Consider the following 57,671-nt stretch of genomic DNA (forward strand, 5'->3'; position numbering starts at 1 on the left):
CTCCCTGAACTCCGACGCCGCACGTGCAGCCACACCGTTCGCACCGTCCTCGGAACAGGGCCAATCCGGATTCCTGCCGTTCGTCATCGGCGCCAGCATGGCGTGCCGCACGTCGACCTACCGACACCTCGGGGGCATGCTCGACCACATCCACGCGAGCGAGGACATGGAATTCTCGTGGCGGGCACAGCACGAGGGCTATCGCATGCACTTCATCGCCGAACCGTTGGTCTCGTATCGACTACGCACCGGCCGCCGAGAGAACTGGAGACAAGCAGGCGCTCTGGGGTACGGATCGGCGCATGTGCGTGGACTTCATCGCATACACGGTTGCCCGCCTTTTCGGCTCCGCTCGATTCTCGTCGCCCTACTCGTACTCGGCATCAGGAACCCACTGCTGCCCACTGCAGTGACCAAGCTGCCGACTCGACTCTGGCTACGGCTGGTGGCTGCGCACCTCGGCCTGGTCCGCGGCGGTCGACGCTACGGATCGTTGGCCTGGTGACCCTGGCCGCGTACGACGCTAGCTGGGTCGTAGCGTCAGGATCCGCGGCCCGTCCTCGGTGACGGCAACGGTGTGTTCCCAATGCGCGGACCTGGACCCGTCGGTGGTCACGACCGTCCACCCGTCGTCGAGGATGTCGGTGTCGTAGGTACCGAGGGTCAGCATCGGCTCGATCGCGAGGGTGGATCCGACGACCAGCTCCGGTCCTTTGCCGGGCGCGCCTTCGTTCGCGAGGAAAGGCTCCATGTGCATTTCCCGGCCGATGCCATGACCGCCGTACCCGTCGACGATTCCGTACGTGCGGCCGTGCGCCTGCTCGGCCGCGTGGGTTCCGGATTCGATGGCGTGTGACACGTCGGTCAGCCGGTTGCCGGGAAGCATCGCGGCGATACCGGCCTCCATCGACAGCCTCGTCGCCTCACTCAGCATTGCATCGGCCTCGATGATGTCTCCGACGCCGAACGTCCACGCAGAGTCTCCGTGCCAACCGTCGAGCACCGCCCCACAGTCGATGGACACCAGATCGCCTGCGACCAAGAGCTCGTCCGCCGATGGAATGCCGTGCACCACACGGTCGTTCACCGAGGAGCAGATACTGCCGGTGAAGCCGTGGTAACCGAGGAACGACGGCACGGCACCGGCGTCACGAATGACCGCCTCGGCCACTCGGTCAAGCTCGAGTGTCGACACACCGGGTATCGCCGCTGCCCGGACGGCAACCAAAGCAGCGCCGACGACCGCGCCGGCCGCAGCCATGGCGTCGAGTTCGCCGGCACTGCGGAACGGCACGACCTTGCGTTTACGGCCGAACGCCATTACTTGCCGTGGTCCTCGATGGACTTCAGCGCGCGAGCGTTGACCTCGTCCACCTCACCGATCGCGTCGACCGTGACGAGTTGACCCTCGTAGTAGTCGAGCAGAGGAGCAGTCTCGTCCCGGTACACCTTGAGTCGATTCCGGATGACGTCTTCCTTGTCGTCCTCGCGTCCGCGCGAGAGCATGCGTTCGACGACGACGTCCTCGTCGACCACGAAGGACAGTACGGCGTCGAGCTTCGCGTCGAGATCCGCCAGGATGCCGACCAGTGCCTCTGCCTGACCCACCGAACGGGGGAAGCCGTCGAGCAGGAAGCCGTTGACGGCGTCCGGCTCGGCGAGACGACTGCGGACCATGTCGATGGTCAGCTCACTGGGAACCAGGTCGCCTGCATCGAGGTACTTCTTCGCTTCGAGTCCGAGCGCCGTCTTCTCACCGATGTTCGCGCGAAACAGGTCGCCGGTCGAGATGTGCGGAACGCCCAGCTTCTCGGACAGGAGGACGGCTTGGGTGCCTTTGCCGGCACCGGGGGGACCGAGCAGAACAAGTCTCACTTGAGGAACCCTTCGTAGTTACGCTGCATCAGCTGGCTTTCGATTTGCTTCACGGTGTCCAGGCCGACGCTGACCATGATCAGCACGGCGGTGCCACCGAAGGGGAGGTTCTGTCCTCCACCCGAACTACCGATGTCGAGGAACAGGTTCGGGAGCACGGCAATGGTGCCCAGGTAGACCGCTCCCGGCAACGTGATGCGACTGAGGACGTAGTTCAGGTAGTCGGCGGTCGGCTTGCCCGGACGGATGCCGGGGATGAAGCCACCGAACTTCTTCATTTCGTCGGCGCGCTCTTCGGGGTTGAACGTGATCGCCACGTAGAAGTACGTGAAGAAGACGATCAGACCGAAGAAGATCGCGATGTAGACCGGGTTCGCGGGGTTCACCAGGTACTCGTTGATGATTCGCTGCCACCAACTCGGATCGACCGCGGTGCTCGCAGACGTGAGCTGGGCGATGAGGTTCGGCAGGTACAGCAGCGACGACGCGAAGATCACCGGGATGACGCCGGCCTGATTGACCTTGAGCGGAAGGTACGTGGACGAGCCGCCGTACATCTTTCGACCGACCATGCGCTTGGCGTACTGGACGGGAATTCGACGCTGCCCCTGCTCGACGAAGACCACGCCGCTGATGATCAGGAACGCTGCGAAACAGACGAAGCCGAACACGAGCCCGCCGCGGCTCTCGAGGATCGAGTTGCCCTCGGACGGGATACGCGAGGCGATTCCGGCGAAGATCAGTAGCGACATGCCGTTGCCGACGCCGCGCTCGGTGATGACCTCACCGAACCACATGACGACGGCTGCACCTGCGGTCATGACGAGCACGATGATGACCAGGCCGAAGATGCTCTGGTCGGCGATGATGTCCTGCTGGCATCCTTGCAGCAGTTGGCCTCGTGAGGCGAGCGCCACCAGGCCGGTCGCCTGCAGGATGGCCAACGCGATCGACAGATAACGCGTGTACTGCGTCATCTTGGCCTGTCCCGACTGCCCCTCCTTGCGGAGTTCCTCGAACTTCGGGATGACGACGGTCAGCAGCTGCACGATGATGCTGGCGGTGATGTACGGCATGATGCCGATCGCGAACACCGAAAGCTGAAGGAGCGCTCCACCGGAGAACAGGTTGATCAGCGAGTAGATCCCCGCCGAATCTCCACCGGAGACCTGGTCGATGCATGCACGGACATTGGCGTAGTCGACACCCGGCGACGGCAGCGTGGCACCGAAGCGATACAGGGCGACCAGACCGAGCGTGAAGAGGATCTTCCGTCTCAGGTCAGGAGTCCTGAGGGCCGACACGAAGGCGGAAAGCAAAGATCCTCCTGGCACGACTGCATTGACGCTGCGAGTGCTTCGTCGGGAGCGACTGCTGCTCCCGTGAGCCTCACGAGCATGGACTGCAAGCGACATGCGTCGCCCGCATCGAAACGAACTTCTGTGAACTCTAGAACTCTAACAGTGCGTATCGAACCGCCCGACGGTCAGTGTTGGACCCTGTCCGTTCGGTCGACCACGGCACGTGGTGCCGAGGCAACGATGGCCGCAGCTCAGCTGCGAGAGCTGTGGCTGCGGCCATCGTCACGAACTGCTGGTCGATGCGCTGCTAGTCAGCACATCGAACCGATGCTCATACCTCGGTTGCAGAACCGCCGGCAGCGGCGATCTTTTCCTTGGCGGAGCCCGTGAACTTGTTGGCCGAGATCTCGACCTTCACGGTCAGGTTTCCGTCGCCGAGAACCTTGACGGGCTCGTTCTTGCGAACGGCACCCTTGGCGATGAGCTCGGGGATTCCGATCTGACCGCCCTCGGGGAACAGACGCTCGATGTCGCGCAGGTTCACGACCTGGAACACGACACGGTTGCGGTTGGTGAAGCCCTTGAGCTTCGGGAGCCGCATGTGGAGGGGCATCTGGCCACCCTCGAAGCGTGCCGGCACGTTCTTGCGTGCGCCGGTTCCCTTGGTACCGCGACCTGCGGTCTTGCCACGCTTGCCACCTTCACCGCGGCCGACACGAATCTTCGTCGACTTGGATCCGGCTGCGGGGCGCAGGTGGTGCAGTTTGATGGTCATGGTTAGACCTCCTCAACAGTTACGAGGTGGCGCACCGTGTTGACCAGCCCGCGGTTCTGCGGGTTGTCCTCGCGGACGACCGTCTGGCGGATGCCCTTGAGCCCGAGAGTGCGCAGGCTGTCACGCTGGTTCGCCTTCTGGCCGATGGTGCTCTTGATCTGGGTGACCTTCAGCTGAGCCATTACTTCACCGCTCCTGCCTGTGCGCGTGCGCGCAGCATTCCGGCGGGTGCAACCTCTTCGAGGGTCAGGCCGCGGCGAGCCGCAACTTCCTCGGGACGCTGCAGACCCTTGAGGGCTGCGACGGTCGCGTGCACGACGTTGATGGCGTTGTCGCTACCGAGCGACTTCGACAGCACGTCGTGGACACCGGCGCACTCCAGCACGGCACGCACAGCGCCACCGGCGATGACGCCGGTACCGGCGCTGGCCGGACGCAACATGACGACGCCGGCTGCGGCCTCGCCCTGGATGGGGTGCGTGATGGTGCCGGCGATCATCGGGACGCGGAAGAAGCTCTTGCGAGCTTCCTCGACACCCTTCTGGATGGCCGCGGGAACTTCCTTGGCCTTGCCGTAGCCGACGCCGACCAGTCCGTTGCCGTCACCGACGATGACCAGGGCGGTGAAGCTGAAGCGTCGACCACCCTTGACCACCTTGGAGACGCGGTTGATCGTGACGACCTTCTCGATGAAGTTCGACTTGTCCGCAGCGTTGCCGCCACGGCCGTTGTCACGACGATCGCGACCGCCACCACCGCGGTTGTCGCCGCGCTGGTTGTTGTCGCCACCTGCGTTGGGGCCACTGTTCTGTCCGGCGGGGCCGCTTCCGCCGTCACGCCGTTGACGTCCCGGCATCAGGCTGTCCTTCCGTTGTCAGTCATTGTCATCATCAGAACGTCAACCCGCCTTCGCGGGCTGCGTCTGCGAGTGCCGCGATGCGGCCGCTGTAGTTGTTGCCGCCGCGGTCGAACACGACTGCCTCGACGCCGGCTGCCTTCGCGCGGCTGGCGATGAGCTCGCCGACCTTCGCGCTGACGGCCTTCTTGTCGCCCTCGAGTGCGCGCACATCGGCTTCGATGCTCGATGCACTTGCAAGCGTGTGGCCCGCGAGGTCGTCGATCAACTGCACGTGGATGTGACGCGAGGACCGGTTGACGACCAAGCGAGGACGCTCGGGCGTTCCGGAGATCTTCTTGCGAAGGCGGAAGTGACGACGTGCCTTCGACAGGCGACGCTTCGTCGAGACGTCGGTGCCACGCGGAGTGCGCTTGACGACGTTCGCCTTGTCTGCTGTTTGCTGGCTCATATCACTTACCTGTCTTTCCGACCTTGCGGCGGATCACTTCACCCTCGTAGCGGATGCCCTTGCCCTTGTACGGGTCCGGACGCCGCAGACGACGAATGTTGGCAGAGATCTGACCGACCTTCTGCTTGTCGATGCCGACAACGGTGAATCGCGTGGGCGACTCGACCGTGAACGTGATGCCCTCGGGTGCTTCGATCAGCACGGGATGGCTGTAACCGAGTGCGAACTCGAGGTCATTGCCCTTGAGTACCACGCGGTAACCGACGCCGTGAATCTCCATCTTCGTGGTGTAACCGTTGGTGACACCCGTGATGAGGTTCGAGACGAGAGTGCGTGAGAGGCCATGCAGCGAGCGGCTCTTGCGCTCGTCGTCGGGCCGCGTGACGGAGATGGTGCCGTCATCGGCGCGAGCGATCTGAATGGGTTCGGCGACCGTCAGGCTCAGGGCACCCTTGGGGCCCTTGACCGCAACGTTCTGGCCGTCGATGGTGATATCGACGCCAGCGGGGACTGGGACCGGCAATTTTCCAATACGTGACATGGTGGTGGCCTCCCCTACCAGACGTAGGCGAGGACTTCTCCGCCCACACCCTGCTTGGCCGCCTGACGCTCCGTGAGCAGACCGGTGGACGTGGAGATGATCGCCACGCCCAGGCCGCCGAGAACCTTGGGCAGATTGGTGGATTTTGCGTACACCCGGAGACCGGGCTTGGAGACGCGTCGCACGCCGGCGAGGCTGCGCTCACGGCTCGGGCCGTACTTCAGATCGACGATGAGGGTCTTGCCCACCTCGGCGTCTTCCGTGCGGTAGTCGGAGATGTAGCCCTCGCGCTTGAGGATCTCGGCGATGTTCGCCTTGAGCTTCGAGTGGGGAAGCTTCACCTCGTCGTGGTACGCCGAATTGGCGTTGCGCAGACGGGTCAAGAAGTCTGCAATTGGATCGGTCATCGTCATGGTGTGACCTGTGCACCTTTCTCGCAGCGGTTCCCATGCAGCACGCGCGAGCTGGTGCCCCTGGATTCTCGAAAACCCGGCGGGCCTGGCTCGTCACATCGTGGGCCTACAACGAAGTGAACATGTCCTGACCGACTGTTGCCGGTCAGGGGTTGCGCTCCAAGCAGTGCATCGCTGCACTGCCAGGGTTACGAGCTTCCGCATTTCGATGCTGACGTACGGAGAACTCGAGGTTGCGTTCTGTATTGCAAGGACTCGCGTGCAGGCACGACGAAGCCCGGGCAACCGCTCTAGTGTAGGGAACCGGGTGGCATTCTCAAAATCGGCCGTGGTAGAGCTCATGGGGCACCCCGCCGGTGAGAGGCGGCAAACACGACCGCGTTCGTCGGTTCGGTGCAGTAGCCTTCCGACATCATTCCATCGCTCCGGGGGGTTCGATGCATTCAAGTGGTCTTTTCGAAACGGTCGGCGTCCGAACGTGGCCGGGTCCGTTCCGGACGACGCTGTGAGAGCCGATCCGGACCGCATACGTCGAGCCGCAGCCCGAATGTCCGGTCTCGCCGATGCGCTGTGGGACGACATCGACCTCATCCGCCGTGACGCCGACGAGTTGATGGAGTCCTCCTGGACGGGCAACGCGGCCGATTCCCATGCAGTTCTGTGGGCGGAACGGGTCGATTCGGCTCGGAAGATGTGTGGCGCGCGGACCGAGGACGCTGCGCTGCTCGATCGCGTTGCAATCGACTACGCCGCAGCGGACAAGAAGATCGACGCGCACGCGATGGATCCCGGCCTGCGGTTGGACCGTTGATGGCACGCTATGTCGCCGACGTCGAGCGGATTCTCACTCTCGTCGATCGCGCGCACGCAGTTGGAGCCACGATCGAATCCGCCATCGCCGATGTCGAGCGCGAGGTGAACGATCTCGGCGTCGAGTGGGAGGGCGAAGCGGCCGAGGCGCACCGCTCGAAGCACGAGCTACTCCGGCAGGAACTGAACGATATGCGAACCGCGCTCGCCCAACTCGGCACGCTGGCACGACGCGCCCATGACCGCTACCGCGCAGCCGTGGACCACAACAAGCGAATGTGGCCCTGATGGCCCCGATCAGCGTCGACCCGGACATCCTTGCCGATGCGGCTTCCCAGTACGGCAGCGCCAAGACCATATCGAGCGGCGCGATAGCGGAACTCGCCGCGGAACTCGACCGCAACTGGGGCTGCGCAGGCACCGACAACGCCGGAAAGTCTTGGGCCGACAGTTACGATTCCGCAGCATTCGACGCAGTTTCCGCAGCAACCGACATCACGAATGCGTTCGGCAAACTTCATGATCTGCTGGCGGCAACCGGCGTCAATCACGCCAACGCGGAGAATGCGAACACCGTTCCGCCGCCCCCACCGCTACCCACTCCCCCACAACTTCCTCATACGGATACACCGCGCTTCAACGGTTCCTACGGCGGCGACACCGACGCTCCGATGGGGTGGGGCCTGATCACGCGATGGCTACAGGGCCACATGTGGCCCAACGGTGATCCGGAGAAGTTGCGGGGTCTCGGCAGCGCGTGGCGCACCGCCGCCGAGGAGCTACGCCGAGCGAGCGACGCCACGAACTCGGCATGGACCGACATCGAGGACCTTTCTTCCGACGAATTGCCGCATGTCCTCGCCCAGATGGACGGCGTCCACATCGCTGCGCACAACGTCGCCGACCAATTCGAGACTCTCGCGAGAGCTTGCGGCGAATGGGCCTCGACCATTCAGGACGCTCACCAAAGCGTCATCGATATCGTGGGGACGGCCATCGTGGCCGGCACGATCGCCGGTGCAGTTGCCGGCTTCTTCACACTCGGCGTGGGAACGGTCGCGCTTACCGGCGCGACGGGCAGCGTCATCGCCGGAAGTGTCATCGCCGTCCTCACCGGAGTGGAAGCGGCGTCGGCAATTGCCGTCGGTGTCACCGTGGCAACCGGGGCGGCGGCCATTGGAATTGCATTGGACGTGCAACCGCTCCTACAAGCAAGTCCGACGACCTTCAACGCAGACACTGGTGGAGGAAATTGGCACTACAACCCCCCCACCTCGAAACCTTGCCGGCTTTCCGAAAGCGATACGCGAAAAGACCATGAATGGGCGAAAGCGGTGGGTAGATGACAAAGGAAATATCTACGAGTGGGACTACCAGCACGGAGCCGTCGAAAAGTACAGCAAGAGCGGTAAACACCTGGGGGAATACGACCCCAACACCGGAGCCCAGACCAGCCTGCAGAACCCAGCCGAAAGCCAGGAAAATAAATGTGGCGCCTAGAGAAATTCGACAAGACTACCCACCTCCTTGTGGCCGATTACCCCCTCCACAACATGTCAGCTGACATAGTCGAGAAAATTCTCGACACAACAGACGACGAGTACGAACTTCCCATTGCGATTCGTCAGCACGATGTTCCACTGTCCACGGCATCAGATTTTGCAGCTTACATGGACGAACCCTTTACGGTGGATGAGAACTGCGAATACGAAGTTGGCTATTCTTCGGACTGACCATCACCGAATGAAATTCCATGCAGCATGGACCTCGGTTTCGTAAGAATCCAAATGAAACTCTGCCCGAGCGATGAACGCCCTCTCGACAATAGACAACACTGGACTGACGCAAAGAGAATCTATTCTCATACACTGACCAACATGGGGCTGCGCGATATGACTGTCGACATCGTGAAGAGAATATTAGGTATCGACGACAATCACTTCGACTTGCCGGTTGCAGTTCGCTCCAAAGATGTTCCGCTCGATCTCGTTGGCGAGTTCGCGCAATACGCTCGGACTCCCATCAAGGCGGACCCCGATTGCGAGTATTGGGTCTCATTCCTTGCTGAATAGCCCATCGTAGGGAGTACCAAGGACGTTCGTACGAAGTTTCATTTCGCGCTGAACCGAAATAGATGTCACACTCCACGGCCACAGCCGGAAGACATGCGGTTCGAAGAGGGACCGAGGCCGACCAGATCGATTCGGAACTAGAGAGATGGTATGTGGTATTTGGAATCTTATGATAAACGAACCGATTCGATCGCAAACAGCTATCGCCTGGTCGCTATTACAGGAGACGGAATCAGAGAGCTGATCGACGTCGATGAAGATGACCTTCCCTTGGAAATGGGACCATATCCAGTCGCATTGGCCGACGTGCCGAAGTTCGCGCGGTACATCGAGGGCGACCTCAGGATCAGCTCCGATAATGTGTACTTCATCGGCCTGTTCACCGACTGAGGAAGGGCAGTCTGGCACCTGGAGGCCAGCTGTAACGCGACTGCAAACAGGCCCGAAATCCACGTGCTCGGGAACATGACTGTCGACAACCAGAAACTGTCGCTCGGCACCTGACATCACAACGCGCCCTGACACGGTCCGGAGGTTCGGATGCAGGCCTCGGGCACGCTTCAACCCCGTTTCAATGTCGTACGAAAGATTCATCGCCGCGTCGAAGCCGCCCTGGACTCAACCGCAGACACGGTCGAGCACACGCAACGGCTCAGTTCCCGCGTAGCCAAGCCATTCCGCAATCCGCAGACCCAGTTGGACACCCGAACTCCCACTTCTTCGCTAACGTCGGACCATGACGGACTCGAAGGCAGTCGACATCGACCACCTCACCCACACTCTCCGCGACCGCAACATCGCGGGGGTGACCATCGGCTGGGTCGACAACAACGGCGTCGTCCGATCACGCACCGTGCCCACCGCAGAATTGACCGCCGCCGCACGTCGCGGAGTCGGAGTCACCGCGGTGTTCGCGGTATTCGATTCGCATGACGGGATCACATTCGCGCACGAAGGACTGTCGACGCCGTCCGGCGATGTGCGGTTGATTCCGGTGATCGAGAGCGCGTCGAGCGTGGTCGCCCTGTCCGGACAGCCGGGGCTGGCGTGGGCACATGGACGACAGCTGTCGGCGGACGGCACACCGTGGCCCTACGATCAGCGCTCAGTTCTCGAGCGGCAGGTGCAGAAGGCGTCCGATGCCGGTTTCGAGGTACGGGCCGGATTCGAGATCGAGTTCGCCCTGACTCGCGAGTCGGACGGACTGTCCGCTCATCGCGGACCTGCCTACTCGGCGAACGCACTCCGCGATGTCGATCAATTCGTAGTACTGCTGCTCGAGGCGCTGTCTGCGAATGGCCTCGACATCGGGCAGATTCATGCCGAGTACGGCGGCTCCCAGCTGGAGATCGCACTGAGTCCACTCGATCCACTTGCTGCAGCCGATGCGCAAGTACTCGCGCGGCAGACCATCCACTCAGCGGCCAAAGCCCAGGGCCTGAGGGCAAGCTTCGCTCCCCTGCCCTCGTCGAGCAGTGCGGGTAACGGATGGCACCTACACACATCACTGGTTCGCGACGGTCACAACGCTCTGACCGGCGACGGAGAGTACGGACTGTCCGACACCGGGCGGGCGTACATCGCGGGCCTCGTTCGAGAACTCCCGGGACTCACTGCCATCACGGCACCGAGTTCGGGGTCGCTGCTGCGTCGTCGACCCGGCTATTGGGCAGGTGCCTTCGGGTTCTGGGGCGTCGAAAACCGGGAGGCTGCAGTGCGACTCGTACCGGCCACACCCCTTCTCGGCCCGGAACACACCAACGTCGAGTTGAAGGCATGCGACGCGTCCGCCAATCCGTATCTGGCTCTGGCCGTCACGATCGCGGCCGGCCTGGCGGGAGTGGCGGATTCGGCGCAGTTGCCGTCACCGGTGCAGGAGGACGTGGGAGGTTGGGACGATGCTCGTCGCGAGGCCGCGGGGATCTCGCCTCTCGCAACGACCCACGCGCAGCAGCGCGACAACCTACTGTCGTCAGCTCTGGTCCGAGACGTGTTGGGCGAAGAACTTCTGGGCGCATTCGTTGCCTGCCGGGACGCCGACGCCGCGTGGGCGGAGGGCCATACCGAGGACGAACTGCTCGAATCGCTGCGCTGGATCTACTGACATGTTGCGACGGTTCGTCGGGGCAACCACAATCGTCTCGGCCCTCGATCATGCTCTGCCACAACCGGATCAACTCTGCGGACCGTTCTCTGCATCGGTGGCGCTGACGGCCGTCATGGGCGACGACGCACCGGGCGTGAACGAACTCGCCATCGCGTCGAGGTCCGCGATCTGGCCGGGTGCAATCGACTCGGCCCGTCCTCCCGGAACCCCCCGAATCACCGACGGGTGGGATCTACTGCCGAGAGCCGCATCGATCGACGCAGCCGGGACCACGGCAGCAGGTCTCACGGAGGGCATCGAGACCGCGACCGATCACCGCGTCGCCGTGGTTCCCATCGTGGGGCCCTCCGTCGAGAGATTGCGTCTGTTACTCGACCGTCTTGCCGACGGGCCTTTCCGCTTCGGATCGTTGGCGAATGTACATACTGCAGAGTTGACCGACTTCGACTGGAACGTAGGACATTTCGTGACCGTCTGGGGATTCGATCCAGTCGAGGACGTAGTGGCGATTGCCGACACCTACCGGGAACTCGGAGACCCGGACATGCCGCCTGGATGTAGAACCGTCTCCACCGATGCCCTCGCGTCGGCGATGTCCGAGCGTGGCCTGCTGCTGGTCGTCGACAGCCAGCATCATCATGCGGCGGTGGATCTGGTCCGCTCTCTGGATCTACGACACGACGTGTGGTCGGTGTGAAAGTCAGGACCTGAGCAACGCAAAATGGGCGAGGGTTCCTGTCGGAACCCACGCCCATCAGCGTGGTGTGATGAAGCCCGGAGGCTTCAGGTCACCAGGAGCTCTTGCGAACTCCGGGAAGCTCTCCGGCGTGTGCCATCTCGCGCACGCAGATACGGCAGAGGCCGAACTTGCGGAACACGGAATGGGGACGGCCGCAGCGGTTGCAGCGAGTGTATGCACGCACCGCGAACTTCGGCTTCTTGTTGGCCTTGTTGACCAATGCCTTCTTCGCCATGGACTCAGTTCTCCTTGAACGGGAAGCCGAGGTGCTTGAGCAGCGCGCGGCCTTCTTCGTTGTTGGTTGCAGTGGTTACTACGGTGATGTCCATGCCGCGCGGACGGTCGATCTTGTCCACGTCGATCTCGTGGAACATCGACTGCTCGTTGAGGCCGAACGTGTAGTTTCCGTTGCCGTCGAACTGCGTGCCCGAGAGGCCGCGGAAGTCCCTGATTCGGGGAAGGGCAATGGAGACCAGACGGTCGAGGAACTCCCACATGCGGTCGCCACGGAGGGTGACGCGTGCGCCGATGGGCATTCCTTCGCGCAGCTTGAACTGTGCGATGGACTTGCGTGCCTTGCGGATCTCCGGCTTCTGGCCGGTGATGGCAGCGAGGTCGGCAACTGCACCGTTGATCAGCTTGGCGTCACGGGCGGCGTCGCCGACACCCATGTTGACGACGACCTTGACGATGCCGGGGATCTGCATGACGTTCTCGTATGCAAATTCGGTGTTCAGGGCGTCTTTGATCTCGGCGCGGTAGCGCGCCTTGAGGCGGGGCTGTTCGCCCGCGATGTTTTCGGTGGTAGTCATCTCAGATGTCCTTCCCGTTCTTCCGGGAAACACGAACGCGCTTGCCGGATTCTTCGTCGGTCCGGTAGCCCACACGAGTGGGGTTTCCGTCCGAGTCGACCACTGCGACGTTCGAAACGTGGATCGGAGCTTCCTGGGTGACGATGCCGCCCGAGGATGCGCCGCGCTGGTTGGCGGAGACCGCGGTGTGCTTCTTGATGCGGTTCACACCCTCGACCAGAACCTTGGAGTCAGCGGGGTAGGCCTGAATGACCTTGCCCTTGGCACCCTTGTCCTTGCCTGCGATCACGAGAACGGTGTCGCCCTTGTGCACCTTCATTTACAGCACCTCCGGGGCGAGCGAGACGATCTTCATGAACTTCTTCTCACGCAGCTCACGGCCGACCGGGCCGAAGATACGGGTTCCACGGGGATCGTTGTCCGGCTTGATCAGCACCGCAGCGTTCTCGTCGAAACGGATGTACGAGCCATCCGGACGGCGACGCTCCTTGATGGTGCGGACGATGACGGCCTTGACGACCTCACCCTTCTTGATGTTTCCACCGGGAATGGCGTCCTTCACCGTGGCTACGATGATGTCGCCGATTCCGGCGTAGCGACGTGACGAACCACCGAGAACGCGGATGCAAAGGATTTCCTTCGCGCCCGTGTTATCAGCGACGCGTACTCGCGACTCCTGCTGAATCACTCACTTCTCCTTGACCTGGATGTACGTACGTGCCGGATTTCCGTCCCGACACGCGCGGTCGGCTGCCGGGCACGGGCGCACGAAAGCACACCGCTGCCACAGGCAACCGGTCAAGTGTAGGGGAACACTCGGGCAGGATCCAAATCCTCGTCGTAGCCATCCGCTTGTCGGAGCCTGTCGGTACGGTTCGGTCATGGGGCGAGTCAGGGTGGGCGTGGTGCAGCTGTGACCGCGAACGATGCCGCCGCGGGCTGGTGGTCGTCTCTGCCGCTGGATCGGGTCGTCCGACTACGCGGTGCCACCGAGCACGAACTTGCCGAGGCCGTGAACCCTCTACCGTCGGGCGCGCCCTCGATCGTATTCTTCGCGGTCGATCCCGCGACGGCGAATCGCGCCGCCGATCTCGTGGATGCGGTGGTCACCGGACTGGAGAACGCGGCCGTCGACGCGGTTCCGCTCTGGCTCGGGGAGTTCGCCCACCACGAAGGGTCGTCGACGTTGGATCGGCGCGCGGCACGCGTCACCGCGGTGCGGCTCGCCGCCGATACCCCGCACTTCGGTCCGTACGTCGCGGCTCTCGCGGAGTCCGCGGTCGCGGGGCTTCGGCCTCGTCGAAACGCCTTCACCGTCGAGACCCGAGCAGCGGGGTCGGCTCGGATCCTTGCCTCCGCTCAGCAACGACGCTCCACCGCTCTCGTGTTGGTGGTGCCCTCGGGACTGGATGGCGACGTCATCGGGACTGCGGCGGAATGGTTGTGCAACCACGCGAGGACAGCGGTCTGGGTGACCGGCGGTGGGGGGTCGGGAACGGACAGATTTCCGTCCGTGTCGGTGCGCGCACCCGCGGTGCCCGCCGGCGTCAGCACTGTCCTCGATCGCTTCCGCCCCGTGAGCTACCCACCCATCGCGGGACAACCACACCCGGCCAGCGAACCCGAGAAACGTCTGTACCGGGCACTCGACCTCCACGAATGGGCCGCCGGCCGCGAACACAACCGCACCATCAGACTCGGCGAGCTGACACGACCGTTCACGGTCGACGTACTGTGGCGCACCGAGAGAATTGTCGTGGAAATCGATGGCAACGAACACCGCGCCGCCGACCGTTTCGCCGAGGACCGCGTCCGCGACAACCAGCTGCAGACACATGGCTACCTGGTGTTGCGCTTCACCAACGCTCAGGTGATCGACGACCCGCACCGTGCGGTAGCTACCATCCGCGAGGCAGTATCGAGAAGACGATCGAAGGGGGATCCTCGATGAGTACCGAAGACCTGAACGGGACCGAAGCAGCAGTGCTGCTGGTCCTGATGGCCGAGTCGAGTCCGGTCAAGAATTCCGAACTCAAAACGATGGGCCCCGAATTGGCGAAGCCGTCTCGCGACAAGCTGAAGAACGCCGGTCTGATCGAGGTGAATTCCTCGGTACGCCCGATGACGCTCGAACTCACCGACAAGGGATGGCGCACCTGCGGCGAACTCATCGGCGGTGAACCACCGGCTCGATCGACCGGAGCCGGTAAGGCGATGTTCACCGTACTGGCAGGTCTGCGTCGATGGCTCGATCGCACCGACAGTCGCCCAGCAGAGGTGTTCTCACCCCGCGGGAACGAGCCGGCTCCCGTCGACGAGACCGACAAGGCCGTCGACATCGAGGCCTCGATTCGTGCGGCCTACGCACGGCTCGCGCACGAACCCGGCAGCACCGTCCGCCTCTCCAGGCTCCGAAACGAGTTGCGTGACATACCGAGAACGGATCTGGACGACGCCCTGGCGCGCCTGCGCCGCGCCGCAGATGTCGCGCTCATTCCCGAGGAGAATCAGAAGACGTTGACCGACGAGGAACGCGCCGCGGCCGTCGTCGTCGGCAATCAGCAGAACCACCTTCTCTCGATCGAACCATGATGGGTATTGACTCGACGATGACGGACAACGAGCAGATCCGAGCTCTCGAATCGGTGCGGTTGAGCTGGGCACCGACACCCGACGACGTATGGCGTTCCCAGTCCAACGTGCACGTACCGGGGATGCACGAGCGCGTGTTCGTCGAGGTGATGAATGCCTACGCCGACGCGGAGGCCTCCGACGACGCCAGCCCACTCGGCGTCGTCGTGCGCGGCCCGGCAGGTTCGGGCAAGACACACCTGCTCGGCCAGGTACGTGAGGAAGTACAGCTCGAGGGCGGGTACTTCTTTCTGATCAGACTCCTCGACGCCGCCGGTTTCTGGCGCTCGACGCTGATGGGGATGCTCGACGACCTGATGCGCCCGTCGGGCCGCGGCTCCGACAGCCAGCTCGGTCTACTGCTCCGACGCCTGTGCGAGATCGGCGAGATCTCGGACGATCAGCGCTCGAAGATCATGGGCGAGAACATGATCGACGCCGAGACCCTCGACGCTTTCGTCACTGCGGTGTACAAGGTTCATCCCCGGCACCGCCGCACGTCGCAGCACACGCTGCGCGCGCTGGTGTTGTCCATCGCCCCGGATTCGGCCGTTCAGGATCTGGGCGACGCCTACCTGCAGTCGATCGACGATGTCGACCCCGAGGAGTTCTCCGCCTGGGGCATTCGCCGGGCCGAGCTGGGCCACCAGGGCATTGCCGAGAACATCTCTCGCCTGCTCGCCATCACCGGCCCGACAATTCTTGCCATCGACCAGATCGACACGCTGGTGGCGCAGTCGCGCACCGGATCGGACCAGGAGTTCGCCGACGCACAGGAAGACAAGGTCGTCGAGCAGCTGGCGCACGGGTTGATGTCCCTACGCGAGACACTCCCCCGCACCGCCTCGGTACTGTCGGCTCTGTCGAGTGCATGGGAACTGATCGCCGCCCGCGGAGTCGCTCCCATGCGAGACCGTTTCCGAGTCACCCAGACGCTCAAGCCGATTCCGTCGTCTGACATCGGCCGTCTGCTACTCGGGCGACGCCTCGCGGCGTGCTTCCTCGAAGCCGGATTCACTCCGCCGCACCCGACGTGGCCGGTGGCACCCGACGCGTTCGAGCAAGCCCCGGACTTCACGCCGCGCCAACTGCTCATTGCCGTCGATCGCCACATCCGGCACTGCCTCGACACCGGCGTCGCGTCGGAGCTGACGAGCTTCACCGACCGGTCCGGCCCGGCCGATGCGTCGGACCTTCCCAAAGCGCGGATCAACGAACTCGACATCCTCGACGATCGATACCGGCAACTTCGCGAACAGGTGGACGTCTCCGTTCCGCTGCGACCCGACAGCGAGGACTCGATCGTTCCCACACTGCTGTCTGCGGGACTGACCGCGTGGATTCACGAACACCAGTCGTCCGACGACAGCCTGGCCCAGGACCCGCCCCCGAGCGGCAAGCCTGCCCTGCACGCCCGGCTCCGCCACACCGTCGACACCGATACCGACGACGAGGAGCACTGGTGCTTCCGCGCGGTGACGTCCGGCAACGCTCGGGCCGCGCTGGCCCGCGTGGAGCGCGCGGTGACCACGGCGGGCCTCCGGGTCGACATGCCCAAACGGCGGCTGATTCTGATCAGGAACGACCCGTGGCCCAATGGAGCGAAGACCGAGCAGACCATTGCAGCCCTGCGTCGCGCCGGAGGCGTCGTGGTGCCGTTGAGCGACGAGGACCGTCGGGCATTGGCGGCACTGTCGATCCTGCTGAGCGAGAATTCGCCCGCGCTCACCTCCTGGCTGCTCGCGCGCAAGCCGGCACACGACGTCGAATTGTTCGGGGCGGTGTTGCCTGCCGTGAGTGTCGTCGACGACGACACGGCCCTCATCGAACCGGAGACCCCGATCGCCGCTGCGGCACCGGCCGCAGCGCGTCGGCCGTCCATCGTGGTGGGTGCCGAACTGAGCACCGGCGCTGATGTCGCCGTTCCCCTCGAAGCGTTGCGTAAGCACACTGCGATCTTCGCCGGCTCCGGCTCCGGCAAGACGGTGCTCATCCGCCGCCTGGTGGAAGAGTGCGCCCTGCAGGGTGTTTCGGCGATCGTACTCGACGTCAACAACGACCTGGCTCGGCTCGGCACTGCATGGCCGGAGGACGAGCGAACGTGGCCGCCGGGAGACGAAGCCAAAGCCACGGCATACCTGCGCGACACCGATGTCGTGGTCTGGACGCCGCGTAAGTCCGCCGGTCGCCCGCTCAGCTTCCAGCCACTTCCCGATTTCGTCAGCGTCCTCGGCGACGCCGACGAGTTCGAGGCCTCCGTCGAGTCCGCACTGGCTTCGCTCGAACCGGCGGCCGGCGTTCTCGGCACCTCGCAGAAGGCCAAACATGGTCGGGCCGTGCTGAAGTCGGCACTCGATCTGTTCGGTCGACGGCCGCACGGCGGGAACCTCACCGACTTCATCGCCCTGCTGGAGGAGTTCCCCGAGGACGCCAGCGAGATGCGCGACGCCGTTCGCATCGCTGCCGGACTGGCCGAGAATCTCAAGGCCGCCGCCGCGAACGATCCGATGTTCGCCGGGGCCGGTACACCTGTCGATCCAGCTGTTCTACTGACGCCTGTCGAGGGCAAGAAGGCCAGGGTGTCGGTGATCAACCTGGCCGGTCTGACCACCGATGAGCAGAAGCAGAGTTTCGTCAATCAACTCCAGATGGGCCTGTTCGCGTGGATCAAGAAGAACCCGGCAGGTGACCGGCCACTGGGCGGACTGTTCGTCATGGACGAGGCGCAGAACTTCGCGCCTTCGGACAGGACGACCGCGGCGACACACAGCACCCTTGCCCTCGCGTCGCAGGCACGCAAGTACGGGCTCGGTTTGGTGTTCGCGACCCAGGCTCCGAAGGGCCTGCACAACCGCATCGCAGGCAACGCGTCGACTCAGTTCTACGGCCTGTTGAACAGTCCGTCGCAGGTCGAGGCAGCCAAGGAGATGGCGCGCGTCAAGGGCGGTTCGGTTCCCGATGTCGGGCGACTGCCGGCCGGTCAGTTCTACGCGGCGGTCGAAGGCGCGGAGTTCCGCCGTACCGCCACTCCCCTGTGCCTGTCCTACCACCCGAAGAGTCCGCCCACCGAGGAAGAAGTCATCGCGTTGGCTCAGCTGTGACGACCACCCGATCGATGGGCTGGACGGCCGCTCGCGTCCCGGTCATCGCACCACCGATACCAGGAATGCGATGCGCCGAGTCTCGCCTTCGGTGCCGATTGCACCCGTATCGTGGACGCCTGCAGCCTGATCGGCAGTCGGAGTAGTTCGTGAGCGTCATGTATACGGCACAGTCCGCCGAACTATTCGGGGTCACCCTCGTGGGAATCAGCACCACGACCGGCGTGAAGCTGGTGGTCACTGCCGTCTTCGTCACCATCGTGCTCGCTCTGCGCCGGCTGGTGTTGGCACTCACGCGCCGATCCCTCGGGGGCGAGGTCGGTGATTCGCGGCGATTCTGGGCGCGCCAGGGCCTGCAGGTGATCGTCGCCGTAGTTCTCGTGCTGGGCCTGGTCTCGATTTGGGTGACCCCGAATACCGATATCACCACCGGCGTCGGATTGATCAGTGCAGGTCTGGCTTTCGCTCTGCAGCAGGTGATCACCTCGCTGGCCGCCTACTTCGTGATCCTGCGAGGTGACACCTTCGGAATCGGCGACAGGATCACTCTGGGCGGTGTGCGCGGTGACGTCGTCCGTCTCGGTTTTCTCAAGACCACGATCATGGAGATGGGCCAACCGCCGGCTGTGTCGGACTCCGATCCGGCAATATGGGTCAACTCGCGCCAGTACACCGGACGCCTGGTCACCGTCACCAACGGTGTCATCTTCACCGATCCGGTCTACAACTACACCCGTGAATTCCCATATCTATGGGAAGAGATCGTTCTGCCCATCGCCTACACCGACGACCGACAGTTGGTGGAGCAGATCCTCCTCCGTGCTGCACGCGACCACGCGGTGGTGGACGACCCGAGCGCCAACGGCGCTTTCGAGTCCATGCGCAGGCGCTATGCCTTGGCTCCCACATCGTTGAACCCGTCGGTCTACTGGCGGATCACCGACAACTGGGTCGAACTGTCGCTACGGTTCCTCGTGCCGCACCGCGGCGTCAGAGCGATCAAGGACCTCATGACCCGCGACATTCTCGCCGGTCTGGACGAAGCTGGAATAGGTATAGCGTCAGCCACCAACGAGATCGTGGGGATTCCCGATCTCAAAATAGTCGATGCTCGTCGGGACCCCGACGCACACCAGTGACGTGAGAATTCAGCGGTCCCGATGATCGAGGACGACGGCATACGACCCGACTCCGGTGAGGGTGCGTCCCTCGATGGATACGGTGTCCACGATCACCGACGTGACAGCGCCTGTCTCCGGATCGAACTCCACGTCGTCCACCGTGCCGAGATCGACCCCAGCAGTACTGAGCGCGCGTTTACCGATCACGCGGTGAGCTTTGCCGTGCAGACCGGACAGTGAGTCCTCGGTTCCGATATCGACGATGGAGTCCGCCGACTCGACTGTCACTGCGTCCGAACCGAACGAGGAAATACCGGACCACATAAGCGCGTCACCGGTTTTGCTTTTCTTGATCTGTAGACCGGCTACGGTGCGACTTCGCGGATCGACAAGGAATTCCCCGACAGCACCGACGGTGTCGGCGGTGGAGGTGCTCACTATCTTGCGACCGACGGACTCTGAGAACAACATCAGCGAGTTCCCTTCAGCTGTGCTCGGAAGGCGTCCACGGCCGCGCCGAAACCTGCAAGGTCGTCACGTACGAAATCGGTGGCACTGGCCGGAACCATGAGGTGCTCGCCCGAGGCCGCAAGTGTGTCCGGCAGCGGGATGAGCACGGTTGCTCCCTTGTTCTTCATCGACTCGGAGGACTTGATCTCGTAGCCGACGACATCGCACTGCCCGCCGTTCCGTCCGCTCACCTCGATGATCACGTCGACGACAGTGCCCAGATCGGTTCCCGTATCCGTCAGAACAGTAGAACCCAGAATGTCCCCACGACGCTCCGGTGCAGGCTCGGAATTCTCACCGTCGTCCTCGGCTGCGGCGAACATCTGATCGGCGGGGGTCAGAGCGTCCTCGCTGAGAATCATCACCGCGTCCGGTCCGAGGGCAGCCACCGATCGCCACGGCATGACCTCTTTCTTCGGGCCGGAGAAAAGGCCTCGGCCTGCGAGGGTGAAGCCTGCTACGGCCCCGCCGTCCGGGGCGTACACGATGTCCTTGACCTGCGCGACGTCCTCGCCTGCGAAGGTGACTACGGGCCTTTTGGCGATCTCGCTCGACCGCATCAGTTTTTCGCTCATGGTTCTTTTTTCGTAGGCGTTTCGTTGCGCGGTGCGGTGATGATCACGCCTCCGGACCGACGCCGGGCCTGCACCAGCAGTACTGCTCCGACGATCGCCATAATCAACACGAGGGCCACGATGACCCAACCCCACCACTGCATAGTGAGCACCCTTTCTCGACAAGAAGTGAATGAGCTCAAGGATCACCCGCTCGGCTTCCTGTACTACCCCTTGACGCACACCTTCAAACGCGACACCGGCGTCTCGGCAGATTCTCGTACACCAGATGGGCCTGGCACACTGGTGCCTGTGAAAGTCCTCGCACGCGGGGAGAACTGCCCTGCACCAACCGGTCCACTGACGGTCGAACTGAGTAGTTCGACGCACGTCGACGTGTCGGCTCTGCTGCTGGCCTCCAACGGCCGCGTGCGGTCCGACGCCGATATGGTCTTCTGGAATCAGCCCGAGGGTGCAGGCGTCGAATACCGACGCGCGTCGTCGGGCCATCTCGTTCGGGTGGATCCGTCGGCGATTCCAGCCGACATCGAGACCGTCGTCATCGCTGCTTCCCTCGATGGCACCGGGCCGACGACGTTCGCAGCAGCCGGACCGGTATCTGTTGCCGTGTCCGACGCGTCGGCACCTCAGGTCTCGTACTCGGCAGACGGCATCGGTGACGAGTCTGCGCTCGTGTGCATCGAGGTCTACCGGCGCGGCGATCAGTGGAAGATCCGCGCCGTCGGCCAGGGTTATGCAGATGGCCTGGCGGGGTTGGCCAACGCATTCGGCATCAGCGTCGAAACGGACGAGCCACCTGCGCCCGCCGAGCCGTCCTCACCCATCACCGATTCCACCGTGAATTCACCAGCTCGACAAGGAGTTCTGGCCATGAGAAGCGAACTGTTCGCGCCCGCCCACGCCGAGGTTCCCGGCTCGGGTATCCAGAAGCAGGGCAGCAAGATGTGTCGAATCGGGATGAACGGCGACATCATGGCTCGAGCCGGTTCGATGGTCGCCTATCAAGGCAATCTGCAGTTCGAGGCCAAGGGCTCCGGAGGCATCGGCCGGGCTCTGAAACAGGCTTTGTCCGGCGAGGGTGTTCCGCTGATGAAGGTCACCGGCCAGGGGGATCTCTTTCTCGCCAACGCCGCCCAGGACGTTCATCTGATCGACCTGGACGGCTCGGACGGTCTGACCATCAACGGTGCCAACGTGCTGGCCTTCGAATCCACACTGAGCTACGACATCAAACGGGTGCAGGGTGCAGCGGCCGGCGGCAATGCGGGCTTCTTCAACTGCGTGTTCACCGGCCGGGGCCGCATTGCCATCACCACCGACGGTGTTCCGGTGGTGCTGAACGTCGATCAACCGACGTTCGCCGACCCGCAGGCGGCCGTCGCATGGTCGTCCTCCTTGCAGACCAGGGTCAAGAAGAACGACTCGTTCGGTCTCGGTACGCTCATCGGCCGCACGACCGGAGAACGATTCACCCTCGAGTTCGCCGGCCAAGGATTCGTCGTGGTTCAACCCTCGGAGCAACCTCCGGGTGGGCTGGTGGGTGGCACCGGGGGCGGAGAGCAGGCCGGCGTCGGCGGGGCGCTCGGCGGCTTGTTGGGTAGGTGACGTGCGGCTACACGAACAGCGTCCGACGGCGGATCGAGCCTTGAAACGGACGCCGCATGTGGTCCTTCGGCGAGTTGATCATCGAAGTATCCAGAGACCCGCTCACGAGGTCTGCATACCCTGCGGCCATAACCAGGTGGTGCAACCAGTGTTCTCGCACAACATCGTCCGCGTCGCAGTAGGCGATGAATTCTCCCGTGGCATGTCGGGCACCCACGTTGCGTGCGTGCGAAGCACCCGGTAGCTCATCGGCCAGAACATAACCCACCGGCACTCGTCCCTGGCCCTGCCTGCGTGCGAGTAGACCGGCCAGGTCGTCGGACGACCCGTTGTCCGCTACGAGAATGTCGAATCGGCCCGCGTACGACTGTTCTTGCAGCGCATCGAGCTGTGCGCCGATCGTGTGCGCGCCGTTGCGAACAGGCACGATCACCGTGACCGACGCAGGCACTCGACGGGGGAAACGCGTGGACGAGTCGGGCACCGACGACACCTGACAGGAGATGGAAGACACGACGAAAAGACCCACCCTCGTTGCCGGGGGTGGGTCTTTCGAGCATCAGATGCTTACTTGGCCTTTTCGAGAACCTCGACCAGTCGCCAATGCTTCGTGGCGGACAGCGGGCGGGTCTCCATGAGCTGAACGCGATCGCCTACGCCGGCGTCGCCCTTCTCGTCATGTGCCTTGACCTTGGTGGTACGACGGATGATCTTGCTGTAGAGGGGGTGCTTGACCCTGTCCTCGAGCTCGACCACGATCGTCTTCTCCATCTTGTCGGATACGACGTAGCCGATCCGAACCTTACGGTTGTTGCGCTCTTCAGTCACAGTCTTTTCCTCGCTCATGCCGCGTCACCTGCAGTGTCCTCGGAAGGACCAGATGCCAAGCCGAGCTCACGCTCGCGCAGGACGGTGTAGATGCGCGCGATCTCGTGACGGACGGTGCGCAGTCGACGGTTGTTGTCCAACTGGCCGGTAGCCATCTGGAAACGAAGGTTGAACAGCTCTTCCTTCGACTCACGCAGCTTGGTGACCAGCTCTTCACCGGTGAGCTCGCGGAGCTCTGCGGCTGGGGTTCCGGTAGCCATCAGAACTGCTCCTCCCTGGTGATGATGCGTGCCTTGATGGGCAGCTTGTGGATGGCGCGAGTCAGTGCCTCACGCGCGATGGTCTCGTCGGGGTACGACAGCTCGAAGAGCACGCGACCCGGCTTGACGTTCGCGATCCACCACTCGGGCGAACCCTTACCGGAACCCATGCGGGTCTCGGCAGGCTTCTTGGTGAGGGGGCGGTCCGGGAAGATGTTGATCCAGACCTTGCCGCCACGCTTGATGTGGCGAGTGATCGCGATACGAGCGGATTCGATCTGACGGTTGGTGATGTAGGCGGGCTCGAGAGCCTGGATGCCGTAGTCACCGAATGTCACCTGAGTTCCGCCCTTGGCGGCACCCGAACGCTTCGGGTGGTGCTGCTTGCGGTGCTTGACCCGGCGGGGGATCAACATGCGTCAGCCCTCCTGAGTGGGCTCGGTCGAGGCCGGAGCCTCGGTTGCGGATGCCGCGCGGCCGGCCTCGGTGCTGGTCGCCGTGGTGCCCGAGGCACCGCTGCGACGCGGACGAGTGGGACGCTCACGACGGGGACGGTCTGCACCGGCGGCCGGGGCCGCAGCGGCAGCGAGTTCACGCCGTCCGCCGACGATGTCGCCCTTGTAGATCCAGACCTTCACGCCGATGCGGCCGAAGGTGGTCTTGGCCTCGTACAGCCCGTAGTCGATGTCGGCACGGAGCGTGTGCAGGGGAACGCGTCCCTCGCGGTAGAACTCCGAGCGAGACATTTCAGCGCCACCGAGACGGCCGGAGCACTGAACACGAATGCCCTTGACGTTCGGCTGACGCATGGCCGACTGGATGGCCTTACGCATTGCGCGACGGAATGCGACGCGGTTGCTGAGCTGCTCGGCAACACCCTGGGCAACGAGCTGAGCCTCGGACTCGGCGTTCTTGACCTCGAGGATGTTGAGCTGAACCTGCTTGCCGGTCAGCTTCTCGAGAGCTCCGCGGATGCGGTCGGCCTCGGCGCCACGACGACCGATGACGATGCCCGGACGTGCCGTGTGGATGTCCACGCGGACACGGTCACGGGTGCGCTCGATCTCGACCTTCGCGATGCCCGCGCGCTCCATGCCGGTGGCAAGAAGCTTGCGGATCTCGACGTCTTCCTTGACGTACTCCGAGTACTGCTTGTCTGCGTACCAGCGCGACTTCCAGTCAGTGGTGATACCCAAGCGGAAGCCGTGCGGGTTGATTTTCTGACCCACTACTGAGCCCCTTCCTTGGACGCCTGGCCCTTACGACGGTTGCGAGACGTTCCGCCGGTCTTGGGCAGGCTTTCGACGATCACCGTGATGTGGCTGGTGCGCTTGCGGATCCGGAATGCCCGGCCCTGAGCGCGCGGCTGGAATCGCTTGAGGGTTGCACCCTCGTCGACGAATGCAGTGGCGACGATCAGCGTGCTGGGATCGAGATCCAGGTTGTTCTCGGCGTTGGCTGCTGCGGAGGCGATCACCTTGGCGACCGGCTCGCTCGCTGCCTGCGGCGCGAACTTGAGGATGTTGAGCGCGTCCTCGACGGAGCGCCCACGAACCAGATCCACGACGCGACGTGCCTTCATCGGCGTGACGCGAACGTGCTTCGCTACGGCCTTGGCAGTCGGATTGGCGGTGGGGGTGAAGTTGGTCATCGCCTCTTCGCCTTCCGGTCGTCCTTGATGTGACCCTTGAACGTGCGGGTCGGTGCAAATTCCCCGAGCTTGTGGCCGACCATGGAGTCGGACACGAACACCGGTACGTGCTTACGACCGTCGTGGACGGCGAAAGTGTGACCGATGAAGTCGGGCAGGATTGTCGATCGACGGGACCAGGTCTTGATGACCTGCTTGGTTCCCTTGTCGTTCTGGACGTCAACCTTCGCGAGGAGGTGATCGTCTACGAACGGGCCTTTCTTCAGGCTGCGTGGCATTCTGAACTCCCTCCTAGCGCTTGTTCTTGCCGGTACGACGACGACGGACGATGAGCTTGTCGCTCGCCTTGTTCTTGCGGGTACGGCCTTCCGGCTGTCCCCAGGGGCTGACCGGGTGGCGTCCACCGGAGGTCTTGCCCTCGCCGCCACCGTGCGGGTGGTCGACCGGGTTCATCACGACACCACGAACGGTCGGGCGCTTGCCCTTCCAGCGCATGCGGCCGGCCTTGCCCCAGTTGATGTTCGACTGCTCGGCGTTGCCGACCTCGCCGACGGTTGCGCGGCAGCGCACGTCGACGCGACGGATTTCACCGGACGGCATACGCAGCGTGGCGTAGGGGCCTTCCTTGCCGAGGAGCTGAATGCTCGCTCCGGCGGAGCGGGCCATCTTCGCGCCACCACCCGGACGGAGCTCGACCGCGTGAATGGTCGTACCCGTCGGGATGTTGCGCAGGGGCAGGTTGTTGCCGGGCTTGATGTCGGCATTGGCACCCTGCTCGATCGGCGATCCCTGGGCGATGCCCTTGGGTGCGACGATGTAACGCTTCTCGCCGTCTGCGAAGTGCAGCAGTGCGATGTTCGCGGTGCGGTTGGGGTCGTACTCGATGTGAGCGACCTTGGCCGGAACGCCGTCCTTGTCGTTGCGACGGAAATCGATGAGACGGTACGCGCGCTTGTGACCGCCACCCTTGTGCCGGGTGGTGATACGACCGTGTGCGTTACGTCCACCGCGACCGTGCAGCGGGCGGATCAGCGACTTCTCGGGGGTCGAACGCGTGATCTCAGCGAAATCGGAAACGCTGGAGCCACGACGGCCCGGGGTTGTCGGCTTGTATTTACGGATTGCCATGAGTCTTCTCGTCCTCTATATCCGAAGAGTCCCAGTCGCTTACGCGACCGGACCTCCGAAGATCTCGATGGGCTTGCTGTCGGCGGAGAGCGTTACGAGCGCGCGCTTGGTGTCCTTGCGCTTGCCGTAACCGAACCGGGTCCGCTTACGCTTGCCCTGACGGTTCATCGTGTTGACGCTGGTCACGGTGACGTCGAAGATTTTCTCGACGGCAATCTTGATCTGCGTCTTGTTCGAGTCCGGGTGCACCAGGAACGTGTACGTGCTTTCTTCGATCAGCCCGTAGGACTTCTCGGAGATGACCGGTGCCAGCAAGATGTCGCGGGGATCGGCGATCGTGGTCACTTGCTTGCCTCCTCGTTCTTTGCAGGCCCAGCGATGAAGGTGTTCAGCGCTTCCACGCTGAAAACGACATCATCGGCGTTGAGCACGTCGTAGGTGTTGAGCTGGTCGGGTGCAATGGGGTGCACGCCGTCCAGGTTCTGAACGCTCTTCCAGGCTGCGATGTCCTCGCGGCCGACGACGAGCAGGACCTTCTTGCGGTCCGAGATCTCGGCGAGGAACGTCTTCGCACCCTTGGTGGACGGAACCTGTCCGGCAACCAGTTCGGTGATGACGTGCAGGCGCTCGCTGCGGGCCCGATCGGAGAGGGCTCCGCGCAGTGCGGCGGCCTTCATCTTCTTGGGGGTCCGCTGGCTGTAGTCGCGCGGCTGCGGTCCGTGGACCGTGCCACCGCCGACGAACTGAGGAGCGCGGGTCGAGCCCTGACGGGCGCGGCCGGTGCCCTTCTGCCGGTACGGCTTCTTGCCGCCGCCGCGAACCTCGCCACGAGTCTTCGTGGAGTGGGTTCCCTGACGAGCAGCTGCCAGCTGTGCGATGACGACCTGGTGCAGCAGCGCAATGTTCGCCGGTGCGTCGAAGATCTCCGCGGGGAGATCGACGGTGCCGTTGGTCTTGCCGCCGGCTTCCTTGACATCGAGCGTCAGCTTGGTCTCGGTGTTCTTCTCGAGGCTGGTCATGCCCGTGCACCACCCTTCAATGCAGACTTGACGATCACGACGTTGCCGCGACGGCCCGGGATCGCTCCCTTGATCAGCAGCAGACCGTTCTCGCTGTCCACCTTGTGGACCGAGAGGTTCTGCGTCGTGACGCGGTCGCCACCCATACGTCCGGACATGCGCATTCCCTTGAAGACGCGACCGGGCGTTGCGCAGCCACCGATGGATCCGGGGCGACGGTGCACGGCCTGTGCGCCGTGGCTCGCTCCCTGGCCCTTGAAGCCGTGACGCTTCATGGTTCCGGCGAAGCCCTTGCCCTTGCTGGTGCCGGTGACGTCGACGTATGCGCCGTCCTCGAACACTGCAGCGGTGAGCTCCTGGCCGACCTCGAACTGCGAGGCGTCGGCAACGCGGATCTCCACGATGTGGCGACGCGGGGTGACACCTGCCTTCTCGAACTGGCCGGTGGTGGGCTTGTTCACCTTGCGCGGGTCGATCGCACCGAATGCGACCTGGACGGCGCTGTAGCCGTCACGTTCCTGGGTGCGGATCTGGGTGACCACGTTGGGGCCTGCCTTGATCACGGTCACCGGAACGACGCGGTTGTTCTCGTCGAAGACCTGGGTCATTCCGAGCTTGGTGCCCAGAATTCCTGTCGCAGGCCGGTTCTTGTTATCAGTCATCGTTGTCTCCGCGCTCACTGGATGTTGACGTCGACACTGGCCGGGAGGTCGATGCGCATGAGCGCGTCCACCGTCTTCGGTGTCGGGTCGAGGATGTCAATGAGCCGCTTGTGAGTACGCATCTCGAAGTGTTCGCGCGAGTCCTTGTACTTGTGCGGCGAACGGATGACGCAGTACACGTTCTTCTCTGTCGGCAACGGCACCGGTCCGACGACGCGGGCACCCGTACGGGTGACCGTTTCGACGATCTTGCGCGCTGACGCGTCGATCGCCTCATGGTCGTAGGCCTTGAGCCTGATGCGGATCTTTTGTCCCGCCACGCTTAGTGTCCTTTTCTTGCCGCTTGGTCGTAGAACGGGCCGTTCGGCCTGCTCCACCTCGTCTGCACAGTCCCCGAGCCGGGGGAATCCCTCCGACTCGAACTGCCTTCGTGCACACACGACAGTGAAAAACGTTGACGACCAGGCGTGACCTGTATCCGTTGCCGCTCTTCATCTGTCATGGTTCTCCGGTCCACGCGGTCGGGCGTGTCGCGATTCCGCTCATTCTTCTGCGCTGAAACTTTCGCTTCAACCATCCGAGGAAAACGAAACCCGCACCATCGAGCTGGTGGTCCGGACGCGCTCACGTGGAGCGCTGGTCTCATGTTCTGCTCAGTCGACCCTTCGATCGACTCACCTGGTTCAGGCCGCACGCAAGCGCGTCCCGTGTCCAGGCAACCCGACCAGTATGCCGCAGACCGGGCAACAGATCAACTCGGGCTCCGACTATGGACCCCGACCGATCTTACCGAGCAGTAAGGTAGCGCAATGACCACTGTCGAGCACACGACCGGAGCGACCTATCGCGCCTGGTCGAAGCTACCCAACAACACCGTCGGCTCCACCCTCTTCTCGGTCGGCATGTGCCTGCGGGTTCCCTACTTCGCATCGGTGCTGCCCCGCGTCGTCGCACTCGAGCCGGGCCGCTGCGAGGTCACCGCGCCGAAATGGTTCGGTATTCGAAACCACCTCGGCACGTTCCACGCCATCGCTGCCTGCAATCTCGCCGAGGTCGCCATGGGCATGCTCGCCGAAGCGACCGTACCGACCTCGCACCGATGGCTTCCGAAGTCCATGAACGTTCAGTACCTGACGAAGGCCACCACTTCGCTGCGCGCCGTCGCCGAACTCGACGAGATCCCCGATTTCGGGACTATCACCGATGGAATCGACATCGTCGTGCCCGTCGCGATCCGCGACACCGCAGGCATCGAGGTGGTGCACGCAGACATCACGATCTGGGTGTCCGCTGCGTCCCGTTGACATACTCGACCGATGAACACGGTGACGGGATCGGAGCACGATAACTCGGCAGTGGTGGTCGGCGGGGCGGGAGCTGTCGGTCGTCTGATGGCCGACCTGCTGCGCGGCGACGGCATCCCCGTCACGATCGTGGACATACAGGCCCGTCCCGACGCCACGTCGCCCATCACGGTCGGCAACATCCTCGATCCCGACGACCAGCTCGCCTCGGTGCTCGCGGCAGCAGCCACGGTGATTCTGGCGGTGCCGGAATCGGTGGCGCTGGCAGCCGACCTGTCCGCTGTGCGCCCGGACGCCCTGCTGGTGGAAACCTTGTCGGTCAAGTCCGGCTTCGCCCGCCACCTGGACGAGACCGATCGACTCGGCTCCATCGTGGGGATCAATCCCATGTTCGCCCCCTCGCTGGGGATGACCGGACGCCCGGTGGCCGCCGTCGTGCATCGCCAGGGACCACCGGTTGACGCCTTCCTGGAAAGCATCTCGCGATGGGGTGGCCGAGTGGTCGTTCTCGACGCCGAACGCCACGATCGCCTCGCCGCAGCGACGCAGGCTCTGACGCATGCCAGCGTCCTGGCGTTCGGCCTGGCGCTGGCCGAACTGAACCTCCCGTTCGTCGACATAGACGCCGTCGCGCCTCCCCCGCACACGACGATGCTCGCCGTGCTCTCTCGCATCACCGGCGGGGAACCCGAGGTCTACTGGGATGTCCAGGCCGGCAACCCTCACGCCGCCGAGGCCAGAGCCGCCCTGCATCGTGCGACGCAGACGGTGAGCGAGACGGTCGACTCGGGGTCCGAGGCCGAGTTCGCTCGACTCCTCACGCAAGCGGAGTCCGCGCTGGGCGGGAGCGCCGATCGGTATCGAGCCGTGTGTGCAGAGATGTTCGGTATCGTTCGAGGCACCGGTGGTAATCGATGACCACGGATCGTCCGGACGCAGGTTCGGTTCACGAGGAGGCGAGGCACACGATGTTGGAACAGCCGTCGTTGCCGGAGTTCGACTCCGACGATGTCGTGGAGAGTGCGGTCGTCGCACGGTTGGCGAAGAACTGGGCGCAACGCGCAACGGTGAAGAAGCCCGAACCCGAGCTGGACGATCTGTTCGATACGGCCAAGCAGGATTTTCCCGACGCCCTCATCCCCTTCGGCGAACACGACACTTTCACTGGCGCGACCCCCGAGCAGCAGGATCGATTGCGCGCGTGGGGCTGGATCGCATTCAACAAGAATGTGATGGACGTCGAGCAGCACGTCGTCCACCCAGGTTTTGCCCTGCTGGCACAGGATGTGTTCGAGACCGGCATGGGCGACACCCTTGCCGTCGCGGTGACCCAGGCGATGGTCGACGAGCAGTACCACACGCTGATGCACCTCAACGCGAGCGCAGCGACCCGCCGCGGGCGAGGCTGGGCTCTCTCCGAGCGGTCCCTGCCCTTCAGCTCCACCGTTCGCCGGCAGCGCACGGCACAGGCGAACAGCGATGACGCCTGGTCGGCTGCGATCAGCTCGCTCGCCTTCATGACGGTCGCGGAGATCTCTATCACGTCCTACCTGGATCTGATCGAGGACGATGACGTCATCCAGCCCATCAATCGGGCGACCGTCAAGCTGCACAACCGCGACGAGTACTGCCATGCGTCGATTGCCGACGACATGGCCGCGATCGTCTTCGACCGACTCGGAGCGGACGACCGCCATAAGTTCCTGGACGGTCTGGTCGACGGCATGGATGCGTTCTCGAGCAGTGACTTCTCCACCTGGAGGCGCATTCTCGAACTCGAGGGCGTGCGCGGTGCCGACGCGATGCTCGCGGACGTCGAGCAGGACAAGAGCCGCCGTGCACTCGTTCAGGACTACAGCGGGTTGCGGTCGCTGTGCCGAAAACTCGACGTCGAGGACAGCATCGATATCGACTGGGGTTGACAGCCGAGGTCACCCGGCCCTGACCCGCAGGTAACATTTCCGGGGAATTCCGGTATCAACCAGTGGCCCTCGACCCATGGGTCCGGTCCCACCATCCGTCCCAACAGCTCGGAGATTCGATGTCGTCAGCTCAACACGCAGCCGTACACGTGGAGGACGTTCACAAGTCCTTCGGTGATGTGCATGCGCTGCGCGGCATCAGCTTCTCCGCCGAGCGAGGGACCGTACTGGGCATTCTCGGCCCCAACGGTGCAGGCAAGACCACCACCGTCAAGGTGCTCTCGACCCTGATCGCACCGGACAGCGGCAGAGCCTTCGTCGCCGGCCACGACGTGGCTGCCGATGCCCCGGCAGTGCGGCGCTCGATCATGATGACCGGGCAGTACGCAGCGCTCGACGACACCCTGTCCGGTCGCGAGAACATCGAACTCTTCGGCCGCCTGATGGGCCTGGACAAGAAGGCAGCCAAGGCCCGCGCCAAAGCACTGCTCGACGAGTTCGACCTGTCCGACACCGGCAAAAGGCCCGTACGTGGGTACTCGGGCGGCATGCGCCGACGCATCGACATCGCCTGCGGTCTGGTCGTGAGGCCGGAAGTCGTGTTCCTGGACGAGCCGACCACAGGCCTCGATCCACGCAGCAGGCAGGGTGTGTGGTCGTTGGTCGAGGCACTCAAGGCCCAGGGAATCACCGTGCTGTTGACGACGCAGTATCTCGAAGAGGCCGACGTCCTCAGCGACAACATCATCGTCATCGACAAGGGCACCGTGATCGCCGAGGGCACGTCGGATCAGCTCAAGGCCATGACCGGTGGCAGCTACTGCGAGGTGGTTCCTCTCGATCCCGGGCAGCTGCGCGCGGCCGCCGAAGCATTGGGCGACATGGTCCCGCCTGCGGTACACGCCGAGATCACCGCGGCCTCCGACCGACTGTCCGTGCCCGCACCCGACGGCGCTGCGACTCTGTCGGAGATCCTGCGGCGTATCGACGCACAGGGCATCGTGTTGGCCGACATCGCGCTGCGGCGCCCGTCGCTCGACGACGTGTTTCTCACCCTGACCGGCCACTCACAGACGAGTTCGAGCTCGTGACGGCCACTACGCGAGGCGTCCCCAAGACGCAGGCACGGGTCGTGGAGCGCACCGGTGCCGGGTCGACGACTCAGCAGCCGAAACGGCGATCGAGAACGAGACCGTCGGGCTTCGTGCAGTGGCAGGCCCTCACCGGCCGTGCCCTCTGGACCATGCTGACCAAGGGCGAGTTGCTGATCGCGGTCATCGCCCCGCTGATCTTCACCATCGGCTTCTACCTGCCGTTGAAATTCGTGATGGGCCTGCAGGGCATCAACTACGCGCAGTTCCTGATGCCGATCATCGTGCTCCAGGCCATGGCGTTCACCGCTATCTCCGCCGCGCAGAGGGCATCGACGGAGGCTATGAGTGGACTGAATTCTCGTTTGAAGACGATGCCCGTCGTACGCGGTGTCCCACTGGTGTCACGAATCTCGAGCGGAGTCGTCCGCTCGCTGGTGTCCCTCGTATCCGCCCTCGGTTTCGGTTATGTCATCGGTTTTCGCTTCACTGCAGGATTCGGTCAGGCCCTGTTGTTCTGTGCACTCGCCATGCTGATCAGCACCACGTTGTCGATCGGTGCCGATGCGATCGGGACGCTGTCCAAGAGTCCCGAAGCAACCAGCCAGGTACTGACCCTCCCCCAGCTCATTCTCGGTATGGCCTCGTGCGGGTTCGTTCCGGAAACTGGTTTCCCAGAACTCATCCGACCGTTCGTACGCAATCAACCGATTTCGCAGTTTTCCTTCGCGATGCGCGACATGGCCGAAGGCGGAGTCAGCTTTCAAGTGTTGTGGCCGTCGCTCGCGTGGGTGGCCGGCTTGATTCTGTTCTTCGTACCGCTCGCCATCTGGGCGAGCTCCAGGCCGGAATGACGAGGCCGAGATGACGATGTCAGAAGCGTCGGTGAACACCGCGCGCGTTTCCAACTTGACCTTTCCCGAGCCCAATATGGCCCTCCGAGAAGGGTCGATCCGTGCGCTCTGGACCCACAGTCTGATCCAGGCCAAGCGCCTGTTGATGCGATGGATGCGCGATCCGTCGACGATGATCCAAGCGTTGCTGTACCCCGCGCTGATGTTGGTCATGTTCCGCGTCGTGCTCGGCAACTCGATTTCCGCAGCCACCGGATCGCCGGCGATCTACGGTCAGGTGCCGATGATCGCTCTGGTCGGAGCCATGTTCGGATCGATCGTCAGCGCTGTCGGTCTCAAGGGCGAACGTAAATCGGGTTTGCTGTCACGGTTCTGGACGACACCCACGCACCGGGCCGCCGGTCTGCTGGGCAGGATGATCGCCGAAGCCGTCCGGGTGCTCGTCACCACCATCGTCATCACCTGCGCCGGTGTGGCACTGGGGTTCAGGTTCACCCAGGGAGTTCCAGCCGGCATTCTGTTGATCTTGTTGCCCGTCGTATTCGGTATCGGGTTCGCGGTGATGATCACATTCCTGGCCACTGTCGCCGGTGATGCACCCCTGGTCGAGGTCGTGTCGATCTTCGCGACGCTGCTCATGTTCTTCAACGCCGGCTTCGTACCCGTGCTCGCGTATCCGCCGTGGCTTCAACCGGTCGTTGCGGCACAGCCGATGTCGGTCGCGGTCAATGCAATGCGAAACCTGGCAATGGGTGGTCCGGTCCTGACACCGGTGTTGCAAACACTTGCGTGGTCACTGGGAATGGCCGTTGTGTTTCTGATCCCGGCCATCCGCGGTTACAAGAAGGCATCGTCCAGCGGCTGATCCCCGTGCGTGTGCAGCTCGGCCCAGTGCACGGTTCCCTCGGCAAGACCGTTCGAGGCCTGGAATTTCCCCGGTGATGTCCGACACACCCACTGGCTCCTCGGCTCGGCCGGAGTGCACCCTTGACCCACGTGCGTGTAACGAATGGATGACCGATGTTACGGTCGACAGCACGGACCAGCCGGAACCGGCGGTCCCGTTCCACGCCTTCACACGAGATCGAGGCCATGTCGAAGACGCTTACCCGAGTGCTGCCCGCGGCGGTTGCCGCTGCCGTAGCCGGTGCCCTGTGCCTGACCGGGGCCGGAACGGCGACCGCTGCGCCCTCCCCCGCCGGTACGTCGGTGTCGACCACTCCCGTACTGGAGGGGGCCAACGACTTCGGGTGCGTTCCCAGTGCGGCCCATCCCCGTCCGGTCGTACTCGTGCACGGAACCAAGATGGACGCGTCGACGTGGAAGTCGCTCGCTCCGCAGTTGAAGAGTGAGGGGTACTGCGTCTTCGCCCCCAACTACGGCGGCGTCTCGCTTCTGTTCGATCCGAACACGACCGTGTGGGGTTCGGGCGACATTGCCGAGTCGGGACGTCAGATCGGCCGGTTCGTCGACGAAGTACTTGCGGCCACCGGTGCCGAACAGGTCGATCTCGTCGGCCATTCACAGGGTGGCACATCTTCGCGCCAGTACATGAAGTTCGACGGCGGTACAGATCCACAGGATCCGGCCCGAAACAAGGTACACACTCTGGTCACCCTCGGCGCGACCAACCACGGCACCACGTTCGGCGGTTTGCAGCAGCTCACCGAGTTGATCACCTCCCTCGGTCTCCCCGGTGACGCGCTCACCCCGTTGATCTACAACATGGCCGGTGCACAGCAGTTGGTCGGCTCTACGACGTTGACGAGTCTTAACGATGGCGGAGACGTTCAACCAGGAGTCGAGTACACCGTCATCGCCACCCGCAACGACACGGTATCGACGCCGCCCGGAAACACCTTCCTCCGGTCCGGCGACCCGTCGGTGGTGCACAACGTGTGGGTTCAGGACGTATGCCCGGCCGCAACGACCTCGCACATCGGCCTCGTCACCGATCCGGCCCCGCTGTACATGGTCCAATCGGCACTCGATCCCGACTTCGCTGCCTCGACACCGGCACCCTGCTGAGTTCGACCCAATAGTTCGACTGGGGCCTCACGACGTCACGTCGTGAGGCCCCAGTCGTCTTCTACGGCTACCGGTCCAACTCGGACTGCAACACGGGTCCGATCTCCGCGAGCGCAGACTGCGAGGCCATCTGCCAGTGCGTGGAATGCACCGGGACGACCGTGACGCCCTCGCTGACCGACCCGGCCCACGTCGACGCCGCCACGCTTCCTGTCGGATCGTCGACGACCGACGCGAAGAGAACCGACCGCCCGAGAAACAGCTGGGGTACATACGCTTCCATCAGCTCGGCCGAGCGGGCGATCCCGTCGAGCATCCCGGCGACCCGTTCGCGAGATATCGCATCGAACGGTGCAGGCATCGACGCCAACAGTTCCGCCGCAGAATCGATCGTGAGCTCGCCGATCTCGATATCGGAGGCTGCACCGAGACCCAGGCCGCCGAGCATCTCACCGGCCGACACGGGACGGTCCACGAGGTGGTCGGTCCTGCCCGCGACGAACGAATCCATCATGGCCAGTGTCGCTACCGACTCGCCGTCACGCTGCAGTTGCACAGCCATGGCGTGAGCGATCGATCCGCCCATCGACCAGCCGAGCAGGTGGTACGGGCCGGACGGCTGCACGGTGCGAATCCTGTCCACGAACAGGGCTGCCCACTGCTCGATCGATTCCGGTAGGGGTTCGGCTCCGGAGAGGGCAGGAGACTGCAACCCATAGATCGGACGGTCGTCGCCGAGGTACGCCGACAGTCCGCCGAAGGCCCAGGACAGACCAACGATGGGATGGATGCAGAACAGCGGTGAAGAGGAACCACCGATCCGGAGGGGAATGAGTGTCTCGAGCCCGCTGGATTCGGTCCCCTCGCCCGGCGACGCTGTCGCTGCCGTGACCCGCTCGGCGAGCGAGGCCACCGACGCATCGACGAACAACCAGTTCAACGGTATCGGCCCCCCGCCCACAGCTGCACGGATCTCGGATACCAGCTTCACCGCCAGCAACGAGTTGCCGCCGAGCGCGAAGAAGTCGTCGTCGAGCCCCACCCGCTCGACACCCAGCACCTCGGCGAACACTGCGGCGACCGTTTCCTCGACCGCTGTCTGTGGTGCTTTGAACTCGCGGGTCTCGAATTCCGGGGCCGGCAGCGCCCGACGGTCCAGCTTTCCCGCCGCATTGAGCGGGAGCGTGTCCAGAACCACGAACGCCGACGGCACCATGTACGACGGCACCGCCGACCCCAACTCCGACCGCACCGTCTCGACGTCGACATCTGCCCCTACCGCAGGCACCACGTACGCCGCCAACGACTCCCCCACCGACAACTGCGCCACCATCACAACGGCCTGACTCACCGACGACAACGCGGTCAACGCCGTCTCGATCTCCCCCAACTCGATCCGCTGCCCACGGAACTTGACCTGGAAATCGGTTCTACCGATGTATTCGAGTCGACCGGCATCCATCGACCACCGCACCAGATCACCGGTGCGATACATCCGCGCTCCCGCATCACCGAACGGATCGGCGACGAAACGCTCCGACGACAGATCCGGCCGCGCAACGTAACCGCGAGCCAACTGCACCCCGGACAGATAGAGCTCACCCGGCACACCGACAGGAACCGGATGCAATCGCGAATCCAGGACGTACACAGAGGTATTCCACTCCGGCACACCGACAGACACCGAACCGTCGACAGCGACGTCCTCGGACACATCGCGGTAGGTGACACTCACCGCGGCCTCGGTCGGACCGTACAAATTGTGCACCCGAGCATTCGACACGGCCCGGCACGCAACCACGGTCCGCGCGGGCAACGCCTCACCGATCACGAAAATATGCCGAAGCGAAGAAATTGACTGCGCAGCAACCGATTCGGCAAACACCGTCAACATGGACGGCACGAAGTCCGTGACGGTCACACCGTACCGCGAGATATCGGACGCAACGGCGTCGACATCGCGTTGCGCTCCGGGAGCCGCGACGATCAGCCGACCACCGGTACGCAGCGGCAGGAAGAACCCCCACAACGAGACATCGAACGTCGTCGCCGTCTTCTGCAGATACACATCCGACGCGTCGAGTCCGTACTCGTTCGCCATCCACGCCAGCTGATTGACGATGGCGCGGTGTTCCACCGCCACACCCTTGGGACGACCGGTCGACCCCGACGTGAACAACACGTACGCCAGGTCGTCCCCGGAGGCGCGCGAAAACATCACCGACCCGGACGGCTCCGGCGGATCGGTGATGTCGACGACCGGAATCGCTGTCCCCGTATCGAATTCGTCCCGCGCCGTCGACAGAACGACAACCGGCGACGCCGTGTCGAGAATGTAGTCGTTGCGCTCGGCCGGCTGATCCGGATCCACCGGCACGTACGCCGCACCGGACCGAAGCACGGCATACATCCCGACCACCAACTCGACGGAACGACGCATCGCGAGCCCCACCAACACACCGGGCCCGGCACCGTGCTCATGCAACAGCTGCGCAGTCGTATCCACCCGGTCCGAGAACTCCCGATACGTCAACGAGCTGTCACCGAACACCAACGCCACCGCATCCGGCGAATCGGCCACCACTCGGTCGAAACCGTCCAACAGCACCTCACCCGTAGCGGCCGCGGAAACCCGAGTGTCGTTGACCACCGACACCAGCCGATCACGCTCACCGGAATCGAGCACATCGATATCACCGACCGCGAGGTCGGGTCGCGCGGTCACCGTGTCGAGAACGGCCACCAGCCGCCGCGCGAACGATGTCATGGTCGACTCGTCGAACAGATCCGTCGCGTACATCAACTCACCGACCAGACCTGCGTCCCCGCCCAGCTCGGTGAACGTCACCTGCAGGTCGAACTTCGCCGATGCCGCGCCGGAACCGAACGCCTCGACGCTGAGATCTGGCAGCTCGAACGAACCCTGGGAGAAGTTCTGGAAGAAGAGTGCAACCTGGACCAATGGGTGTCGTCCCTGCGACCGCACAGGATCGAGTACCTCGACCAGACGCTCGAAGGGAACGTCGACGTTGTCGAAGGCCTCGAGGTCGGCCGTGCGCACCGTGTCGAGAACCTCGGTGAACGAGGCACCGGAGTCGACGACGGTTCGGAGCACCACGGTGTTGACGAACATGCCCACCAGATCGTCCAGCCGCGCGTCACCGCGGCCACCCACCGGCGCTCCAACGGCAATGTCGGCCGTACCCGACAGTGTCGCCAGCAGCACGGCCAGCGCGGCGTGCACAACCATGAACGGGGTCGCCTCGCTCGTGCGGGCGCACTCGAGCACCCGGGCATGCAGCTCGGGGTCGATTCCGAACGGCACCACCGCTCCTCGACCCGACGCGACCCGCGGTCGCGGCCGATCGGAGGGAAGCTCCAGCTGCTCGGGTAGGGCGTCGAGCGCGTGCTGCCAGTAACGAATCTGATTGCTGGCGACGGACTTCGGGTCCGATTCGGAACCCAGCATGTCGAGTTGCCACAGCGTGTAGTCGACGTACTGCACCGGCAGCGGCGTCCACTGCGGTACCGAACCCGTGCGTCGCGCAAGGTATGCCGTCATGACGTCGCGAGACAGCGGAGCCATCGACAGACCGTCGGCCGAGATGTGGTGTGCCACGAAGGCGAGTACGTACTCCGGCGCAGAACCGGCGGGGTCGGTGATCTCGAACAGCCGGACGCGGAACGGAATCTCGACCGTGACGTCGAAGCCCATGGTGAAGAACGTCGTGACGCTGTCGAGAGCGCTCTCGCGGGCGACGGGCACCACGGCCATGTCGACCTGCGCATCGGCCCGGTCGAGTACCTGCTGATATCCACTGCCGTCGATCTCGGGGTAGACGGTGCGCAGCGATTCGTGACGGCCCACCACATCGAATACGGCGGCCTGCAGCGCATCGACGTCTAGTGGACCGCGCAGCAGCAACGCGACCGGCACGTTGTTGAGCGCCGAGGCGGTGTCGAGTCGGTTCAGGAACCACATGCGTTGCTGAGCGGACGACAGTGGAATGTGTTGCGGCCGCGCCCTCGAGGCATCGAGCTGGGCCCGAACCGGAGCGTCTGCCGAGGCGACGGTGTTCGCCAGCGCTTCCACAGTGGACGACTCGAACACCGAACGCGCCGGTACGTGCACGTTCAGGGCCGCACCCAGCCGAGCCGCGAGTTTGGTGGCGATCAACGAATTGCCGCCGAGCACGAAGAAGTCGTCGTCCAGACCGACCCGTTCGACCCCGAGCAATTCGACGAAGATGTCGGCTACCGCCTGCTCCACGCCGGTCGACGGAGCGCGGAACTCCGCGACCTCGAACACCGGCTCCGGCAACGCATCTCGATCGAGCTTGCCGGTGGGAGTCAGCGGTATCGAACCGATCACGGTGACCACCGACGGCACCATGTGTGCAGGCAGGCTGCGTCCGGCCGCGGCGAGCAGTTGGTCGACGTCGAGTTCGACCCCTGTCGCCGGCAGCACGTAGGCCGCGAGAACCGTTGCTCCCGTGGTGCTCCGGTAGCCGAGCGTCGCTGCGAACTCCACACCGTCGAGTGCGGTCAGAACCGCGTCGATCTCGCCCAGCTCGATCCGGAACCCCCGAATTTGGACCTGAAAGTCGTTGCGGCCCATGTATTCGATCACGCGTCCGGACGCCCCGTCCCGCCACCGCACGAGGTCACCGGTTCGATACAGCCGGGCCTGATTCGAGTCACCCTCCCCCGCGTACGGGTTCGCGACGAAGCGTGCTGCCGTCAGCCCGAATCGACGATGGTAACCACGGGCCAGGCCCGCCCCGGTCAGATACAGCTCGCCCGGGACACCAGCAGGGACCTGGCGGAGCCGGTCGTCGAGAACGTGATAACCCATCTCCCTGGTGGACGGCCCGAGCAGCACTGCCTCGCCTGCGTTCAGCGGTTGCGAGATGTTGCACACCATGGACGCTTCGGTGGGTCCGTAGACGTTGTGGAACCTGCGGCCGGTGGCCCATTTCGACATCAGTTCCGACGAGAAGGCCTCACCGCCGACTGCCAGCACTCGCAGTTCGGGTACATCGGCCGGGTCGAGCGACGCCAGTGCCGCCGGGGTGATGAACGCATGAGTGACGCGGTGGCGTCGTAGCACCTCGCCCAGATCGGCACCACCGTAGACACCCGGTTCGATGATGACCATGGTCGAACCGGCTGCGACTGCCATCAGCAGTTCGAGAACGGAGGCGTCGAAGCTGGGGGACGCGAAATGCAGTGTGCGAGAATCGGAGTCCAGACCGTACGTCTCGACCTGTGTGGCAGCCAGTGGTGCCAGGCCCGCCTGGGAGACGGCAACGCCCTTCGGCAGCCCCGTCGAGCCCGAGGTGTAGATGACGTATGCGAGGTCGGTCGTGCGGATCGGTGCGCGTCTGTCTTCCGCGACGACCGAACTGTCCGAGAGCCGACTCAGTTCTTTCTGGGTGTCCGATGCATCGAGCGCGATCCACGACACCGCACTCGGCATGGCGGCCTCGAACTGCGATGCCGTGACACCCATACGGACACCCGAGTCGGCGGCCATGTGTTCGATGCGCGCAGCCGGGTAGTTGGGGTCGATCGGCACGAATGCGGCTCCGGTCTTGGCGACCGCCCACACCGCCATGACCGATTCGATCGATCGAGTCAGCGCCAGCGCCACGAAGTCTCCTGGCCCGACCCCGCGTGAGAGCAACAGACGGGCCAGCCGAGACGATCGGGAATCGATCTCCCGATACGTCACCGACCTGTCCCCGAATTCGGCCGCGATGCCATCCGGGTTCTTCTCCACCGCCGCCGCCAGCAGCGTCGACAGCGAAACGGTACGGGCGGGCCGAGTACGCGTCGGCCGAGATCGCGTAGGTCGGGGGCGGGTCGGTCTGCCGCCCACTCGACCGCCGGACTCGGACGGTGTGCCGGTCGATCCATCCGCACTCATCTTAAGCAATGACTCCTCACCAGTGTTGCGCCGCACCGTCGACTGTGGGGGGTGACCACCGGTCACCCCTCACAGTCGAATCGTTCACGCAGTGGTCGGCGTTGCAGTTCGCCTCAGCCTATCGGTCGGTCCGGCACGATCTGTCCGGGCAGACGGTGTATCGGGGTGCCGCCCGTCGGTAACTCGTGTCGGTCACCGTCGACCGCCACGAGAGCGACGAGATCCTCCAGATCACCCGGTTCCCACTCTCCGACCGCGGTGATGGCCGCCGCGGTGAGGAAAGCGTGCGTCACCCATTCGGCGGACACGATCTCGGCGGCGTCCTCGGCCGACTCCGCTCGGTCCAGAACCAGTGCTGCGCCCGCCGTCACCGCGACGACTCCGGCAAACACCGCCTGCGCACTGTCGAAACGGTCGGGAACCGCAAGTCGCGAATCGTAGGCAACCACCCAGTCGGTGACGGCGTGCGCCGCCAGTGCGGCGAGTGTCCCGTGGTCGACGACGGTTCCGTCGTTGCCGACCAGGGCTGGGCTGTCGGGCCCGAGTACCGCGGTCCGATCCGTGTAGGTCACCGGCCGCGGCGAATGTGCAGCGATCGCATCGGCGACGTCGTTGCGACCCAGTCGGACAACCGTCGTCGACCCGGCCCACGCCGGTGCGTCCTCGGCGTCGAGAACGAGAACCGACGCACCCGTCCGCGGGGGCATCGACTGTGTGTCGGCCGCGCCGGTCGGATCGACCGGAGCGACGGCACCACCCGCCTTCGCCACGGCCCACCGCGTCACGACGGACTGCACGCCATCCTGTACCGCGTCGGCGACGACGACGCCCGGCTCGACACCTCGCTCGATCAACAGTCTGGCCAGACGCGACGAGCGCTCGTCGAGCTCCCGATAGGTCGTCTCGACACCGCCGGAGGACAACGCGGGCGCATCGGGGTCGGCGTCCACCGACATCGTGAGCACCTGCGGCAGAGTGAGATCCGATCGGACCGGCACCGCGCCGGATCCCTCGGTCTCTCGGACTTCGGACAGGGCCGCTCGTTCGTCGACATCCAACACGTCGATGTCGCCGACGATCACCGACGATGTTGCTGCCACCTCCTCGGCGATGCGGGTGAATCGCGCTGCCAGCGACGCCACGGTGGACTCGTCGAAGATGTCGGCGGCGTACACCCATTCCACGGTCACGATTCCGGTTCCGCCATCCCCGTCGGCGTGCTGTGTCTCCACCGTGACCTGTAGATCGAACTTCGCCGTCGGCTCGAAGCCACTGACGGGTTCCACCACCAGATCCGGCAGCTCGAAGCGTGCCTCCCCGTGTGGCTCGACGGACAGGACCGTCTGGAACAGCGGTGAGTAGCCGGCGTTCCGATCCGGCGCGATCGTGTCGACCACCCGCTCGAACGGCACATCGGAGTTGGCAAAAGCCCGAAGATCGTTCTCGCGCACGGTGTTCAACAAGTCCACGAATGTGACGTCGGGGTCGACGTCGGTGCGCAGTGCCAGTGTGTTGACGAACATGCCGACCAGTCCGTCGAGTTGCTCGTGCCCACGGCCCGCAATCGGCGTGCCGACGGCGAAATTGCGGGATCCGCTCATTCGCGAGAGCAGCACGCCCAACACGGCGTGCAGCGCCATGAACAGAGTTGCGTTGTTCTCGCGGGCGAGCGCAACGAGCCGGGCGTGTGTCGACTCGTCGAGCTCGGTGGTCACACTCGCGCCACGCAGTGTTGCGGCAGCCGAGCGCGGTCGGTCCCACGGTAGCGACACGACCGGGGTGATGCCGGCCAGCTCGTCCGCCCAGAATGCCAACTGCTGGGACAGAATCGAGCTGGGATCGCTGTCCGATCCCAGCACCTGACGCTGCCAGACCGCGAAGTCGGCGTACTGCACCGTCAGTGGCTCGGGGGTGTACGCGTTTCCGGAGGTCGCAGCCAGGTAGGCGGTCATGACGTCACGTGCAAGGGGCATCATGGAAGCACCATCCCCGCTGATGTGGTGCATCACGATGACGAACACGTACTCGTCCGGGCCGGTGCGGAACAGGGATCCGCGGATCGGTGGTGCCACGGTGACGTCGAAGCCGCCGTGAATCAGCTCGCGGATTCGATCGGCAGTGTCTGCGTCGTCGGGCGCGTCGACGGGGGTCAGGTCGGGAACGACACCCGCGGCGTCCAGGATCTCCTGGTAGGGCGATCCGTCCGAGTTCTCCGGGTACCGGGTACGAAGTGATTCGTGCCGCTCGACCGTCGACGTCACCGCAGCCTGCAGTGCAGCGATGTCCAGTCCACCTCGTAGACGCAGCGCAAGCGGCATGTTGTACGCACCGGAATCGGGGTCGAGTCGGTTGAGCACCCACATGCGCTGTTGAGCGAGCGAGAGCGGAACCCGTCCGCCGGGTACCCGCCGGCGCAACGGCACGGCGTCGTCGTCGATACGTGATTCGGCGCGAGCCGCGAGTGCGGAGACCGTGGACGCCTCGAACAGATCGCGAACACCGACCTTCTTACCGAGCGCCGCAGCAACGCGCGCGGCGACCCGGGTGGCGATGAGCGAGTTTCCGCCGAGATCGAAGAAGTCGTCGTCCGATCCGACGCGCTTCACACCGAGCAGTTCGGCGTAGATCTGCGCCACGATCTCCTCGACGGGTGTCGAAGGAGCGCGGAACGCCTTGGCCTCGAAGACCGCCTCCGGCAACGCTTTCCGGTCCAGCTTGCCGCTCGTGTTCAGCGGGAACTCGGAGAGCACCATCACCGTCGCCGGCACCATGTACGCAGGCAGGGCACCGCTGACGAAGGTGCGCACCTCGGCCGGGTCCAGCGTGCGGCCCGGCGCCGGAACGACGTATCCGACGAGCTGATCCCCGGTACCGGTGGTGGCGACCACGGCAGTGGCCTGGTTGATGTCGGGATGGGTCAGCAGCGCGGTCTCGATCTCACCCAGCTCGATCCGCTGGCCGCGGAACTTGACCTGGAAGTCGGTGCGGCCGATGTACTCGAGTACACCGATCTCGCCGTCCACCGGACGCCACTTCACCAGGTCGCCGGTTCGATACATGCGATCACCGTTCGCCGCGAACGGGTTGGCCACGAAGCGGTCCACGGTCAGGTCGACGCGGCCGAGATAGCCGTCGGCGAGCTGGGTGCCTGCGAGATACAGCTCGCCTGCGGTGCCTGCAGCCACCGGATGCAGCCTGCTGTCGAGGACGTAGGTCTGGGTGTTCCATTGCGGTGCGCCGATCGGCACCGTACTCACGTCCGCAGGCCCGGTCTGCCAGTAGGTCACCGACACAGCAGCTTCGGTCGGACCGTACAGGTTGTGGACACCGGCCGAGCTGATCGCACGGAAGTCCGCCACCGTTTCCGGCGGAAGCGCTTCACCCACCACGAAGACATGCCGAAGCGAACGGCACTGATCGGCTGTGGCGTACGCGGCGAACACCGTGAGCATCGACGGAACGAAATCCGTGACGGTGACGCCGTGCCGGGCGATGCGCTCCGCGACGTACGCCGGGTCGCGGTGGCCGTCGGGGGTTGCGAGAACGAGGGTCGCACCCACCTGGAGTGGCATGAAGAATCCCCACAGCGACACGTCGAACGTCGTGGCGGTCTTCTGCAGATACACGTCCGACGCGTCGAGGGGGTATTCCTTCAGCATCCATGCCATCTGGTTGACGATGGCGCGGTGCGGCACCGCAACACCCTTGGGGCGACCGGTCGAACCCGAGGTGAAGATGACGTAGGCGGTGTTCGCAGCGCGCATCGGTGCCAGTCGATCGGCATCGGCCACGGCACCTGCCGGGTACGACGCGAGATCGACCGTGTCCAGTTCGAGAATCGGGAACCGCTCCGGCAGACCCGTCCGATCGTGGCTCGTCGACAGAACTGCGACGGGCACCGCGGTGTCGAGGATGTACTCGATCCGCTCGGCCGGGTGGTCCGGATCGATCGGTACGTAGGCACCACCGGCTTCGAGGACGGCGTACATGCCGACCATCAGATCGATGCCGCGCCTCATACCGAGAGCGACGAGGGACTGCGGGCCCACGCCGAGCGAAATCAGATGCCGCGCCAGACGATTGACGCGATTCGAGAACTCCACATACGTGATGGTCGTGTCCTCGAACACCACGGCCGGAGCGTCCGGGTTCGCCGCAACACGAGCCCTGAACGGCGCGGTCAGCATGGTGCCTGCGTCGATCTCGTGCGCGGTGTCGTTCCAGGTCTCGACAACTCGGATACGTTCGTGCGCACCGAGGAGGTCGATATCGCCGATCGGCGCAGTGGTGTCGGAGACGAAGGTCTCCAGAACACCGACCAGCCGGGACAGGATGGATTCGACGTACGCAGCGTCGAACAGATCGCTGATGTACTTGAGCGTGAACGAGATTCGATCCTCGGCCACGACCAACAACGTCAACGGGTAGTGGGTGTTGTCGTTGGAGCTCACCGCCTCGACGGTCATCCCGTCGATCGCTGCCGCCTGCTGCGTCAACTGAGCTTCGTCCACCGGGTAGGACTCGAAGATGGTGAGGGTGTCGAACAGATTCCCCATTCCGATCGCCCGTTGGATGTCGACGAGTCCCATGTGATGGTGGTCGAGCAGGTCTGCTTGTTCACCCTGAATCCGGACCAGGTAGTTCTCCACCGTGTCGGCGGGATCGAATCGAACCCGTACCGGGATGGTGTTGATGAACAGCCCGATCATCGACTCGACGCCGGGAAGAGCAGCGGGACGTCCGGAGACCGTCGCGCCGAACACGACATCGGTGCGACCGGTGATGTGTGCGATCAGCAGGCCGTACGCCGCCTGCACCAGCGTGTTGACGGTGACGCCGAGTCTGCCACCGAGCGCCACCAGCGACGCGGTGGTCTGGGCATCGACGAATAGCTCCGTCTCGGACGAACGTGCAGAAATCTCTCGTCCCGCACTCGGCGGTGCGACGAACGTCGGCTCCTCGACTCCGGCAAGCGCCGTGGTCCACGCATCGAGTGACACGGCCGGGTCCTGTTGGTTCAGCCATGCCAGGTACGAGCGGTACGAGCGAACCCTCGGCATCGACGCCGTGGAACCCCGAGCGGCGTACAGATACAACAGTTCCTTCATCACCAGCGGCAGAGACCAGCCGTCGAGGAGCACGTGATGGTTGGTCATCGCGAGCTTGTAGGTGGTCGGGGTGATCCGTACCAGCATGAAGCGCAGCAGCGGTGCGGTGGAGACGTCGAAGTGTCGTCGCTGCTCCGCCGCCAGCGCATCGGCGACGGCTGTGCCGCGTTCCGGCTCGGCCAGGTGCGACAGATCCATCGTCGTCCAGGGCAGAAGGACGTCCTGATGGACGATCTGCACCGTCTCACCGTCTGCGGTCGCGGTGAACGAGGTACGCAGATTGTCGTACCGGTCCAGCAGCGTCTGGGCAGCGTGATGCAACCGTTCGGCGTCCACCTCGCCGGCCAGGTCGAGTACGACCTGCATGGTGTAGACGTCGATCGACGCATCGGCGAACAACGCGTGGAACAGCAGTCCTTGCTGCAACGGAGACAGCGACCAGATGTCGGTCAGCTGCGGGTGGCGCGTTTCGAAGGACGCGATGTCGGCCTGCGAGAGCCCCACCAGCGGCACGTCCGACGGGGTCAGGCCACCCGAGCCGGGTGCCTCGGCGTACGTGGCCAGCGCCGTCAACGCGTCGGACCACAGCCCGGCGATGCGCTCGACCGTGTCCGTGGACACGGCTCCGGTCGGGAATGCGAAGCTCGCACTCAGGACGCCGCCCTCGTCGGTGTCGAGCACGATCGCATTGATGTCGATCGTCTTGTTCGCCGCCATGTCGGCGTCACCGGGTGCGGAGAGCTCACCGTCGGCAGCCGGCAGCCAGCCGAGCGACTTCATCTCCTCCGGGACCTCGCCGACGTTGACCCGACCCAGGTAGTTGAAGCTGATCTGTCCGGTCCCGAGTTCCGCCAGTTCGGCAGCGGTCTCGGAGTTCAGGTAACGGAGCAGTCCCCAGCCCATGCCTCGATCGGGCAGCGCCAGCATCTGTTCCTTGACGGCCTTGACGGCATCGCCGAGCTGCGACCCTCCTGCGAACGCAGCGTCGACGTCGATTCCGGTCAGGTCGAGGCGGACGGGGAACAGGCTGGTCAGCCAGCCGACGGTGCGACCCAGATCAGCTCCGGGGACCACCGCTTCCTCGCGGCCGTGGCCTTCGAGCTGCACCAGCGTTGCCGGTGCGGTGACGCCGCGCTCGGACCGCAGTCTCGTGACGGCCAGAGCGAGTCCGGCCAACAACCCGTCGCCCACTCCACCGCGGAAAATCTCCGGAACGGTGGTCAGCAAGGTGCGCGTGACGTCGGGTGCCAGTTCGATGTTCACCCGTTCGAGCGTCGCCACGACGTCGACCGCGGGATCGAAGGGGCGGTTGCCCAGCACGGGATCCTCGGTGTCGGCGATCGAACGCCACAGCGGCAACTCGGCCAGCCGCGCTTCGCTCGCTGCCGCGTCGACCAGAGCATGGGTCCACCGCCGCATCGAGGTTCCGACCTCGGGAAGGCTCGGGTCCACTCCCCCGGACACCTGAGCCCAGGCGGACACGAAGTCGGGGACCAGAATTCGCCACGACACACCGTCGATCACGAGGTGGTGCGCCGCGACGGTCAGCGTGCCCGGTTGCTCGGGTCCTCGATCGACCCAGACAAGGGCCAGCATGCGCCCGGCCGTGGGGTCGAGTGTTCCGACTGCATCGTCGAATATTGTTGCGGCCGAACCGGTATCGACCCGGGTGAGAAACGCATCCACGTCGACGGTACCGGTGCGCGCAACATCGAGGCCCCAGCCGCGGTCGTCGTGTACCAGGGTGGACCGCAGCACATCGTGTCGATCGACCACTGCGGTCACCGTGGCGAGAATCCCGTCTCGGTCGATACCGAGCGGCAGCTCCAGCGTGACGGCCTGATGGAAGCGTGACCACCCGCCGCCGCGCTCGATCATCGCCACGCCGAACGGGGGTAGCGGCATCCAGCCGACGCCACCACCGTCGAGTTCCTCGAGCACGACCGCGTCACTGCCCTCGCCGACGATCACGGCGACCTCGGCGAGACCGGCAACGGTCTTGCGCTCGAACACATCTCGCGGCCCGAATTGAACGCCCCTGGCCTTGGCGCGAGAGACGAGCTGAATCGAGACGATGCTGTCCCCGCCGAGCGCGAAGAACGAGTCGTCTACCCCGACCGTGTCGAGGCCGAGGACGTCCGCGAAGACCTCGGCAATGACGCGTTCGGTGTCGGTTGTCGCCGTGCGGAACTCGGCATCGCTGCCGAATTCCGGTTCGGGTAGTGCTCTGCGGTCGAGCTTGCCGTTCGGCCCCAGTGGCAGGGCATCGAGCACGATGAGCCCGGCCGGAACCATGTATTCCGGAACCAGGGTGGCAACCGACGCGGTGACCGCTGCGGTGTCGATCGTCTCCCCGGCGACAGGAACGACGTATCCGACCAGTAGTTCACCTGCCGACGGCGTCCTGCGCACGAGAACCACGGCTTGATCGACCGACGGGTCTGCGGTCAGAGCGGCTTCGATCTCGCCGAGTTCGATCCGCAGGCCTCGGAGTTTGACCTGGAAGTCGGTGCGGCCGAGGTACTCGAGCTCGCCGTCTGCGTTCCAGCGCACCAGGTCTCCGGTGCGATACATCCGCGAGCCGGCTGCGCCGTGCGGATCGGCGACGAACCGGTCGGCGGTCAGGTCGGGGCGGCCGAGGTATCCGCGGGCCAGTTGCCGCCCGGCGAGATACAGCTCTCCGGGAACCCCGATGGGCACGGGGTGCAGTCGCGCGTCGAGCACGGTCACCCTCGTGTTCCACACCGGTGCACCGATGGGAACCGACACGGTATCCGACGGCGCGACGCGGTGATACGTGACGTCGACAGCGGCCTCGGTCGGGCCGTAGAGGTTGTGCAGCTCGGTTGAGGGCAGAGCAGTGCGCAGTGCGGCTGCCACCGATGCGGGTAGTGCCTCACCGGAGGCGAACACCGCGCGCAGACCGGTGCAGTTCGAGACGCCGTCCGCGGCGGCGAACACGGCCAACAACGACGGCACGAAGTGCGCGACCGTCACGCCGCGTTCGGCGACGGTGCTCACCAGATATGCCGGATCACGATGGCCGTCGGGCACCGCGATGACGAGTTCGGCTCCGATCTGCAACGGCCAGAACAGCTCCCACACCGACACGTCGAACGTGACCGGCGTCTTCTGCAACACCTTGTCCTGCTCGGTGAGGCGGTACTCGTCCTGCATCCACAGCAGACGGTTGACGATCGCTTCGTGGCTGACCGCAACGCCTTTGGGGCGACCGGTGGAGCCGGAGGTGAAGATGACGTACGCGGTGTCCGCCGGTCGCAGCGGTGCGGTTCGCTCGGCATCGGTCACCGGTGCCGTGGACAGACCTGTCGTGTCGACGGTGTCGACCAGGATCCTGGCGGCGTCGGTGACGAGACCTGTGCCGTCGTGCTCGGTCGTGAGCAGCACCACCGGTGCCGCTGTGTCCAGGATGTAGCCGATTCGTTCGGCCGGTAGATCCGGGTCCACCGGGACGTAGGCACCACCGGCGGCGAGTACGGCGTAGATACCCGTCAGCATGTCGATCGAGCGGCGCATGGCTGTGGCCACCACGGTTTCCGGGCCGACTCCCTCGGCGATGAGCAGACGCGCGAGCGCGTTGACCCGCTCGGAGAATTCGCGGTATGTCACCCGATCGTCGAGGAAGCTCGTGGCGGTGTTGTCCGCGGACTCGGCAACTCGGTTCTCGAACAGCGACACCAGCGTTGCGCCGGGATCCACCTCGTGTGCGGTGGCGTTCCACTCCTCGAGGACGCGGGTACGTTCACCGTCCTCGAGGATGTCGATGTCGCCGACGACCCCGCCCGGTGTGTCGGTGAGCGCGTGCAGCACCCGGACGAGCCGTCTCCCGAGGGAGGCCATGCTGGATTCCTCGAAGAGATCTGTGGCGTAATCGAATTGAACGTCCATGCCGGCGGGAGCACCGTGTTCGTCGGTGTTCTCCCACAGCGTCACCTGCAGGTCGAATTTCGCGAACGCGCTACCGAGATCGATGCCCTCGACGCTCAACCCCGGCAAGGCCAACGTCTGACGGTTCAGGTTCTGGAACGTCAGCATCACCTGGAAGATCGGGTGACGAGCCTGAGATCGGTCCGGGGCCAGCTCGTCGACGAGGCGCTCGAACGGAACGTCGGCGTGTCCGAAGGCACCGAGGTCGGCCTCACGGACAGCGGCGAGTTGCTCGCGCAACGTTGCCGCAGGGTCGACCGCGGTACGGAGCGCGAGCGTGTTGACGAACATGCCGACGAGCTCGTCCAGATCCGCGTCACCGCGGCCGGCGACCGGGGTCCCGATCGTCACGTCGTCGGTACCCGCCATCGCACCGAGGAGCACGGCGAGCGCGGTGTGCACCACCATGAAGTTCGTGGCGTTGCCGGCTCGGGCGGCCCGAGCGATGTTCGCCTGCAGTGCCGCGTCGATCGAGAAGTTGTACGCCGCACCTCGGTACGACGCCACCGCCGGGCGCGGCCGGTCGGTCGCGAGATCGAGCTGCGCCGGGGCACCGGCCAGAGCCGACGTCCAGTAGGCGAGCTGCTTCGCCAATGGCGAATCGGGGTCGTCCTCGGAACCGAGCACCTCGCGTTGCCACAAAGCGTAGTCCGCGTACTGCACCGGAAGTGGTGCCCACTGCGGGCTATCCCCCGCGGCACGTGCGGTGTAGGCCACCATGACGTCGCGCGTCAGGGGTCCCATAGAGAAGCCGTCCGCGGCGATGTGGTGGGCGACGAATGCCAGTACGTGCTCGGTCTCGCTCACTCGCAGGATCCGGATTCGGACCGGAACAGCTCGGGTCACGTCGAATCCCGCGGACACGAAGTCGCGCAGGGCCTGCTCGATCGAAGTCTCGGCGACGTCCTCGACGGCGACCGTCACGCCGGCCTCCGCGGTACCGAGCACCACCTGATGTCCTCGTCCGTCGACCTCCGGGTACACGGTGCGCAGAATCTCGTGCCGTGCCAGCACGTCGTACACGGCGCCGGTGAGTGCATCGACATCGACGTTGCCGGACAACCGAATTGCCACCGGGATGTTGTTGACGGCGGAGGTCGGATCGAACTGGCTCAGGAACCACATGCGCTGCTGCGCCATCGACAGCGGCACCGAGTCCGGTCGCGTTCGAGCCGTCAGTGCCCGGCGCGCACCGGTACCCACCTCGGACTCGATCGCACGTGCGAGCGACTGCACCGTCGGAGACTCGAAGATCGAGCGGACCGGCACCTGAGTATCGAGCGCCGCCCCCAGCCGGGAGACCACCTGAGTGGCGATCAACGAGTTACCGCCGAGCGCGAAGAAGTCGTCGTCCAGACCCACGCGCTCGACCGCGAGAACCTCGGCGAAGACCGCCGCAACGGCCTCTTCCACTGGGTTGGTCGGTGCGCGGAATTCGGCTGTCTCGAACTGCGGTTCGGGAAGCGCCTGTCGATCCAGCTTGCCGTTGACTCCGCGCGGAAGAGCGTCGAGCACAACGAAGGCCGCCGGGATCATGTACGACGGCAGACGTTCGGCGAGTGCACGACGGATACCGTCCTGATCCAGCGTCACCCCATCGGCGGGCACGAGGTAGGCCACCAGCCGCGCGCCTGATCCCGTGTCCTCGAAAGCGATCACGGCGACGTCGCGAATCTCGTCGAGCGATCCGAGAGCGGCATCGATGTCGCCGAGCTCGATACGGAAACCGCGAATCTTCACCTGGAAGTCGGTGCGCCCGACGTACTCCAATTCGCCGTCGGCGCGCCAGGATACGAGGTCACCGGTGCGGTACAGGCGGCCGCCGGGGGTGAACGGGTCCGCGACGAATCGCTCGGCGCTCAGGTCCGGCCGGGCGAAGTACCCGTCGGCCAGCTGCGCACCCGCGAGGTAGAGCTCGCCTGCGACGCCGACCGGAACGGGAGCCAGACGCGAGTCGAGCACGTAGACACGGGTGTTCCACTCCGGCGCGCCGATGGGAACCGTTGTGCCGTCGACGGTCGTCACCCGGTGCGCGGTCACCGAGACCGCGGCCTCGGTCGGCCCGTACAGATTGTCCAGTCGCGCGGCAGAACTGCGTAGTGCGCGCTCGGCCGTCGCCACCGGCAGCGCCTCGCCGATCGCCAGGATCCGCGTCAGGTGTTCGGGCAGTGCGCCCGCCGACGCCGTGACCAACGCGTCGAGCACGGACGGCACGGTGTGCAGTGTCGTCACCGATTCCCGGTTCATCAGATCGACGAGGTAGGCGGGATCGCGGTGCCCCTCGGCGTCGGCAACGACGATCGCACCACCGGAGACGGTGGCGACCCAGAACTCCCATACCGACAGGTCGAAGGTGGCCGCGGTCTTGAGCAGCACTCGGTCGGTGCTGCCCAGTCCGTAATGGGCGCTCTGCCACAGCAGCTGGTTGACGATGGCGGCATGACCGACCGCAACACCCTTGGGACGGCCGGTGGATCCGGACGTGAAGATGACGTACGCGGTGTTCGCGGGCCGTAGCGGCGACAAACGCTCACTGTCGGTGACGGGCGCGTCCGAGACCTCTGCGTCGAGCAGTCGAGGATCGGTGTCGACGAGCAGAACCGGGATCGACTCGACGTCGACATCGTCCCGCGCAGTGCTCAATACCAGAGCGGGAGCGGCAACGTCGAGAATGTAGGCGTTACGATCCGTCGGCTGATCCGGGTCGATGGGTACGTACGCCCCGCCGGCCTTGGCGACGGCGTACATCGCGACGAGCAGATCCACCGAGCGCCTGATCGCCAGGGCAACCGTCACCTGCGGGCCGACGCCGGCACCGATCAGGATGCGGGCCAACCGGTTGATTCGACGATCGAACTCGCCGTAGGACAACGACTGTCCCGCATGGACCACCGCGATCGCGTCGGGCCGATTCTGCACTTGTCGATCGAACAGCGATACCAGCGTCTGCGACGCGTCGACATCGTGGTCGGTGTCGTTCCACGTGCGCACGATCCGGGTGTGCTCCTCGGGCGAGAGCAGCTCGAGGTCGCCGACGACGGCCGACGGGTCCTCGGCCACGGCGGCGAGGAGGCGAACGAACCGGTCGGCGAACCCTTCGACCGTGGCGCGATCGAAAAGGTCGGTGGCATAATTGAATTCGGCCGACAGTTCCGCGGGCGAGCCGTCCGGGGCATACAGATCCGAGATCGACAGTTGCAGGTCGGTTTTCGCAGTCACCGCATCCGCCTCGACGGCACTCACCGTCAGACCCGGCAGCTCGAACGTCGACTCGGCAAGGTTCTGGAAGGACAGTCCTACCTGGAACAACGGGTTGCGCGCCGTCGACCGCACCGGGTTCAGCACCTCCACGAGACGCTCGAACGGAACGTCGGAGTGCGCGAACGCGGCCAGGTCCCGCTCACGGGCCTGAGCGAGCAACTGACGGAAGGTCATCGACGATTCGACAGACGACCGGAACACCAGGGTGTTGACGAACATACCGATCATCGAATCGAGAGCCCGCTCACCGCGGCCGGCGATGGGCGTTCCGACAGCGATGTCCTCGGAACCGGACAGGCGTGCGAGCAACACCGCGAATGCCGAGTGCACCACCATGAACAACGTCGCCTGTTCGGTACGCCCGAGCTCGACGAGAGCGGCGTGCGTGCCGGCGTCGACGGTGAACCGCACGGCATCGCCACGGAAACTCTGTGCCGGCGGGCGCGGGCGATCGGTGGGCAGTACCAGTTGATCCGGCAGCTCGGCGAGCGCCTCCTTCCAGAACGACACCTGCTGCGCTGCAACCGAATCGGGATCCGATTCGGTGCCGAGCACGGTTCGCTGCCACAGCGCGAAGTCGACGTACTGCACCTCGAGCGGCTCCCAGTCCGGAGCCGTCCCCGCAGATCTCGCGGTGTACGCGGTCATGACGTCGACGGCCAGCGGGCCCATCGACGCGCCGTCGGCCGACACGTGGTGGACGACGAAGGCCAAGACGTGCTCGTTCTCGTCGACGCGGAACACGCGCGCGTCGACCGGTACCTCGGCGGTGACGTCGAAGCCACGCGTGAAGAATTCGGTCACGGCGGCAACGACGTTCGCACCGGCCACGTTTCGAACGGCGAGGTCCATCGGTACCTCGGACGCCGGGAGCACCTGCTGGAACGGGCCCCGCGCCGAGTCCGGGTACCGCGTACGAAGAGACTCGTGGCGTTCGACGACGTCGCGTACCGCCGACTGCAGCGCAACGACGTCGAGCTCGCCGGACAACCGCACGGCGAACGGAATGTTGTCCACCGACGACGTCGTATCGAACTGGTTGAGGAACCAGTACCGCTGCTGCGCAGGCGAGAGCGGCGGGTGCTCGGGACGCGGACCCGCCACGAGTGCAGCTCGCCCACCCGAACCGACGGCGTTCTCCACGTGCGCCACCAGTGCAGCCACGGTCGAGCTCTCGAACAGCGTGCGCACCGGCACGACGGTGTCCAGTGCCGCGCCCAGTCGCGAGACCACCTGGGTGGCGATCAACGAGTTACCGCCCAGGGCGAAGAAGTCGTCGTCCAGCCCCACTCGATCGATGTGCAGGACGTCGGCGAACACTCCTGCGACGATCTCTTCGACCGCGGTGGTGGGTGCTCGGAATTCACGGGCCTCGAACACGGGTGCGGGAAGCGCGGCACGATCCAACTTGCCCACCGGGGTCAGCGGAACGGTGTCGAGAACGATGATCGACGACGGAATCATGTAAGCAGGCAATGATTTTCCGACGAAGGCGGTCAACTCGTCGACGTCGACGACGGAACCACGCGTCGGCAGCACGTAGGACACCAGGGTGGTGACACCCGAAGGCAGTTCGTGCCCGAGAGTGACGGCGAAGTCGACCTCGGGAACAACGGTGAGCGCGGAATCGATCTCGCCGAGCTCGATACGGAAACCGCGCACCTTGACCTGGAAGTCGGTGCGGCCGACGAACTGCAGCTGCAGGTCGTCCGTCCATCGCACGACGTCGCCGGTGCGGTACATCCGTGCGCCGTCGATGCCGTACGGGTTGGCCACGAAGCGCTCGGAAGACAGACCGGGCCTACCGAGATAGCCGCGAGCGAGCGCACCGCCCGACAGATAGAGGTCACCCGCGACACCGGTCGGAACCGGTTCGAGTCGGGAATCGAGGATGAGCACGGACATGCCGTGAATCGGTCGACCGATGGTGATCGGCTCGCCGGGCGTCAACTCGGCGAAGCTGGAGATGATCGTGGTCTCGGTCGGCCCGTACCCGTTGAAGTACTTGCGGCCCGGTGCCCACCGTGCGAGCAACTCCGGGGTGGTGACATCGCCGCCGACCGAAAGCACTTCGAGCGAGTCGATCCCGTGCGGGTCCATGGTCCCCAGCACCGCAGGCGTGATGATGGCGTGGGTGACCTGCTCGGACTTCAGCAGATCGGACAACTCGGTGCCACCGAGAATCGATGCCGGTACTACGACCAACGTCGCGCCGACGGAGAACGCCGCCATCCACTCCAGGACCGACGGGTCGAAGTTCGGCGAGCAGACGTGCAGGAACCTCGAGGCCGGCTTCAGGTGATACAGATCGGTTGCTGCGTCGAGTACACCGCCGAGTCCGGCGTGCGTGACGACGACGCCCTTCGGCTTGCCGGTCGAGCCCGAGGTGTAGATGACGTAGGCCGGGTTCTGGAACGTGACGGGTCGTAGGCGATCCGCGTCGGTGACCGGCTCGGCAGAGCGGGTGCGGACCTCGGCCACGAACTCCTCGTCGTCGACACTCAGCCAGAGCAGGTCCTGCTGTCCGGCGGCCAGCTGGGCCGAGTGCGCCCGTGTGGTCAGGCCAAGTACGGCCTCGGAGTCCGTGACCATGTGGGCGATGCGATCCTGTGGGTACGTCGGGTCGACGGGTAGGTGTGCAGCTCCTGATTTCGCCACTGCCCAGACCGCGAGCACCATGAGGTAGGAGCGCTGGAGCCCGAGAGCCACAACGGATTCCGGGCCGGCACCGCGTTCGATGAGCACCCGGGCGAGCTGCGAGGACGTCGCGTCGAGTTCGGCGTAGGAAATCGACCGGCCCTCGTAACGTATCGCGGTCGCCGACGGGTCGAGTGCGGCTCCGGCAGCGAAGATCTCGGCCAGAGTGCCGCCGGCCAACACGTCGTCACCGTGGACGTGTGTGAGCCGGTCGTATTCGTCGTCGTAGAGGATGGACAGATCGCCCACCGGGGTGTTCGGTGTCGCCACGATCGCTTCGAGCAACCATAGAAAACGGCGGGCGAACACCTCGATCGTGTTCTCGTCGAACAGATCTCGAGCGTAGACGAAGCTTGCAGCGAGGCCGGCCCCCTCCGGCTTCTCATGCAGGGTGAGCGACAGATCGAACTTCGCCGTGTCGATCTCGAAATCGACGGCAGAGACCTCCAACCCCGGCAACGCGAACGTACTCGGCGGAAGATTCTCGAACGCGATAGCCACCTGGAACAACGGATGACGCGCCGTCGACCGCTCGGGTTCGAGCAGATCCACCAGCCGCTCGAACGGAATGTCGGCATGGGCGAACGCCGCCAGATCCACTTCGCGTACGGCAGCGAGCATCCGGTCGAAACCGAGCGCACGATCCACCTCGGTCCGCAACACCAGGGTATTGACGAACATACCGACGACATCGTCGAGCGCAGCGTCGCCACGACCGGCGACCGCAGTACCCACCGCAACATCGTCGGAGTTCGACATACGAGCCAGGAACACCGCAAAAGCGGCATGCATCACCATGAACAGAGTGGTTCCGGACGTCCGCGCCAGGTCAGCGAGACCGCTTTGGACATCGCCGTCGATATCGAACCCGAAGCGACCACCGACATAGGACTGAACCGCGGGTCGAGGACGGTCTACCGGCAACGACAGTTCGGCGGGTAGGTCCACCAGCGCACCACGCCAGTACTCCGCCTGCCGCGAGATCAGGCTCGCAGGATCCGACTCCGCACCCAGAACCGAACGCTGCCACAGCGCGTAATCGATGTACTGCACCGGCAGCGGCACCCACTGCGGAGAAACGCCGGCTGCCCGAGCCACGTAGGCGGTCATGACATCACGAGTCAGCGGCCCCAACGACCAACCGTCGGCACTGATGTGATGTACCACGACCACCAACACATGTTCGTCGTCGGCGACGCGAAACAGTCTGGCGCGCAACGGAACCGAGACCGTCACATCGAACCCCGCAGAAACGAACGCCGTCACGTCGCCCACCATCGTGTTCACCGAAGAAGGCACCGGAGACAGATCCGGTACCGCAGCAGCCACCGGCAGCACAACCTGATAGCCCGACCCGTCGACACTCGGATAGACGGTCCGCAATGATTCATGACGATCGAGCACGTCGGCGACAGCTACTCCGAGGGCATCGACATCGAGACTCCCGGACAGCCGAATGGCCACCGGGATGTTGTTCACAGCGGACTCGGGCTCGAACCGGTTGAGGAACCACATCCGCTGCTGTGCAAGCGAAAGCGGAATGTTCTCCGGTCGTTCCTGGGGCACCAGCGGGGATCCCTGGACGTCGCCGACGTGACTCTCCATCCGCGCGGCGAGCGCACCGACGGAACTTGCCTCGAACAGAGTTCGCACCGGAACCGATGCACCCAGTTCCACGCCGAGCCT

The 57,671-nt window shown here is 64.6% G+C and carries 52 protein-coding genes (2 of these 52 running past the window's edge); 22 read left to right on the plus strand and 30 right to left on the minus strand.

The window, feature by feature from the left end; translation table 11 throughout:
* On the plus strand, positions 1-505 hold the 3' portion of the coding sequence (locus tag AABD04_RS16220) for a glycosyltransferase family 2 protein (RefSeq protein WP_243594746.1). 389 nt of this gene lie to the left of the window's left edge; the window shows 505 of its 894 coding nt (coding positions 390-894); its start codon lies off the left edge, out of view; it ends in the stop codon at positions 503-505.
* Between the two features lie 18 nt (positions 506-523).
* On the opposite strand, the gene map is transcribed toward AABD04_RS16220, so the two are convergent.
* From map to rpsH, 9 genes are all read right to left on the minus strand, one after another.
* Positions 524-1,321 (minus strand): type I methionyl aminopeptidase, encoded by a 798-nt coding sequence (map, locus tag AABD04_RS16225; protein WP_341441793.1) that lies wholly within the window; start codon positions 1,319-1,321, stop codon positions 524-526.
* Positions 1,321-1,875: an adenylate kinase gene (locus AABD04_RS16230; protein ID WP_243594744.1), complete on the minus strand. Its 555-nt coding sequence runs from the start codon at positions 1,873-1,875 to the stop codon at positions 1,321-1,323. The genes map and AABD04_RS16230 overlap by 1 nt, the downstream gene beginning before the upstream one ends.
* Positions 1,872-3,194, minus strand: coding sequence for a preprotein translocase subunit SecY (gene secY, locus AABD04_RS16235; protein WP_243594743.1), 1,323 nt, complete (start codon positions 3,192-3,194; stop codon positions 1,872-1,874). The genes AABD04_RS16230 and secY overlap by 4 nt, the downstream gene beginning before the upstream one ends.
* Before the next feature lie 313 nt (positions 3,195-3,507).
* Entirely contained in the window at positions 3,508-3,951 is a 444-nt protein-coding gene (gene rplO, locus AABD04_RS16240) for a 50S ribosomal protein L15 (RefSeq protein ID WP_032397532.1), read from the minus strand.
* 2 nt (positions 3,952-3,953) lie between these two features.
* Complete coding sequence (rpmD, locus tag AABD04_RS16245) at positions 3,954-4,133, minus strand: 50S ribosomal protein L30 (protein ID WP_008718256.1); 180 nt, start codon at positions 4,131-4,133, stop codon at positions 3,954-3,956.
* The gene (gene rpsE / locus AABD04_RS16250; protein WP_032365630.1) at positions 4,133-4,807 is read right to left on the minus strand and encodes a 30S ribosomal protein S5; all 675 of its coding nucleotides are present in this window, start codon (positions 4,805-4,807) and stop codon (positions 4,133-4,135) included. The genes rpmD and rpsE overlap by 1 nt, the downstream gene beginning before the upstream one ends.
* 34 nt (positions 4,808-4,841) lie before the next feature.
* Entirely contained in the window at positions 4,842-5,258 is a 417-nt protein-coding gene (rplR, locus tag AABD04_RS16255; RefSeq protein ID WP_032365631.1) for a 50S ribosomal protein L18, read from the minus strand.
* Position 5,259: 1 nt separating this feature from the next.
* A complete protein-coding gene (rplF, locus tag AABD04_RS16260) occupies positions 5,260-5,799 on the minus strand; it encodes a 50S ribosomal protein L6 (RefSeq protein ID WP_243594742.1) in 540 nt (179 codons plus the stop codon).
* Positions 5,800-5,813: 14 nt separating this feature from the next.
* Entirely contained in the window at positions 5,814-6,212 is a 399-nt protein-coding gene (rpsH, locus tag AABD04_RS16265) for a 30S ribosomal protein S8 (RefSeq protein WP_008718266.1), read from the minus strand.
* Between the two features lie 505 nt (positions 6,213-6,717).
* Between rpsH and AABD04_RS16270 the strand changes: the two genes are divergently transcribed.
* From AABD04_RS16270 to AABD04_RS16310, 9 genes are all read left to right on the plus strand, one after another.
* Positions 6,718-7,023, plus strand: a complete 306-nt coding sequence (locus AABD04_RS16270; RefSeq protein WP_243594741.1) for a WXG100 family type VII secretion target — start codon at positions 6,718-6,720, stop codon at positions 7,021-7,023.
* Positions 7,023-7,310, plus strand: coding sequence for a WXG100 family type VII secretion target (locus AABD04_RS16275; protein WP_341441794.1), 288 nt, complete (start codon positions 7,023-7,025; stop codon positions 7,308-7,310). Before AABD04_RS16270 ends, AABD04_RS16275 begins: the two co-directional genes overlap by 1 nt.
* Positions 7,310-8,368, plus strand: coding sequence for a WXG100-like domain-containing protein (locus tag AABD04_RS16280; protein ID WP_341441795.1), 1,059 nt, complete (start codon positions 7,310-7,312; stop codon positions 8,366-8,368). The genes AABD04_RS16275 and AABD04_RS16280 overlap by 1 nt, the downstream gene beginning before the upstream one ends.
* Complete coding sequence (locus tag AABD04_RS16285; RefSeq protein WP_341441796.1) at positions 8,340-8,522, plus strand: colicin E3/pyocin S6 family cytotoxin; 183 nt, start codon at positions 8,340-8,342, stop codon at positions 8,520-8,522. Before AABD04_RS16280 ends, AABD04_RS16285 begins: the two co-directional genes overlap by 29 nt.
* Positions 8,510-8,755 carry a DUF7683 domain-containing protein gene (locus AABD04_RS16290; protein WP_341441797.1) on the plus strand — a complete coding sequence of 82 codons (246 nt, stop codon included), beginning with the start codon at positions 8,510-8,512 and terminating at the stop codon, positions 8,753-8,755. The genes AABD04_RS16285 and AABD04_RS16290 overlap by 13 nt, the downstream gene beginning before the upstream one ends.
* 144 nt (positions 8,756-8,899) lie before the next feature.
* Complete coding sequence (locus tag AABD04_RS16295; RefSeq protein ID WP_341441798.1) at positions 8,900-9,094, plus strand: hypothetical protein; 195 nt, start codon at positions 8,900-8,902, stop codon at positions 9,092-9,094.
* A 150-nt stretch (positions 9,095-9,244) separates the two neighbouring features.
* Positions 9,245-9,484, plus strand: coding sequence for a DUF7683 domain-containing protein (locus AABD04_RS16300; protein ID WP_243594735.1), 240 nt, complete (start codon positions 9,245-9,247; stop codon positions 9,482-9,484).
* A gap of 346 nt (positions 9,485-9,830) precedes the next feature.
* A complete protein-coding gene (locus AABD04_RS16305; RefSeq protein WP_341441799.1) occupies positions 9,831-11,198 on the plus strand; it encodes a glutamine synthetase family protein in 1,368 nt (455 codons plus the stop codon).
* Position 11,199: 1 nt separating this feature from the next.
* The gene (locus tag AABD04_RS16310) at positions 11,200-11,898 is read left to right on the plus strand and encodes a DUF6885 family protein (protein WP_341441800.1); all 699 of its coding nucleotides are present in this window, start codon (positions 11,200-11,202) and stop codon (positions 11,896-11,898) included.
* Positions 11,899-11,989: 91 nt separating this feature from the next.
* Here AABD04_RS16310 and AABD04_RS16315 read toward each other — a convergent pair whose 3' ends face one another.
* From AABD04_RS16315 to rplN, 4 genes are read right to left on the minus strand one after another with little or no spacing between them, the layout of a single operon-like run.
* Positions 11,990-12,175: a type Z 30S ribosomal protein S14 gene (locus AABD04_RS16315; RefSeq protein WP_008718273.1), complete on the minus strand. Its 186-nt coding sequence runs from the start codon at positions 12,173-12,175 to the stop codon at positions 11,990-11,992.
* A 4-nt stretch (positions 12,176-12,179) separates the two neighbouring features.
* The gene (gene rplE / locus AABD04_RS16320; RefSeq protein WP_008718275.1) at positions 12,180-12,752 is read right to left on the minus strand and encodes a 50S ribosomal protein L5; all 573 of its coding nucleotides are present in this window, start codon (positions 12,750-12,752) and stop codon (positions 12,180-12,182) included.
* A gap of 1 nt (position 12,753) precedes the next feature.
* On the minus strand, positions 12,754-13,071 hold the full coding sequence (gene rplX / locus AABD04_RS16325) for a 50S ribosomal protein L24 (protein ID WP_008718278.1): 318 nt from the start codon (positions 13,069-13,071) through the stop codon (positions 12,754-12,756).
* Entirely contained in the window at positions 13,072-13,440 is a 369-nt protein-coding gene (rplN, locus tag AABD04_RS16330; RefSeq protein WP_032397538.1) for a 50S ribosomal protein L14, read from the minus strand. It abuts the gene before it with no gap.
* Between the two features lie 225 nt (positions 13,441-13,665).
* On the opposite strand from rplN, the gene AABD04_RS16335 reads away from it, so the two are divergent.
* The 4 genes from AABD04_RS16335 (at position 13,666) to AABD04_RS16350 (ending at position 19,623) form a co-directional block, all read left to right on the plus strand.
* Positions 13,666-14,703, plus strand: coding sequence for an endonuclease domain-containing protein (locus AABD04_RS16335; RefSeq protein ID WP_341441801.1), 1,038 nt, complete (start codon positions 13,666-13,668; stop codon positions 14,701-14,703).
* A complete protein-coding gene (locus tag AABD04_RS16340) occupies positions 14,700-15,344 on the plus strand; it encodes a hypothetical protein (protein WP_341441802.1) in 645 nt (214 codons plus the stop codon). Before AABD04_RS16335 ends, AABD04_RS16340 begins: the two co-directional genes overlap by 4 nt.
* A gap of 17 nt (positions 15,345-15,361) precedes the next feature.
* Entirely contained in the window at positions 15,362-18,484 is a 3,123-nt protein-coding gene (locus AABD04_RS16345; RefSeq protein WP_341441803.1) for an ATP-binding protein, read from the plus strand.
* Between the two features lie 158 nt (positions 18,485-18,642).
* Positions 18,643-19,623 carry a mechanosensitive ion channel family protein gene (locus AABD04_RS16350; RefSeq protein ID WP_341443084.1) on the plus strand — a complete coding sequence of 327 codons (981 nt, stop codon included), beginning with the start codon at positions 18,643-18,645 and terminating at the stop codon, positions 19,621-19,623.
* 9 nt (positions 19,624-19,632) lie between these two features.
* Here the strand turns inward: AABD04_RS16350 and AABD04_RS16355 are convergent, their stop codons facing one another.
* From AABD04_RS16355 to AABD04_RS16365, 3 genes are read right to left on the minus strand one after another with little or no spacing between them, the layout of a single operon-like run.
* Positions 19,633-20,076: a PRC-barrel domain-containing protein gene (locus AABD04_RS16355; RefSeq protein WP_341441804.1), complete on the minus strand. Its 444-nt coding sequence runs from the start codon at positions 20,074-20,076 to the stop codon at positions 19,633-19,635.
* The gene (locus AABD04_RS16360; RefSeq protein ID WP_341441805.1) at positions 20,076-20,690 is read right to left on the minus strand and encodes a PRC-barrel domain-containing protein; all 615 of its coding nucleotides are present in this window, start codon (positions 20,688-20,690) and stop codon (positions 20,076-20,078) included. Before AABD04_RS16360 ends, AABD04_RS16355 begins: the two co-directional genes overlap by 1 nt.
* Entirely contained in the window at positions 20,687-20,833 is a 147-nt protein-coding gene (locus AABD04_RS16365) for a hypothetical protein (RefSeq protein WP_341441806.1), read from the minus strand. Before AABD04_RS16365 ends, AABD04_RS16360 begins: the two co-directional genes overlap by 4 nt.
* 148 nt (positions 20,834-20,981) lie before the next feature.
* Here AABD04_RS16365 and AABD04_RS16370 point away from each other — a divergent pair, with 148 nt between their 5' ends.
* Complete coding sequence (locus AABD04_RS16370) at positions 20,982-22,295, plus strand: AIM24 family protein (protein ID WP_341441807.1); 1,314 nt, start codon at positions 20,982-20,984, stop codon at positions 22,293-22,295.
* A gap of 7 nt (positions 22,296-22,302) precedes the next feature.
* Here AABD04_RS16370 and AABD04_RS16375 read toward each other — a convergent pair whose 3' ends face one another.
* The 12 genes from AABD04_RS16375 to rpsJ all read right to left on the minus strand — a co-directional run bounded on the left by AABD04_RS16375 (position 22,303) and on the right by rpsJ (position 28,163).
* Positions 22,303-22,779: a glycosyltransferase family A protein gene (locus AABD04_RS16375; protein WP_341441808.1), complete on the minus strand. Its 477-nt coding sequence runs from the start codon at positions 22,777-22,779 to the stop codon at positions 22,303-22,305.
* A gap of 83 nt (positions 22,780-22,862) precedes the next feature.
* Positions 22,863-23,141: a 30S ribosomal protein S17 gene (gene rpsQ / locus AABD04_RS16380; protein ID WP_032397542.1), complete on the minus strand. Its 279-nt coding sequence runs from the start codon at positions 23,139-23,141 to the stop codon at positions 22,863-22,865.
* The gene (gene rpmC, locus AABD04_RS16385; protein ID WP_027496314.1) at positions 23,138-23,383 is read right to left on the minus strand and encodes a 50S ribosomal protein L29; all 246 of its coding nucleotides are present in this window, start codon (positions 23,381-23,383) and stop codon (positions 23,138-23,140) included. The genes rpsQ and rpmC overlap by 4 nt, the downstream gene beginning before the upstream one ends.
* Positions 23,383-23,799, minus strand: a complete 417-nt coding sequence (gene rplP, locus AABD04_RS16390) for a 50S ribosomal protein L16 (protein WP_027496313.1) — start codon at positions 23,797-23,799, stop codon at positions 23,383-23,385. Before rplP ends, rpmC begins: the two co-directional genes overlap by 1 nt.
* A 3-nt stretch (positions 23,800-23,802) precedes the next feature.
* Complete coding sequence (gene rpsC, locus AABD04_RS16395; RefSeq protein WP_027496312.1) at positions 23,803-24,612, minus strand: 30S ribosomal protein S3; 810 nt, start codon at positions 24,610-24,612, stop codon at positions 23,803-23,805.
* Entirely contained in the window at positions 24,612-25,034 is a 423-nt protein-coding gene (gene rplV, locus AABD04_RS16400) for a 50S ribosomal protein L22 (protein ID WP_037188319.1), read from the minus strand. Before rplV ends, rpsC begins: the two co-directional genes overlap by 1 nt.
* Positions 25,031-25,312 carry a 30S ribosomal protein S19 gene (gene rpsS, locus AABD04_RS16405; RefSeq protein ID WP_008718309.1) on the minus strand — a complete coding sequence of 94 codons (282 nt, stop codon included), beginning with the start codon at positions 25,310-25,312 and terminating at the stop codon, positions 25,031-25,033. Before rpsS ends, rplV begins: the two co-directional genes overlap by 4 nt.
* Before the next feature lie 13 nt (positions 25,313-25,325).
* Positions 25,326-26,162: a 50S ribosomal protein L2 gene (gene rplB / locus AABD04_RS16410; protein WP_008718311.1), complete on the minus strand. Its 837-nt coding sequence runs from the start codon at positions 26,160-26,162 to the stop codon at positions 25,326-25,328.
* Between the two features lie 39 nt (positions 26,163-26,201).
* Positions 26,202-26,507: a 50S ribosomal protein L23 gene (rplW, locus tag AABD04_RS16415; RefSeq protein ID WP_341441809.1), complete on the minus strand. Its 306-nt coding sequence runs from the start codon at positions 26,505-26,507 to the stop codon at positions 26,202-26,204.
* Entirely contained in the window at positions 26,504-27,181 is a 678-nt protein-coding gene (gene rplD, locus AABD04_RS16420) for a 50S ribosomal protein L4 (RefSeq protein WP_008718317.1), read from the minus strand. Before rplD ends, rplW begins: the two co-directional genes overlap by 4 nt.
* Entirely contained in the window at positions 27,178-27,843 is a 666-nt protein-coding gene (gene rplC, locus AABD04_RS16425; RefSeq protein WP_027496309.1) for a 50S ribosomal protein L3, read from the minus strand. Before rplC ends, rplD begins: the two co-directional genes overlap by 4 nt.
* A 14-nt stretch (positions 27,844-27,857) precedes the next feature.
* Entirely contained in the window at positions 27,858-28,163 is a 306-nt protein-coding gene (rpsJ, locus tag AABD04_RS16430; RefSeq protein ID WP_003938093.1) for a 30S ribosomal protein S10, read from the minus strand.
* Positions 28,164-28,652: 489 nt separating this feature from the next.
* Between rpsJ and AABD04_RS16435 the strand changes: the two genes are divergently transcribed.
* The 7 genes from AABD04_RS16435 to AABD04_RS16465 all read left to right on the plus strand — a co-directional run bounded on the left by AABD04_RS16435 (position 28,653) and on the right by AABD04_RS16465 (position 35,042).
* Positions 28,653-29,147 (plus strand): hotdog fold domain-containing protein, encoded by a 495-nt coding sequence (locus AABD04_RS16435; protein WP_341441810.1) that lies wholly within the window; start codon positions 28,653-28,655, stop codon positions 29,145-29,147.
* 12 nt (positions 29,148-29,159) lie between these two features.
* The gene (locus AABD04_RS16440) at positions 29,160-30,065 is read left to right on the plus strand and encodes a prephenate dehydrogenase dimerization domain-containing protein (RefSeq protein ID WP_341441811.1); all 906 of its coding nucleotides are present in this window, start codon (positions 29,160-29,162) and stop codon (positions 30,063-30,065) included.
* Positions 30,066-30,115: 50 nt separating this feature from the next.
* Positions 30,116-31,069: an AurF N-oxygenase family protein gene (locus tag AABD04_RS16445; RefSeq protein ID WP_341443085.1), complete on the plus strand. Its 954-nt coding sequence runs from the start codon at positions 30,116-30,118 to the stop codon at positions 31,067-31,069.
* 119 nt (positions 31,070-31,188) lie between these two features.
* Positions 31,189-32,160 carry an ATP-binding cassette domain-containing protein gene (locus AABD04_RS16450; RefSeq protein WP_243594723.1) on the plus strand — a complete coding sequence of 324 codons (972 nt, stop codon included), beginning with the start codon at positions 31,189-31,191 and terminating at the stop codon, positions 32,158-32,160.
* Positions 32,157-33,014, plus strand: a complete 858-nt coding sequence (locus AABD04_RS16455; protein ID WP_243594722.1) for an ABC transporter permease — start codon at positions 32,157-32,159, stop codon at positions 33,012-33,014. Before AABD04_RS16450 ends, AABD04_RS16455 begins: the two co-directional genes overlap by 4 nt.
* Positions 33,015-33,024: 10 nt before the next feature.
* Positions 33,025-33,879, plus strand: a complete 855-nt coding sequence (locus AABD04_RS16460) for an ABC transporter permease (RefSeq protein ID WP_341441812.1) — start codon at positions 33,025-33,027, stop codon at positions 33,877-33,879.
* Between the two features lie 227 nt (positions 33,880-34,106).
* Entirely contained in the window at positions 34,107-35,042 is a 936-nt protein-coding gene (locus AABD04_RS16465) for an esterase/lipase family protein (RefSeq protein WP_243594720.1), read from the plus strand.
* Between the two features lie 67 nt (positions 35,043-35,109).
* On the opposite strand, the gene AABD04_RS16470 is transcribed toward AABD04_RS16465, so the two are convergent.
* Together AABD04_RS16470 and AABD04_RS16475 are read right to left on the minus strand one after the other, a co-directional pair.
* On the minus strand, positions 35,110-40,971 hold the full coding sequence (locus AABD04_RS16470; RefSeq protein ID WP_341441814.1) for an amino acid adenylation domain-containing protein: 5,862 nt from the start codon (positions 40,969-40,971) through the stop codon (positions 35,110-35,112).
* A 113-nt stretch (positions 40,972-41,084) separates the two neighbouring features.
* Positions 41,085-57,671 carry the 3' portion of a non-ribosomal peptide synthase/polyketide synthase gene (locus AABD04_RS16475; protein ID WP_341441815.1) on the minus strand. The gene runs 5,217 nt beyond the window's last position, so 16,587 of the gene's 21,804 nt are visible here — the last part of the coding sequence; its start codon lies beyond the right edge, outside the window; the stop codon is at positions 41,085-41,087.

The sequence above is a fragment of the Rhodococcoides navarretei genome (assembly GCF_038069675.1).
Lineage (GTDB): Bacteria > Actinomycetota > Actinomycetes > Mycobacteriales > Mycobacteriaceae > Rhodococcoides > Rhodococcoides navarretei.

What these genes read in the sequence shown, in the direction of transcription:
- rpmC (WP_027496314.1), bottom strand. Translation starts at nt 23,383, where the DNA reads ATGGCTACCGGAACCCCAGCCGCAGAGCTCCGCGAGCTCACCGGTGAA.
- rplB (WP_008718311.1), bottom strand. Translation starts at nt 26,162, where the DNA reads ATGGCAATCCGTAAATACAAGCCGACAACCCCGGGCCGTCGTGGCTCC.
- AABD04_RS16355 (WP_341441804.1), bottom strand. Translation starts at nt 20,076, where the DNA reads ATGTTGTTCTCAGAGTCCGTCGGTCGCAAGATAGTGAGCACCTCCACC.
- rplE (WP_008718275.1), bottom strand. Translation starts at nt 12,752, where the DNA reads ATGACTACCACCGAAAACATCGCGGGCGAACAGCCCCGCCTCAAGGCG.
- AABD04_RS16365 (WP_341441806.1), bottom strand. Translation starts at nt 20,833, where the DNA reads ATGCAGTGGTGGGGTTGGGTCATCGTGGCCCTCGTGTTGATTATGGCG.
- AABD04_RS16300 (WP_243594735.1), top strand. Translation starts at nt 9,245, where the DNA reads ATGTGGTATTTGGAATCTTATGATAAACGAACCGATTCGATCGCAAAC.
- AABD04_RS16305 (WP_341441799.1), top strand. Translation starts at nt 9,831, where the DNA reads ATGACGGACTCGAAGGCAGTCGACATCGACCACCTCACCCACACTCTC.
- AABD04_RS16345 (WP_341441803.1), top strand. Translation starts at nt 15,362, where the DNA reads ATGACGGACAACGAGCAGATCCGAGCTCTCGAATCGGTGCGGTTGAGC.
- rplV (WP_037188319.1), bottom strand. Translation starts at nt 25,034, where the DNA reads ATGACCAACTTCACCCCCACCGCCAATCCGACTGCCAAGGCCGTAGCG.
- AABD04_RS16295 (WP_341441798.1), top strand. Translation starts at nt 8,900, where the DNA reads ATGGGGCTGCGCGATATGACTGTCGACATCGTGAAGAGAATATTAGGT.
- rplO (WP_032397532.1), bottom strand. Translation starts at nt 3,951, where the DNA reads ATGACCATCAAACTGCACCACCTGCGCCCCGCAGCCGGATCCAAGTCG.
- rpsH (WP_008718266.1), bottom strand. Translation starts at nt 6,212, where the DNA reads ATGACGATGACCGATCCAATTGCAGACTTCTTGACCCGTCTGCGCAAC.
- AABD04_RS16360 (WP_341441805.1), bottom strand. Translation starts at nt 20,690, where the DNA reads ATGAGCGAAAAACTGATGCGGTCGAGCGAGATCGCCAAAAGGCCCGTA.
- AABD04_RS16340 (WP_341441802.1), top strand. Translation starts at nt 14,700, where the DNA reads ATGAGTACCGAAGACCTGAACGGGACCGAAGCAGCAGTGCTGCTGGTC.
- rplX (WP_008718278.1), bottom strand. Translation starts at nt 13,071, where the DNA reads ATGAAGGTGCACAAGGGCGACACCGTTCTCGTGATCGCAGGCAAGGAC.
- rplP (WP_027496313.1), bottom strand. Translation starts at nt 23,799, where the DNA reads ATGTTGATCCCCCGCCGGGTCAAGCACCGCAAGCAGCACCACCCGAAG.
- rpmD (WP_008718256.1), bottom strand. Translation starts at nt 4,133, where the DNA reads ATGGCTCAGCTGAAGGTCACCCAGATCAAGAGCACCATCGGCCAGAAG.
- AABD04_RS16450 (WP_243594723.1), top strand. Translation starts at nt 31,189, where the DNA reads ATGTCGTCAGCTCAACACGCAGCCGTACACGTGGAGGACGTTCACAAG.
- AABD04_RS16445 (WP_341443085.1), top strand. Translation starts at nt 30,116, where the DNA reads ATGTTGGAACAGCCGTCGTTGCCGGAGTTCGACTCCGACGATGTCGTG.
- AABD04_RS16440 (WP_341441811.1), top strand. Translation starts at nt 29,160, where the DNA reads ATGAACACGGTGACGGGATCGGAGCACGATAACTCGGCAGTGGTGGTC.
- AABD04_RS16310 (WP_341441800.1), top strand. Translation starts at nt 11,200, where the DNA reads ATGTTGCGACGGTTCGTCGGGGCAACCACAATCGTCTCGGCCCTCGAT.
- AABD04_RS16280 (WP_341441795.1), top strand. Translation starts at nt 7,310, where the DNA reads ATGGCCCCGATCAGCGTCGACCCGGACATCCTTGCCGATGCGGCTTCC.
- AABD04_RS16290 (WP_341441797.1), top strand. Translation starts at nt 8,510, where the DNA reads ATGTGGCGCCTAGAGAAATTCGACAAGACTACCCACCTCCTTGTGGCC.
- rplF (WP_243594742.1), bottom strand. Translation starts at nt 5,799, where the DNA reads ATGTCACGTATTGGAAAATTGCCGGTCCCAGTCCCCGCTGGCGTCGAT.
- rplD (WP_008718317.1), bottom strand. Translation starts at nt 27,181, where the DNA reads ATGACCAGCCTCGAGAAGAACACCGAGACCAAGCTGACGCTCGATGTC.
- AABD04_RS16460 (WP_341441812.1), top strand. Translation starts at nt 33,025, where the DNA reads ATGACGATGTCAGAAGCGTCGGTGAACACCGCGCGCGTTTCCAACTTG.
- AABD04_RS16315 (WP_008718273.1), bottom strand. Translation starts at nt 12,175, where the DNA reads ATGGCGAAGAAGGCATTGGTCAACAAGGCCAACAAGAAGCCGAAGTTC.
- rplC (WP_027496309.1), bottom strand. Translation starts at nt 27,843, where the DNA reads ATGACTGATAACAAGAACCGGCCTGCGACAGGAATTCTGGGCACCAAG.
- AABD04_RS16350 (WP_341443084.1), top strand. Translation starts at nt 18,643, where the DNA reads ATGTATACGGCACAGTCCGCCGAACTATTCGGGGTCACCCTCGTGGGA.
- AABD04_RS16275 (WP_341441794.1), top strand. Translation starts at nt 7,023, where the DNA reads ATGGCACGCTATGTCGCCGACGTCGAGCGGATTCTCACTCTCGTCGAT.
- AABD04_RS16285 (WP_341441796.1), top strand. Translation starts at nt 8,340, where the DNA reads ATGAATGGGCGAAAGCGGTGGGTAGATGACAAAGGAAATATCTACGAG.
- rplR (WP_032365631.1), bottom strand. Translation starts at nt 5,258, where the DNA reads ATGAGCCAGCAAACAGCAGACAAGGCGAACGTCGTCAAGCGCACTCCG.
- AABD04_RS16435 (WP_341441810.1), top strand. Translation starts at nt 28,653, where the DNA reads ATGACCACTGTCGAGCACACGACCGGAGCGACCTATCGCGCCTGGTCG.
- map (WP_341441793.1), bottom strand. Translation starts at nt 1,321, where the DNA reads ATGGCGTTCGGCCGTAAACGCAAGGTCGTGCCGTTCCGCAGTGCCGGC.
- rpsS (WP_008718309.1), bottom strand. Translation starts at nt 25,312, where the DNA reads ATGCCACGCAGCCTGAAGAAAGGCCCGTTCGTAGACGATCACCTCCTC.
- AABD04_RS16470 (WP_341441814.1), bottom strand. Translation starts at nt 40,971, where the DNA reads ATGAGTGCGGATGGATCGACCGGCACACCGTCCGAGTCCGGCGGTCGA.
- rpsE (WP_032365630.1), bottom strand. Translation starts at nt 4,807, where the DNA reads ATGCCGGGACGTCAACGGCGTGACGGCGGAAGCGGCCCCGCCGGACAG.
- AABD04_RS16465 (WP_243594720.1), top strand. Translation starts at nt 34,107, where the DNA reads ATGTCGAAGACGCTTACCCGAGTGCTGCCCGCGGCGGTTGCCGCTGCC.
- rpsQ (WP_032397542.1), bottom strand. Translation starts at nt 23,141, where the DNA reads ATGAGCGAGGAAAAGACTGTGACTGAAGAGCGCAACAACCGTAAGGTT.